The 57,671-nt window shown below is 49.8% G+C and carries 49 protein-coding genes, 1 tRNA gene, 1 pseudogene and 1 CRISPR repeat array (1 of these 52 running past the window's edge); of the genes and pseudogenes, 28 read left to right on the forward strand and 23 right to left on the reverse strand.

The window, feature by feature from the left end; translation table 11 throughout:
• Positions 1–316: 316 nt before the first annotated feature.
• Positions 317–844 carry a translation initiation factor IF-3 gene (gene infC, locus NDA02_RS16410; RefSeq protein ID WP_190794191.1) on the reverse strand — a complete coding sequence of 176 codons (528 nt, stop codon included), beginning with the start codon at positions 842–844 and terminating at the stop codon, positions 317–319.
• A 396-nt stretch (positions 845–1,240) separates the two neighbouring features.
• Between infC and NDA02_RS16415 the strand changes: the two genes are divergently transcribed.
• The gene (locus NDA02_RS16415; protein ID WP_190794192.1) at positions 1,241–1,978 is read left to right on the forward strand and encodes a ComF family protein; all 738 of its coding nucleotides are present in this window, start codon (positions 1,241–1,243) and stop codon (positions 1,976–1,978) included.
• Here the strand turns inward: NDA02_RS16415 and NDA02_RS16420 are convergent.
• Positions 1,937–2,299, reverse strand: coding sequence for a hypothetical protein (locus tag NDA02_RS16420; protein ID WP_190794193.1), 363 nt, complete (start codon positions 2,297–2,299; stop codon positions 1,937–1,939). The two genes, NDA02_RS16415 and NDA02_RS16420, sit on opposite strands and share 42 nt — an antisense overlap.
• Before the next feature lie 420 nt (positions 2,300–2,719).
• Between NDA02_RS16420 and NDA02_RS16425 the strand changes: the two genes are divergently transcribed.
• Entirely contained in the window at positions 2,720–3,034 is a 315-nt protein-coding gene (locus NDA02_RS16425) for a DUF3067 family protein (protein WP_190794194.1), read from the forward strand.
• An 11-nt stretch (positions 3,035–3,045) separates the two neighbouring features.
• On the opposite strand, the gene tatC is transcribed toward NDA02_RS16425, so the two are convergent.
• Positions 3,046–3,879, reverse strand: a complete 834-nt coding sequence (tatC, locus tag NDA02_RS16430; protein WP_190794195.1) for a twin-arginine translocase subunit TatC — start codon at positions 3,877–3,879, stop codon at positions 3,046–3,048.
• 127 nt (positions 3,880–4,006) lie between these two features.
• Positions 4,007–4,912: an Hsp33 family molecular chaperone HslO gene (gene hslO, locus NDA02_RS16435; RefSeq protein WP_348248317.1), complete on the reverse strand. Its 906-nt coding sequence runs from the start codon at positions 4,910–4,912 to the stop codon at positions 4,007–4,009.
• A gap of 247 nt (positions 4,913–5,159) precedes the next feature.
• Between hslO and NDA02_RS16440 the strand changes: the two genes are divergently transcribed.
• Together NDA02_RS16440 and NDA02_RS16445 are read left to right on the forward strand one after the other, a co-directional pair.
• The gene (locus tag NDA02_RS16440; protein ID WP_190794197.1) at positions 5,160–5,567 is read left to right on the forward strand and encodes a ChuX/HutX family heme-like substrate-binding protein; all 408 of its coding nucleotides are present in this window, start codon (positions 5,160–5,162) and stop codon (positions 5,565–5,567) included.
• Positions 5,568–6,440, forward strand: a complete 873-nt coding sequence (locus NDA02_RS16445; RefSeq protein ID WP_348255309.1) for a DUF6816 family protein — start codon at positions 5,568–5,570, stop codon at positions 6,438–6,440.
• On the opposite strand, the gene NDA02_RS16450 is transcribed toward NDA02_RS16445, so the two are convergent.
• From NDA02_RS16450 to NDA02_RS16460, 3 genes are all read right to left on the reverse strand, one after another.
• Positions 6,404–7,291: a class I SAM-dependent methyltransferase gene (locus tag NDA02_RS16450; RefSeq protein WP_190794199.1), complete on the reverse strand. Its 888-nt coding sequence runs from the start codon at positions 7,289–7,291 to the stop codon at positions 6,404–6,406. The genes NDA02_RS16445 and NDA02_RS16450 overlap by 37 nt on opposite strands.
• Before the next feature lie 166 nt (positions 7,292–7,457).
• Positions 7,458–8,441, reverse strand: coding sequence for a protein-methionine-sulfoxide reductase catalytic subunit MsrP (msrP, locus tag NDA02_RS16455; RefSeq protein ID WP_190794200.1), 984 nt, complete (start codon positions 8,439–8,441; stop codon positions 7,458–7,460).
• Positions 8,442–9,018: 577 nt separating this feature from the next.
• Positions 9,019–9,336, reverse strand: coding sequence for a DUF3155 domain-containing protein (locus tag NDA02_RS16460; RefSeq protein WP_190794201.1), 318 nt, complete (start codon positions 9,334–9,336; stop codon positions 9,019–9,021).
• A gap of 495 nt (positions 9,337–9,831) precedes the next feature.
• On the opposite strand from NDA02_RS16460, the gene NDA02_RS16465 reads away from it, so the two are divergent.
• Positions 9,832–11,217 (forward strand): ATP-binding protein, encoded by a 1,386-nt coding sequence (locus NDA02_RS16465; RefSeq protein ID WP_190794202.1) that lies wholly within the window; start codon positions 9,832–9,834, stop codon positions 11,215–11,217.
• Positions 11,218–11,274: 57 nt separating this feature from the next.
• On the opposite strand, the gene NDA02_RS16470 is transcribed toward NDA02_RS16465, so the two are convergent.
• Positions 11,275–11,436 (reverse strand): GMC oxidoreductase, encoded by a 162-nt coding sequence (locus NDA02_RS16470; protein WP_347277923.1) that lies wholly within the window; start codon positions 11,434–11,436, stop codon positions 11,275–11,277.
• A 76-nt stretch (positions 11,437–11,512) separates the two neighbouring features.
• Complete coding sequence (locus NDA02_RS16475; protein WP_190794203.1) at positions 11,513–12,277, reverse strand: hypothetical protein; 765 nt, start codon at positions 12,275–12,277, stop codon at positions 11,513–11,515.
• Positions 12,278–13,290: 1,013 nt separating this feature from the next.
• Between NDA02_RS16475 and NDA02_RS16480 the strand changes: the two genes are divergently transcribed.
• Positions 13,291–14,391 (forward strand): sn-glycerol-3-phosphate ABC transporter ATP-binding protein UgpC, encoded by a 1,101-nt coding sequence (locus NDA02_RS16480; protein WP_190794204.1) that lies wholly within the window; start codon positions 13,291–13,293, stop codon positions 14,389–14,391.
• 24 nt (positions 14,392–14,415) lie between these two features.
• Here NDA02_RS16480 and NDA02_RS16485 read toward each other — a convergent pair whose 3' ends face one another.
• A complete protein-coding gene (locus NDA02_RS16485) occupies positions 14,416–15,192 on the reverse strand; it encodes a winged helix-turn-helix domain-containing protein (RefSeq protein ID WP_190794205.1) in 777 nt (258 codons plus the stop codon).
• Positions 15,193–15,832: 640 nt separating this feature from the next.
• Here NDA02_RS16485 and NDA02_RS16490 point away from each other — a divergent pair.
• Positions 15,833–16,075 (forward strand): DUF6761 family protein, encoded by a 243-nt coding sequence (locus NDA02_RS16490; RefSeq protein ID WP_190794630.1) that lies wholly within the window; start codon positions 15,833–15,835, stop codon positions 16,073–16,075.
• Between the two features lie 81 nt (positions 16,076–16,156).
• Here the strand turns inward: NDA02_RS16490 and grxD are convergent, their stop codons facing one another.
• The 3 genes from grxD to NDA02_RS16505 all read right to left on the reverse strand — a co-directional run bounded on the left by grxD (position 16,157) and on the right by NDA02_RS16505 (position 17,525).
• Positions 16,157–16,480 carry a Grx4 family monothiol glutaredoxin gene (gene grxD, locus NDA02_RS16495; protein WP_190794631.1) on the reverse strand — a complete coding sequence of 108 codons (324 nt, stop codon included), beginning with the start codon at positions 16,478–16,480 and terminating at the stop codon, positions 16,157–16,159.
• Positions 16,481–16,583: 103 nt separating this feature from the next.
• Positions 16,584–16,841, reverse strand: coding sequence for a BolA/IbaG family iron-sulfur metabolism protein (locus NDA02_RS16500; RefSeq protein WP_190794632.1), 258 nt, complete (start codon positions 16,839–16,841; stop codon positions 16,584–16,586).
• Positions 16,842–16,901: 60 nt separating this feature from the next.
• On the reverse strand, positions 16,902–17,525 hold the full coding sequence (locus tag NDA02_RS16505) for a hypothetical protein (protein WP_190794633.1): 624 nt from the start codon (positions 17,523–17,525) through the stop codon (positions 16,902–16,904).
• 167 nt (positions 17,526–17,692) lie between these two features.
• Between NDA02_RS16505 and NDA02_RS16510 the strand changes: the two genes are divergently transcribed.
• Positions 17,693–19,831: a proprotein convertase P-domain-containing protein gene (locus NDA02_RS16510; protein ID WP_348255312.1), complete on the forward strand. Its 2,139-nt coding sequence runs from the start codon at positions 17,693–17,695 to the stop codon at positions 19,829–19,831.
• Here the strand turns inward: NDA02_RS16510 and NDA02_RS16515 are convergent.
• The 3 genes from NDA02_RS16515 to NDA02_RS16525 all read right to left on the reverse strand — a co-directional run bounded on the left by NDA02_RS16515 (position 19,799) and on the right by NDA02_RS16525 (position 23,217).
• A complete protein-coding gene (locus tag NDA02_RS16515; protein ID WP_348248325.1) occupies positions 19,799–20,302 on the reverse strand; it encodes a MogA/MoaB family molybdenum cofactor biosynthesis protein in 504 nt (167 codons plus the stop codon). The genes NDA02_RS16510 and NDA02_RS16515 overlap by 33 nt on opposite strands.
• Before the next feature lie 187 nt (positions 20,303–20,489).
• Complete coding sequence (gene psb28, locus NDA02_RS16520) at positions 20,490–20,825, reverse strand: photosystem II reaction center protein Psb28 (RefSeq protein ID WP_348248326.1); 336 nt, start codon at positions 20,823–20,825, stop codon at positions 20,490–20,492.
• 127 nt (positions 20,826–20,952) lie between these two features.
• On the reverse strand, positions 20,953–23,217 hold the full coding sequence (locus NDA02_RS16525; RefSeq protein ID WP_190791034.1) for a DUF1565 domain-containing protein: 2,265 nt from the start codon (positions 23,215–23,217) through the stop codon (positions 20,953–20,955).
• A gap of 337 nt (positions 23,218–23,554) precedes the next feature.
• Between NDA02_RS16525 and NDA02_RS16530 the strand changes: the two genes are divergently transcribed.
• From NDA02_RS16530 to NDA02_RS16540, 3 genes and pseudogenes are all read left to right on the forward strand, one after another.
• The gene (locus NDA02_RS16530; RefSeq protein ID WP_190791035.1) at positions 23,555–23,926 is read left to right on the forward strand and encodes a hypothetical protein; all 372 of its coding nucleotides are present in this window, start codon (positions 23,555–23,557) and stop codon (positions 23,924–23,926) included.
• 102 nt (positions 23,927–24,028) lie between these two features.
• On the forward strand, positions 24,029–24,388 hold the full coding sequence (locus NDA02_RS16535) for a YtxH domain-containing protein (RefSeq protein WP_190791036.1): 360 nt from the start codon (positions 24,029–24,031) through the stop codon (positions 24,386–24,388).
• Between the two features lie 72 nt (positions 24,389–24,460).
• Positions 24,461–24,802 (forward strand): annotated as a pseudogene (locus NDA02_RS16540) (DUF948 domain-containing protein); the annotation flags it as partial.
• A 488-nt stretch (positions 24,803–25,290) separates the two neighbouring features.
• Here the strand turns inward: NDA02_RS16540 and NDA02_RS16545 are convergent.
• Positions 25,291–26,703: an amidohydrolase family protein gene (locus NDA02_RS16545; protein WP_190791038.1), complete on the reverse strand. Its 1,413-nt coding sequence runs from the start codon at positions 26,701–26,703 to the stop codon at positions 25,291–25,293.
• A 568-nt stretch (positions 26,704–27,271) separates the two neighbouring features.
• Between NDA02_RS16545 and NDA02_RS16550 the strand changes: the two genes are divergently transcribed.
• On the forward strand, positions 27,272–27,661 hold the full coding sequence (locus NDA02_RS16550) for a Rid family detoxifying hydrolase (RefSeq protein ID WP_190791039.1): 390 nt from the start codon (positions 27,272–27,274) through the stop codon (positions 27,659–27,661).
• Positions 27,662–27,707: 46 nt separating this feature from the next.
• On the opposite strand, the gene NDA02_RS16555 is transcribed toward NDA02_RS16550, so the two are convergent.
• Positions 27,708–28,784 (reverse strand): diguanylate cyclase, encoded by a 1,077-nt coding sequence (locus NDA02_RS16555; RefSeq protein WP_348255314.1) that lies wholly within the window; start codon positions 28,782–28,784, stop codon positions 27,708–27,710.
• A gap of 334 nt (positions 28,785–29,118) precedes the next feature.
• Positions 29,119–29,754 carry a peroxiredoxin gene (locus NDA02_RS16560; protein ID WP_348248329.1) on the reverse strand — a complete coding sequence of 212 codons (636 nt, stop codon included), beginning with the start codon at positions 29,752–29,754 and terminating at the stop codon, positions 29,119–29,121.
• Between the two features lie 685 nt (positions 29,755–30,439).
• Between NDA02_RS16560 and NDA02_RS16565 the strand changes: the two genes are divergently transcribed.
• From NDA02_RS16565 to NDA02_RS16575, 3 genes are all read left to right on the forward strand, one after another.
• Complete coding sequence (locus tag NDA02_RS16565; RefSeq protein WP_242067473.1) at positions 30,440–30,760, forward strand: hypothetical protein; 321 nt, start codon at positions 30,440–30,442, stop codon at positions 30,758–30,760.
• Positions 30,761–30,804: 44 nt separating this feature from the next.
• The gene (locus NDA02_RS16570; protein ID WP_190793300.1) at positions 30,805–31,182 is read left to right on the forward strand and encodes a cupin domain-containing protein; all 378 of its coding nucleotides are present in this window, start codon (positions 30,805–30,807) and stop codon (positions 31,180–31,182) included.
• Positions 31,183–31,686: 504 nt separating this feature from the next.
• Positions 31,687–33,282, forward strand: coding sequence for an ammonium transporter (locus NDA02_RS16575; RefSeq protein WP_199296703.1), 1,596 nt, complete (start codon positions 31,687–31,689; stop codon positions 33,280–33,282).
• Between the two features lie 25 nt (positions 33,283–33,307).
• On the opposite strand, the gene NDA02_RS16580 is transcribed toward NDA02_RS16575, so the two are convergent.
• Both NDA02_RS16580 and NDA02_RS16585 read right to left on the reverse strand, forming a co-directional pair.
• Positions 33,308–33,535 (reverse strand): hypothetical protein, encoded by a 228-nt coding sequence (locus NDA02_RS16580; protein WP_190793298.1) that lies wholly within the window; start codon positions 33,533–33,535, stop codon positions 33,308–33,310.
• Between the two features lie 581 nt (positions 33,536–34,116).
• Positions 34,117–34,257, reverse strand: coding sequence for a hypothetical protein (locus NDA02_RS16585; RefSeq protein WP_190793296.1), 141 nt, complete (start codon positions 34,255–34,257; stop codon positions 34,117–34,119).
• 62 nt (positions 34,258–34,319) lie between these two features.
• On the opposite strand from NDA02_RS16585, the gene NDA02_RS16590 reads away from it, so the two are divergent.
• Both NDA02_RS16590 and NDA02_RS16595 read left to right on the forward strand, forming a co-directional pair.
• Complete coding sequence (locus tag NDA02_RS16590; RefSeq protein ID WP_190793302.1) at positions 34,320–36,737, forward strand: Tex family protein; 2,418 nt, start codon at positions 34,320–34,322, stop codon at positions 36,735–36,737.
• Between the two features lie 355 nt (positions 36,738–37,092).
• The gene (locus NDA02_RS16595) at positions 37,093–37,245 is read left to right on the forward strand and encodes an isochorismate synthase (protein ID WP_348248332.1); all 153 of its coding nucleotides are present in this window, start codon (positions 37,093–37,095) and stop codon (positions 37,243–37,245) included.
• A gap of 368 nt (positions 37,246–37,613) precedes the next feature.
• Here NDA02_RS16595 and NDA02_RS16600 read toward each other — a convergent pair whose 3' ends face one another.
• Positions 37,614–38,510, reverse strand: coding sequence for an SMP-30/gluconolactonase/LRE family protein (locus NDA02_RS16600; protein WP_190790987.1), 897 nt, complete (start codon positions 38,508–38,510; stop codon positions 37,614–37,616).
• A gap of 124 nt (positions 38,511–38,634) precedes the next feature.
• Here NDA02_RS16600 and NDA02_RS16605 point away from each other — a divergent pair.
• Positions 38,635–38,706 (forward strand) — tRNA-Val (locus NDA02_RS16605).
• A 486-nt stretch (positions 38,707–39,192) separates the two neighbouring features.
• Positions 39,193–39,737: a CRISPR direct-repeat array (repeat unit 37 nt; unit sequence CTTTCTAACCACGCTTAGCCAAGGAGCCGATAGAAAC).
• Between the two features lie 589 nt (positions 39,738–40,326).
• Here the strand turns inward: NDA02_RS16605 and cas12k are convergent.
• Positions 40,327–42,672, reverse strand: coding sequence for a type V CRISPR-associated protein Cas12k (gene cas12k, locus NDA02_RS16610; protein ID WP_348255317.1), 2,346 nt, complete (start codon positions 42,670–42,672; stop codon positions 40,327–40,329).
• A gap of 1,236 nt (positions 42,673–43,908) precedes the next feature.
• On the opposite strand from cas12k, the gene NDA02_RS16615 reads away from it, so the two are divergent.
• The 10 genes from NDA02_RS16615 to NDA02_RS16660 all read left to right on the forward strand — a co-directional run.
• The gene (locus NDA02_RS16615) at positions 43,909–45,798 is read left to right on the forward strand and encodes a hypothetical protein (protein ID WP_348255319.1); all 1,890 of its coding nucleotides are present in this window, start codon (positions 43,909–43,911) and stop codon (positions 45,796–45,798) included.
• On the forward strand, positions 45,798–46,760 hold the full coding sequence (locus NDA02_RS16620; RefSeq protein WP_348255321.1) for a hypothetical protein: 963 nt from the start codon (positions 45,798–45,800) through the stop codon (positions 46,758–46,760). Before NDA02_RS16615 ends, NDA02_RS16620 begins: the two co-directional genes overlap by 1 nt.
• A 2-nt stretch (positions 46,761–46,762) precedes the next feature.
• Complete coding sequence (locus NDA02_RS16625; protein WP_348255323.1) at positions 46,763–47,464, forward strand: DUF6339 family protein; 702 nt, start codon at positions 46,763–46,765, stop codon at positions 47,462–47,464.
• 53 nt (positions 47,465–47,517) lie between these two features.
• Positions 47,518–49,407, forward strand: coding sequence for a DNA (cytosine-5-)-methyltransferase (dcm, locus tag NDA02_RS16630; protein ID WP_348255325.1), 1,890 nt, complete (start codon positions 47,518–47,520; stop codon positions 49,405–49,407).
• Between the two features lie 56 nt (positions 49,408–49,463).
• Positions 49,464–49,754, forward strand: a complete 291-nt coding sequence (locus NDA02_RS16635) for a hypothetical protein (RefSeq protein WP_348255326.1) — start codon at positions 49,464–49,466, stop codon at positions 49,752–49,754.
• A gap of 8 nt (positions 49,755–49,762) precedes the next feature.
• On the forward strand, positions 49,763–50,542 hold the full coding sequence (locus NDA02_RS16640) for a DNA-binding protein (RefSeq protein ID WP_348255328.1): 780 nt from the start codon (positions 49,763–49,765) through the stop codon (positions 50,540–50,542).
• Positions 50,543–50,581: 39 nt separating this feature from the next.
• Positions 50,582–52,843 carry an ATP-binding protein gene (locus NDA02_RS16645; protein WP_348255330.1) on the forward strand — a complete coding sequence of 754 codons (2,262 nt, stop codon included), beginning with the start codon at positions 50,582–50,584 and terminating at the stop codon, positions 52,841–52,843.
• Between the two features lies 1 nt (position 52,844).
• Positions 52,845–53,990 (forward strand): response regulator, encoded by a 1,146-nt coding sequence (locus NDA02_RS16650; protein WP_348255332.1) that lies wholly within the window; start codon positions 52,845–52,847, stop codon positions 53,988–53,990.
• A 492-nt stretch (positions 53,991–54,482) separates the two neighbouring features.
• The gene (locus tag NDA02_RS16655; protein ID WP_348255334.1) at positions 54,483–56,612 is read left to right on the forward strand and encodes an AAA-like domain-containing protein; all 2,130 of its coding nucleotides are present in this window, start codon (positions 54,483–54,485) and stop codon (positions 56,610–56,612) included.
• Between the two features lie 6 nt (positions 56,613–56,618).
• A protein-coding gene (locus NDA02_RS16660) for a tetratricopeptide repeat protein (protein ID WP_348255336.1) crosses the window boundary here: on the forward strand, positions 56,619–57,671 show its 5' end (the start). 2,061 nt of this gene lie beyond the right edge of the window; only the first 1,053 of its 3,114 coding nucleotides appear in the window; it begins with the start codon at positions 56,619–56,621; its stop codon lies off the right edge, out of view.

The raw sequence follows: 57,671 nt of genomic DNA on the forward strand, positions 1-57,671 counted from the left end.
TTACGAACGTTTACCTGCCTCCTCAGAAACCTTCATCTACCTTGCGATGATTCGATTGATGTTACGCAAGCTAGCCTGAGTCTTTTGCAACCTCTTCCGTATTTCTAAACATCCTCTTACAGGCTATCTTGCAAAATCTCTGATCTTGCCTACGTTGTATGGCAATGCATGACTCTGCCCCCTTTCCCGGCTGACCAGTTCTTCTTCCGGAGCCATATTAAAAAAGCCCTGCCTCAGTGAGACAGAGCCTTCGATCGCTTTATTGAAAGCCTTATCGATCAAGCAAAACAAGGCAATATTAGCCGCGATGGTAGGGTTATCGCTTTGGTGAGAGCATCATCATCATGTTGCGTCCTTCGCGCTTGGGAGCCTGCTGCACTTCAGCTACGCTGTCCAAATCTTTTGCCATGCGCTTGAGCAGTTCTTCAGCCAGGTCGCTGTGCTGAATTTCTCGCCCGCGAAACATAATTGTTGCTTTAACCTTGTCGCCGGCTTTGAGGAACTTCTCCGCCTGGTTTACCCGCACCTGATAATCGTGATCCTCGATCTTGTAGCGCATCTTCACTTCTTTCACATCAGAAGTATGCTGCTTTTTGCGAGCTTCACGCGCTTTCTTTTCCTGCTCAAACTTAAACTTGCCATAGTCCATAATGCGGCAGACTGGCGGATCTGCTTTGTCGCTAACTAGTACAAGGTCAAGCTCTTTTTCTTCGGCAAGGCGCAGGGCATCGCGGGGGACCATAATTCCGAGCTGTCCACCATCGCTGTCAATCACACGGATCTTGGGGAATCGAATTCGTTCGTTGATTGTCGGTAAATCTCGACTGGGTTTGGTCAAAGCCATGTGTAGTTGATGTAAGTCCTCAGATTCAGTAGAGTTCGTTTCAGTTACAAAGGTTTAATCAGTTCCAGATCTATTTATTCCAGATCTATGCTCGAATCGAGCAGGTCTTTAAGATCTTTCTCAGCCATTGCAACTGCAATCTAGCGATCGATGATACCAACTATCCTTCCACGCAAACAGGGGAAGATAACAACCTATAGTAAATCCCCTAACTAAAAGTGGAACTATAGATTTGTGAACTATATTCTAGCCATCTCAATCACCCCTCTGTCTACTGTCGATCGAGTGATTTAACATTTAAGCCCTGGTTATCAAATGCGATCGAGCGCGCCCGGAACAGAGCATTAGTCCAGTTGGTCAAGCCGTTGATCAGGCAAGTCAATCCCACAAGTCAGCATGAAAAAACTGTTTCGCACCGGGCTAAACCAGGGAGCAACCCTGCTCGACTGGCTGCTGCAAAAGCCCTGTCCCTTATGCGATCGGCTTACCGCGTCTGCGCTTTGTCCGGACTGCTGGCATCAGGTCGATCGGTGCCAGGTGGGTTGTTCAGCGCATTTTTCCTTAGACTGTCAGCCAACCGGACAACTTCAAGAAATTTCGGTATTTACCTGGGGAAACTATGGCGGTGCGTTAAAACGGACGATCGCTGCCTTGAAATATCACAACCAGCCACAGTTGGCGCGTCCGCTCGGCGATCGACTCGCCCAAGCCTGGCTCAAGACTTTGCCGAACGTTGAGCCGCTTTCGATCGTTCCGATTCCGCTTCATGCCGAGAAACAGCGGCAGCGTGGGTTTAATCAGGCAGAACGGCTGGCAGAGGCATTTTGTGATCGAACCGGGCTGCCCTTGCAGCGAGAAGGCTTAATCCGAGTGCGATTGACCGAAGCCCAGTTTCGGCTGACTTCCACAGCCCGGGAACAAAACTTGAGCAACGCTTTTCGAGCAGGACGATTTTCGCGATCGGCTCCGTCCAGGGTTTTGCTCATTGATGACATTTACACCACGGGAGCTACGGCGAGAGCGGCGGTTCAAGCCCTGCAACAACAGCAGATCTCTGTATGGGGAATTGCAGTCGTTGCCAGATCGCAAATTTCAGCTCGGTCGCACGATCGGGCAGGTCGGCGGATACTCTGAAGAACCAAAAATCGGAGTGGGATCAAGTCCGGCGATCTGATGAAACTGTTCGGGCGTGATCGTGCTGACGATCGGCTGGCTTTCCCAGTCTTTGAGTTTCTGGTGCGCCTGAGTTAAAAACTCAATGCCTCTGACCAGGGGAACGGTAAGCCAGCGATCGATCAGGGTTTCGATCAGGGCGAGTTCAATCAAAGGTCGCGGATACTGTTCCAGCAGGTCGTTCAAATAGCTTTCAAACCCATTTGTTTCTGCTCCATCCAGGTGATAACTATTGACAATATGTCTAATGCGCTGCTTGCTAATCTGTTCCCAGAGTTCCATTGCTACTTAACGATTCAAATTGAAGATTCACACTGCTATTTCATACTGCTGATCCAAACTGCATTAAACGCACTTGGTTCAGGATTGTGGATACGCTTCGAGTCCGACTGATCTTTACCTTTTATACCTGATGTTCCGCAGGAATAGACGAACTGATGCGGATAAAAGCTACAGATCTTACGACTTTAAGCAACTTTGATGAATGGCTTGCTCGTTCTACAGAAGATGATCTGATTCAATTCGCGTAAAAAAAAGCGTAAGGAAATTGGGAATCAGCGTCGCGAACGCAGCGAAAAGCCACGATTATTTCTTGCAGGTGATTTATCTATACAAGGCTTCAACCTTACAATGCAAAGGAAGAACAATGCAAAGGAAAAACAAGGACAGGCTGCAACTTAACAAGCATCTTGAACAAGCCCTATGACCGGAGACGACCTACACCAACTGCTACTCACAAAATGGGGACGCTCCTTTGACGTGCAGCTCAGGCGCGTCCAGGGTAAAGTATTTTTTCAGGTAATGTGGAAATATCTGGAGCAAGCCTCTTTTCCCATGACAGAAGCCGAATATTTAGCGCATCTGGAGGAGATTGCAGGTTATCTCAATGCCTGGGGTGGGGTGGAGCAGGTTGAAAGCTACGTGGAACAAACTAAAGAACGCCCCCGCCTTGGTAAAGCCGTCAGTATCCCGATCGACTTAGGGGAGCGCGCCTCAGAATGGCTATTGGAGCAGTAGGGTAATCCTTATTAACGTCCCGACAGCTTCACCATTGCAATGCCGCCAAAGTAAAGCCCTAAAACAGCTCCCCCTAAGAGGCTTTGCGTCACGGGATCGGTCGAAGGCGTGAGCACAGCCCCCAGCACCGCCGCCGCCAACACCACATATCGCCAATTTGCGGTCATTTGCTTAGAGTTCACAATGCCAAGCAGCCCCAACAAAAGCTGAATCACCGGAATTTGAAACGCCAGTCCGGTACTAAACAGCAGCAGCAGCACAAATTCAAAATATCGATCGATCGACCAAAGCTGTTCAACTACGCCCTCACCATAGGTAATAAAGAAGTTGAGCGCAGCAGGGATCAGTAGATAGTAAGAAAAGGCTAAACCCGCAGCAAACAAAATGCTAGAGCCAAAGACGATCGGGGCAAGCAGACGGCGTTCTTTGCGAGTCAAGCCCGGCAGCACAAACTGCACAATCTGATACATGATCATGGGACTAGAAACCAGCAAGCCGCTATAGCCTGCCACTTTCAGCGACACAAAGAAATATTCGCCCGGTGCAAGCTGAAGGAATTTGACTCCCTTTGCCGGAACCTCAAGCAGTTCAACGATCGGATTGACGAAGAGAAAGCAACCCACAATCCCGATCACTGCCGCAATTAGCGCATAAAAGATTCGCTGGCGCAGTTCCTCCAGGTGGTCAAACAAAGACATCTCCACGTCATCGAGAAGATCGTCGTCTGGATCAAGATCAGCATCGCGGTCAGGGGCGATCGTGCCGATCGAAGACGGGGCAGTGGATTCATCTAGGGAATCTGAGGGAAATGCTGTCGCCGTTTCGAGTTCTGAGGGAGGAGTCATGGGCAAATCCGTTGAACCATCAAGCGAGATGCGGACAGGGGTTTCAGATAATACTAGCCTATCGCCGCTCTAGATAGATTTGCAGATTCACCCTGACCCCCTCCTAGAATTTTCTTGATCGGCTGCATCAGGAGTGGGCCTGCTCTAGCCGCAGTTCTTCAATGAGCTGCTGAAGCTGCTGCTGATTTGCTTTGTACACTTCGCCACAAAAATGGCAGGTGGCTTCTGCCCCTTCGTCTTTGACAATCATGTCTTGCAGTTCGGTTTCGCCCAAAATCTTGAGTGCGCCCAAAACACGATCGAATGAGCAGCCGCAGTGGAAATGAAGCATCTGGGTTTCCGGGAAGATTTGCAGCCCTTCATCGCCCAGCAGGTCTTCAAAGATTTGGGGCAGCGATTTGCCCGCCTGAAGTAGGGGAGTAAAGCCAGCCAGCGCACCCAGCCGTGATTCTAGCTTTTCCACCAGAGCCTCATCGTTTGCTGCCTTGGGAAGCACCTGAATCAGAATGCCGCCTGATGCTGTCACGCCTTCCGCCCCGACAAACACGCCTACAATTAGCGCAGAGGGAGTTTGCTCCGATCGCACTAGATAATGCGTAACGTCATCGCCAATCTCGCCAGAAACAAGCTGCACCGTACTGGAATAGGGATAGCCATAGCCAATATCGCGCACCACATACAGGTAGCCATCGCTGCCCACTGCACCGCCCACATCTAACTTGCCTCTCGCATTCGGTGGCAATTCAATATCAGGGTTATCTACATAGCCGCGCACTGTCCCATTTCTGCCTGCATCAACCATGACCCCGCTCAACGGACCATTGCCCTTGACGCGGATATTCACCCTTGCTTCTTCCTGCTTCATGCTCGATGCCAGCATCAGCGCCGATGACATCGTTCTCCCCAGGGCTGCGGTCGCCACATAGGACAACCCGTGCCGCTGACGGGCTTCTTCTGTCAGACGAGTCGTAATCACCCCGACCACCCGAATTCCACCGTCGGCAGCTGTTGCTCGAATTAGTTGATCTGCCATGAAAACCCTATACACTTCTTAACGGTTTCTTTCTATATTTTAAGGGGCTGGATCGATCATCGCTGCCGCAAACGCTGCGGATCTCCCCCTTCCGCACTACGGAAAGCACCTCCTCCCGGCCTCAAAGCCTAGCCGACCTCCCCTCATCCCCTTTCCCCCTCCACCCCTCTCCTTATCTCCCCACCGATTGCAGTTTGGTTTAAAGTGCAAAAAAGGAACCTCGATCGCCAACAAACAGGAAATCAAAATGGCTGGGACGCTGAAAGAATTTTTAGAAGCCTGTGAATCGCTGGGACTACTGCGAATGATCGTGACCAGTCGAGCAGCAGTGCTAGAAGTGCGGGGGACGATCGAAAAATTGTTTTACGCCGAGTTGCCCAAAGGCAAATACGCCAATATGCACCAGGATTTATTTGAGTTTCACCTGAACATGGATTTGATTACCCAGGTGAAGTTTGAAACTGGGGAAGCCAAGCGCGGTAACTTTACGACCTATGCCATTCGCTTTGTCGATGAGCAGGGCGACAACATGCTGAGTCTCTTTTTGCAGTGGGGCAAGCCCGGAGAATACGCACCCGGACAAGTCGAAGCCTGGGAAGCGTTGCGAAATCAGTACGGGGATGTATGGCAACCGGAGCCAGTAGGAAGTTTGTAAATGCTAAAGCAGTGGAGAGGACGACTGATTTGGCTGGGTCTGCTGGTGCTATTGTGGCTGCTTTGTAGCGGTACGGTTTTGGCAGACCCGTTGGGCGATCGCTTAACTCAGTTTCCCAATTGGCAGGGTAAACCGATCGCAGAACCTGCGCAGGGCGATTTAGCTTATCCCGATTGGTTTGCAGGCGAATGGACTGTAACGACAACGCTGGTTGATCTGGTAGCTCCGTTGGCTCCTGATTTGGTTACGCCTGGTTTTGAGAGTAATCGTCAGTTTCTCAATCAGCCTGTCACGTTTCCGGTGCGCTTTGTTTCGGCTCAGCCCCGAGGTTGGTCTGCCTTTTTACCCATCGTTTCTCGAAGTCCTGAAATTGTCTCCGATCGTGCCTTTAACGGGCTCAGCCTTGCCAGAGCCTATCTGGGCGATCGATCGGTGCTGTCCGTGAAGGTTGATCCACAAAACCCCAATCGCCAGATCACCTTACTGCGAGGCGATGCAAAGCACTTCCCTCTTCAGGGTAATCGTCAGCTCGTTTCCACCGTGACCAGACGATCGATCGAGCAGCCTGCTCCCGATCGCTTTGTCACCACAGAACTGTTTCAGCAGGAGTTTCGCGGCATGCCCCAGCCTTACTTTAATGAAGTAGAAAATACGACTGCCTACACTCGCCAATCCACAGCCTTGTCTGATGAGCCGCTGATCACCGCCGATCAGGTTACTGCGGTCTATCTGTCGCCGCAAGACCCCAACTATTTCAAGACACTGCCCTCTGCTAATCCGCTTGGAACCTCGCGCCCGGTTGCACTGTATCGCTACCGCATGGAGTTTCGCCAACCTCAGGACCCTGCTGCCCAAACTCCGTTTTCCTCGTGAGCCTGCGCTGCTTCGCGAGTTGCTGCCTCAGCCCCAAATGTGACTTTCTGATAGGGCAAGGGTTTCCCGCCTCGCGTCACCTGATGAATCCACCAGTGAGTATCTGTCCGTACCTCCTGAAAGCCTGCCCTGTGCATCCAGTCATCAACACTGCCCCGAGCAAAAGCTTGAATATAAGGCTCTTCAAAGATTTGCATTAGCCATTCAGTTTGGCGCAGCGTTTCCTGATTACCGTCCAAGATCAGCACCTCACCGCCTGGTTTCAGCAGACGGAAGCATTCTTGCAAAATGGCACAAGAGACGATTGGTGGCGTTTCGTGAAACAGCAGCGATGCAGTCACTAGATCAAAGCTGGCGTCAGGAAATCCGGTGTGTTCGGCGTTGCCCTGCTGATAGGTAATCTTCAGTCCGGCTTGCTGGGTGCGATCGTCTGCCACGACGAGCATATAGGGTGACAAATCCAGTCCAATCACGTCGGCTTGCGGAAATGCTTGTTTGAGCAGCAGTGTAGTGGAGCCAGTGCCACAGCCCAAATCCAGAATCCGGTGGGGACGACAGCACACGCGATCGATTAAACCCTGACGCACCCATTCCTCATTCGGCGGCAAAACGTAATGCGTAATCGGGTCGTAGGTCACGGCTGCCCCAACCGTTAGATAACCACCTTTAATCCCGTGGAAATTCTGCGACTGGTAATAGTCGGGATACGCTACAGCGGGCTGGCGAAACCGATCGCACTCCTGCTCCCAGTTTTTACTTTGCTGATAGCGCAGCAGTGCCTCGCGATCGATCAGAAAGTTACGAAAAATCGGCGCGAGAAATCGCTCAAAAATTGTGTCTTGTTGCGTCATTCAAGCCTCCTGAGGTAGTGAAATTTGCAACCTGAATGGCGTAAGGCGTCCTGATGTAGTGCGTACTACGTGCTAGGATGCGCCCTAAAATGCGTACTCAATCAATGCATACTTAATTAATGGAGGAGCAATGGAGGAATCTCTGAGCCCAGTGGCGCACTGCTGATCAGGCATACAGTGAGGCGACATATTCTCCATAGCCGTTATATTTTAGCGTTGGCTTCTCAGTCCAGCTAAATTCTGCCTCTGCACCGACAAACCGTTCCTGCGACTGCGACCAGCGCGGATGAGGCACAGCCGGGTCAACGTTGGATTCAAACTTGTACTCACTCGGACTCAGTGTGTTCCAGAAGGTAGCAGGCTGACGGTCTACAAACTCAATTTTGACGATCGACTTCGCGCCCTTAAAGCCATACTTCCAGGGAAGCACTGCCCGCAGGGGTGCGCCGTGCTGTTTCGGCAGCGTATGCCCGTAAACCCCGACTGCAAAAAACGCTAGCTCGTTTGCCATCTCGTCGAGCCGCATTCCTTCAGTATAAGGAAAGGGAAGAAACTGATTTGGCGGAAAGAGGGGACCGTAAGTGACCTTCGGGTTGTAGTAGGAAGTAAAGCGCACAAACTTTGCCGCAGCGGTGGGTTCTACGGCTTGAATCAGCAGATTCATCGGAAAGCCTACCCAGGGAATTACCATGGACCAGGCTTCCACACAGCGAAAGCGATAAATGCGCTCCTCTAAAGGAAACCTGCGGGTCAGGTCGTCCAAATCAAATGTCTGGGGCTTGCTGACCAATCCAGTGACTTCAACCTTCCAGTCATCGATCGGCAACGCTCGTGCATTTTGCCAGACTGCAGTTTTCGTGCTACCAAACTCATAAAAATTGTTGTACGTTGCGGCAACTAGTTCATTGGTCAGTGGACGATCGACCTGAGCAAAAGCTGGATTCAGCGTTACAGCAAGCGACTGGGTTCCGGCAATGGCAGCCTGGTCGAGCACTTTTTGTTTCTGACAGCCAATCAAGGGCAGCGCAGCCCCCGCAATTCCCGCACCTGCCAGCCCTTTCAAAAAACGCCGTCGATTAAAGAAAGCAGATTCGGGAGTGACGGTGCGCTCCGGCAACTGCCAGCTAGGAGGAATCCGAATCAAAGCCATAGCAACGTGCCGATTAGAAAGACTTTACATTCCTCAATATAGACTGATTTTTCAACAGATTTCCTGCCTTCCTCTATAAAAACGTTTGGAAAGGATCCCTCAAGCTGGGTCAAAGCCTATCTATCGTAAAGCAGGTTTAGACGGTATATCTTGAGATAGTTTTCCGCAAAAAAATATTCAGTAATATTGATAGCAAAGCAGTGGAAGAAAATATAAAAAAGAACAAAGAGCAACACAAAAGGAAGGAGCACCAAAGGAAGTGCAGCAAAAAAGCGAGATCGATATAGACCCCGCTTGCTTGCCTGGATAGCTTTCTCCAGAAATAGAGTAATGCTAGATTACCTTGCTTGCACCATCTTGTGGTTCAATAGTGTTCAATCCCAACCTGATTTAAGGAATTACAGTTCACCTGATTCAGATTTACGATCACCCAGCCTATACAGGCAATTACCAAACAACCGCCTCGATTGAGCTGAACAGGAGCGATTATCTTGCTTCAAGCTGTAGAGATTGAATTCTTAAGCCAGGTGATTGAGATTGCCAGCAAACCCAAAGATAGGCTCTCACTTGGACTATGCTAGTGAGTCCCAGCACCAACCGGAATGTTTTCACCGTCCTCTTCCAGAACCCGAAGGCTTGGAAACAGGAAGTGGTTTTCCTCCACATATTGGGCACCGAAAAGACCTTTCTCTGCCCAGAAGTAGCGATCGGTGGTATGCTCATTACGCTTAACCAGAAGCAGGGCAGGAGGCAGAATACCCTCAGCCTGAATAAACTTCCGAGCCGCAGTAACGGGCTTTTCTTCGCCGCTTTCAATGCTGTACTGAGGCACTAACTCAAGGATTCTCCGTCCTTCCAGGCGACGGCGACTTTTACGCTTACGTCTTCTTGCCAACCTCTCTACCTCCTCTCTTCTCGACGCAGTAGGATTTTGTGTAGTCAGGGTTTAATGTAACTAGGTTAATGTAACCAGGATTACAAAATACTAAGACCCTGCAAAGTATATCCGCTTAAGTTTGAAATTTCAACTTTTTTAAGCGATTGATACAGAATCTAAAGAGAATCTATACCTCACATATGCTCTCATAATCACCCAGGGATTTCAAGGGAGCCGTTACCGTCCGCAAGATTTCTGAATAAAATAGTTGAAAAGCTGATGTTTCCAGGCTTTAGGCTTTATTGTGGATAGCTACAGGATAAATTTCCCGGAAACCCGGCTTGGTTGAGGAACTGCGTCATTTTGATCAGTTTTTAATCTTTATTAGACAATTTCTTTGTTTCGGTCAGATTCATCTTGATGTAGTGACTCTCGCTTCTCTAAAGTTTTGTAAACAATCGTTTTGTAGAAGTTTTGTGAACAGCCGTTTTGTGAATAATTGTCGAGACATTCATGCTGTCGCCTGCTAGCCCCGAATTTATTGCCCTCTGTCGATCGCAAATTCAACTGCTGACCGAGGGGTTGGGGGCAGTGCTGAGTATTGTTTACTTAACTGAAGAACTTACTGAACTTGCAGATGCGCCGCTTGTTCCGATTGCTGCTTACCCGGAAGGCGTCATGCAGTGGAGTAATGAGCAAACCCTCAGCCTGATGCGAGGAAACCGAGTTAATTTGGAACAGCCGAAACTTGCGTCTGAAATTTCCTCAACTCGTGCCCCGGTCACAATCGATGAAACTGCTCTGCCGCCGCTTCAAATTGCGGAACGCGCCCTGCTCCGCCAGCAGCAGTCTGTTTTGCCGCTGATGCACGAAAATGTGGTGATGGGGCTACTGATTACGGCTCGGCTCGATCGCCCCTGGACCGAAAATGAACAGGAGCAAATTGAACAAATTGCCCATACCCTGGCGATCGGCTGTCTGCTCGACCAGCGGGCACAGTGGGCAGCGCAGGATATGCGGCAGCTCCGTCAATTGCATCATCAGCGGCAGGATGTATTTGATACTCTGCTGCATCAGTTTCGCAATCCGCTCACGGCCCTTCGCACGTTTGGTAAGCTGCTGCTAAAGCGACTCCGCCCCGAAGACAGCAATTACTCCGTTGCAGAAGGCATTATCCGTGAAAGCGAACGTCTGCAAGACTTGCTGCAACAGTTTGAAGTCGCTCTGGACTGGGAGCAGCCCAGTTCACCACCAGCAAAAATTGCGCCTGGGGTAACTCCATCCCCAAATGCCTCAGACTCCTCTCCCCCTGCTCTGACCAGCAGCAAGTCGCCGCTTTTGCTTCCAGGAACCAACTGGGTCACGGGAGCTTTGCTTCAGGTCACACCCCACGCGCTGACCGAAGTGCTGTCACCGCTACTGAGTTCTGCCGATGCGATCGCTCAAGATCGACAGTTAATGCTGCATTCCTCGATCGCTACGCCGCTGCCGCCCGCTTTGGTAGACCCGAAGGCACTGCGCGAAGTGCTGACTAATCTGATCGACAACGCCCTAAAATACACGCCAGTAGGCGGAGCTGTTTATGTGGGAGTGCTTGCCTACGCGAATCATCAGCAGGCAATCGTGATTGCTGATACGGGACCGGGTATTCCGCCGGAAGATCAGGCGCATCTGTTTGAACGGCACTATCGCGGCGTCCAGGCAAAAACCGACATTCCCGGAACCGGGCTGGGACTCGCGATCGCCCGTGACCTGGTGCGGCAAATGCAGGGCGATATCGAAGTGTTTAGTCCAATGAAGCAGTGCGATTTTATTCCAGCCGCCATGCTTGCCCAGACCGATGCTGCTCATTTGGGAACGGCGATCGTGGTGCGTCTACGGCAGGCGGAGCAAAACTGAGTTACTTCATAATGGCTTTCACTCGATCGGCAATCCGAATCGCCAGCGCAATAATTGTCAGCGTTGGATTTGCATAACCGCTGGTTGGAAAGACTGAACTGCTGGAATGTGCAGATTAAAAACCCCGTGAACGCGACAGGTAGCATCGACTATGCCCTGCTTTGGACCGTCGTGCATCCACGTTGTGCCCATATGGTGGTGGACGCTGGGTAAAAACATTTGGGGTGTGCCGTGATCGAGTTCAAGCCGCAGTTTGCCGTGCCCCGCTAAGCTGAACCCTGATCTAGAGCAGGAGCTAAATCAGGTTGAATCGCTGAAGTTGGGACTCGATCGCTCCCGGTAAAAATTTATGCAGCTCTGTTTTATTGCGATACACCAGACGGTTGCCGCTGGGTAAATCGAAAGGAAACTGTCCAGTGATGTCGGGGCGTTCCATCTGGGTCAGGAGGATTTGCTCGGTGCGTTTGCATTGCAGTGCGTAGCCCATCTCCACGCAGACTTTGGGACTGGGGACAGGTTGGGGCGGCGTGCTGTCGAGCTGAAAAATGGGGGTGCCGTCTGCGATAAAAATCAGGCTCTTCCGAATTTTTCGCATCAGGGTACTGTTTAAGCGAGCAGGCCCATCCGTCAAACGATGAGACTCCTCTAACATGAGAGGAAAGCGCGATCGACGGTTGGTTTTTTCAAGAATGCTGTTAAGCTCATCGCGGAGCAACTCGCCCGACTCGGCAAATTCGGTTTGATAGCAAAGAAAGACGATCGGCTCTAGAGAAGCCATGACATCTTGCTTTGTAAAGTAGATTTCATGGCTAATCAAGTCAATATTAGAAATAGCGTATCCACCACTGCCTTCAATATAAAACTCAACGGTTTCGCCATCTAAATACCGCTGAAACCACTCGGCTTGTTTGACTTCTTCGCTGTCTTCTAAAAAATCAGCTCGCAGTGCAGACTTTAACAAACTATTTTTGCTTAGGCGCAGATCGTGAGGACGTTTTTCCAGCTCTCGCGCTGGCTCATACTTTTGCAGATACCAAGCCTTGACAGCAATAATTGCCATGTGTTTTCCCTGTGTCTCTCGTTAAACCCCTGAAGGCAGAGCTTGTCTTTAAGCGTGCCTTTAAAGTGGTAACAGCACCCGCGCTATAGAATTGCTGAGTGATTTCCCCCCTTCATATAATTCTATCCAGAGTTGTCCTGATCGAACCATGAATGCCAACACTTAAACGGTGCAGACTCAATGGAAGCCAGAGACATTACTCTCTGATATTTACTAGAGGAAATATCAACAAACTGCCGGATGCTGTTACGGTTAAACGAGACAGATTCAATAGATACAGAGTTTTTACCTCTTTGTATTTGACTTGTCTAGCTGATTGGATCTGCCAGGGAAGCTTGGCTGCTTCGATTTCTAATATAGTCTCTTTTTCAGGCGGCTTCCTGCTCTGATATTAAAGTTTACTTTTAATAGAAAACAGCCGCATTGTTTGTAAACGCGATCGGGCAGGTTAGGGAAACCTCTCGCTTGCCGATGTCAGCTTATTGAGTGAATTATGGGCTCTAGCAAAACAGTTTCCGCCTGTCGTTCAACACAAACACACAGCAGTCACCGATCGATCTAACGCTAGGGTTTACCGTTTCAAAAGACTTCCTTAAGACGCTGGTTACAGGAGAAGAAATGCCAAACTGTGGGGTAGCAAACGAATTGACGAGAAGAATTGTAAGCTGCAATATTTATCACTGTTTCTTTACGATCGGCGTTAGCATTTACTTCCTGAATTAATACAGATTTGAAAAAGAACTGATAAAAATGACTTGGATTCACGCTAGGTTAACGTTAGAGGCAGTTTGAAGAGCCGCAAAGCTCCTGCATTTCCCCCCTAAATTCCGCATTCTTGGGGGCTTTGAGCCGGAAGAAAGCCAAAAGTCTCCTAGGGCTGAGGAACTTTGAATCAAACCCGAATCGGCAAGTCCCCCACTGGTGGAGGTTGGGAGGCGAATGCAGGACGGCTGCTCCGGCTGAAACAACCTCTTGTACCAACTGCAACGCAAACGATCGACTGAATTCTAACCGTGGCACGAGTTTTCCTGCATCAAATTAGCCGCCGCTTTCGTACGGCAACCGCGATCGAGCAAATTACCTTTGAAGTTCCCGACGGGCAGTTTTGGGTGCTGGTGGGTCCATCGGGCTGCGGCAAGTCAACCATTCTTCGGACAATCGCCGGATTAGAGGCTGTCACCGAGGGCAGTTTGTATATTGGCGATCGACTGATGAATCAGGTTCCGGCTCGCGATCGTGATGTGGCAATGGTGTTTCAAAACTATGCACTGTATCCACACATGACCGTGGCGGACAATTTAGCGTTTGGCTTAAAAATGCGGGGCAGTCCGTCGCATCAGATTCGTCTTCAAATTGAAACCGTAGCGCGATCGCTTCAGATAGAGCACTTGCTCGATCGCAAGCCAGGTCAGCTTTCGGGCGGACAGCAGCAGCGAGTGGCACTAGGACGGGCGATCGTGCGGCAGCCGCAGGTATTTTTGCTAGATGAGCCGCTTTCCAATCTAGATGCCCAACTCCGGGATGAAACCCGCGCCGAGCTAAAACAGCTTCATCAGCAGTTTGGCATTACCAGTCTCTACGTGACTCACGATCAGGTTGAAGCCATGACTCTTGCCGATCAGATTGTGGTGCTGAAGCAGGGCAAAATTCAGCAGATTGGTACGCCGCAGCAGGTTTATAGCCAGCCAGCGAATCAAATGGTCGCGACCTTCCTGGGGAATCCGCCAATGAATCTTTTGCTTGCCACTTATGCGGAGGGACGGCTTCATTTGGAGAATCAAATCCTTTCCTGTCCCGATCGCTGGCGATCTCTCTGGAAATCTGGACAGCAGATTAACCTGGGAATTCGTCCAGAGCATTTGTCTTTATGCTCAGCTGATGAGGCAAATTCTCTCTGGGTCGAGGTGCAGCTTGTGGAACCGTTGGGACGCGAAATTCTGGTGCGATCGATTTTGCCAGATGCTCAAACCACTGCCCCAACAGATGCCCCAGCCCCAATTCAGTTTCAGGTAATGCCCTCGGTGCAGATTCGACCGGGCGATCGGGTGTCACTCCAGCTGGATTTTGATCATCTCCTGGTCTTTGAGCCAGAGACGGGCAAGCGATATTGTTAGAGCAACATTGTTAGAGCAATATTGTTAGGACGATAGAGGCGTCATCATCGGACTTCTGGAGTTTGCTCTCTGACCGTTTTGCCTGCCGTTTTGCTTGGCGTTGGCACGGTTGGCATCCAGTAACTCGACGTTAAAGCGATAGCCAACATTACGAACCGTTTGGATCAGATTCGGTTGGCGGGGATCAATTTCAATTTTTTTCCGCAGTGCCAGGATATGGGTATCGACCGTGCGGTGATTGTCGATCTCGTCGGGCCAGGCTCTTCGCAGCAGCTCCGATCGCGACAGGGGCATTCCGTCTGCTTGAGCCAGAACGTAGAGCAGGCTAAACTCCTGGGGAGTCAGGTCGATTAATTCTCCCTTAAACTGAACTCGTCGCTGCACTAAATCGATCTTGAGGTCGCCATAATCTAGAGAGGCAGGAGCGGCAATCGTCCGACTGCGACGGGTTAAGGCTTCGACCCTGGCAAGAAACTCCTGCATTCCGAAGGGCTTTGTCAAATAATCATCTGCGCCCGCCCGTAGCCCTCTGACAATATCGGCTTCGCTAGTTCGCGCCGAAAGCATCATCACCAAGACCTGGTGCTCCTGATGCAGCCATCGACAAAACTCAACACCATCTCCTTCAGCCAGATCGGCATCAAGAATTACAAGCTGGGGCTGGCGGCTCAAAAACACCTCTCTTGCCTGCTGAAGGTCTGCCGACTGGTGCACACCAAAGCCGACCTGCTGCAAATGCCAACCTAGCAGTGATCGAAGATGAGGATTGCCTTCAACGATTTGGATATAAACCAATCCCACGGCAGCGTTTTCTCAAGAGGGGACTGAGAAGCTTCATAAATCCTTTAAAATCAGATCAGGGTTGAAGCAACTTTCCTCAAAGCTAACAAAGCCTTTGTCAGGGTTTTGTAACGGTGGTTACTTAGCCTCAACGGATCCGAGCGGTTGGACAATGAATCTTCTCAGGGGCTGATCTTTTGAAGTCCTTTTATAGCAGAACCGCGTATCAAACCAAATCGCAAAACATTCTGAGCGAATGGTTAACCGACAAAAATGAATATCGCAGACCGTAAAGCAGGATAACTTTATTTTTAGCCCAGTTTCAATCAGTTAGCGCAATTCAACACAGGAATAAAATCACCCAATTGAGGGAAGCAACTGGAAAAAACTTTAATAAAATAAAGGAAGTCGGTATAAATCTAAGGCTGTGGTTTTTTATCTGGTATATCAGTAGATAGGGCTTGAACTTAGTGTGCATTCGGCGTTGATTCTGAAGATCGCTTCTGTGCCTACCTCATGGCAAATTTGCGGTCGACCTCTAACCCAGTAGAGTACATCTTGCTCAATGTCGCAATTCGCACTAAACTAAGCGTCTAACCGAAATTTTACTGATCGTGTTTTTTGTCTTTATTATCGTAGGATTCTGGATCATCTTTAACTTATGCTTCAGGATACTCAAACGATCCGCTATTACCAGCGACTCACCGACGCCCTCGTCGAGCAGTGGAATCGCGGCTATCGGTTCGATGAACTTCGGCTCTTTGTTGATGGCTATTTAGCGGCACTTCGGCACGCAAACGCGATCGAACCCTTTATGATTCATCGCCTTGAAGAAGAAGTCACCCGTTACTTGTATGACCCTTCCAATTTTGAAATGCCCCAATCTGAACCCGATTACCGATAAGCAAAGCAAAACCCTCTGACCTTGAGACCGCTCAAACATCAGAGGGTTTTGTGTTAGGGCTTGTTCTGTTCAGGGACTCAATCAGGAGGCGAGAGCTACTTCAACCATTTGCTGAAGTTCGCCTTTCTGATATAGCTCGATGAGAATGTCTGACCCGCCGACAAACTCACCGTTAATGTAAACTTGCGGAATCGTGGGCCAGCTTGAATATTCCTTAATGCCCTGACGGATTTCGGAGTCTGCTAGCACATCACAGGTTTCAAAGGGAACGCCAAGCACGTTCAAAATTTGCACGACGTTATTGGAGAAACCGCACTGAGGCATCAGTTTGTTTCCCTTCATAAACACCATGATCTTGTTCGATCGAATCAAATCTTCAATGCGTTGCTGTGCTTCGGGTGTCATAGAGCAATTGGGGTTTGGTTCTTACGCTTTTATGCTACGAAAAATTGGCGTGAACAGGTCAGACCGTTAATCAATCTCACCAATTCACGTCAGCAGGCTCAGATCAGGCAGTTGCCTGGGATGCCCAATCTTGGGGCGTGAACGTCTTCATGCTCAGAGCGTGAATTGCCTCCGAGGACATGGCTTGGTTGAGCGCACGGTAAACGAGCTGATGCCGCTGCACTAAACTTTTGCCTTCAAATAGCGAAGAGACGACGACGACCTGATAGTGATCGCCACCGCCCGTCAGATCCTGAACCTGAACTTGGGCATCGGGTAATCCCCCTTTGATCATTACTTCAACCTGATCTGGGCTAACCATGAACGCTCCTGCAATCAAACGCGCAAACGAATCTAAACCACCCTATTTTACTGTTGATTTCTATTGCTGATTGCCCTGGTTCGGTTGGGGAGCCGCTGAGGTAGACTGACCGCCCGATCGCGGAAACGGCGAACTGACAAAGCCCAATTCATAAAGTTGCTGATAGGCTTGTTGCCCTAGCTCACGGGTAGGGTTCTGGCTGCGGACAATCTGAATCAGCAGGGGAACGGCTAGCTCTGGCTGGTTTTGTGCCCGGTGGACGAGCGCAAGCTGATAGGTTGCCTGGTCGCGCATTTGGGCAGATGCGATCGCCTGCTGCCGCTGGTCATCAGCAATTCGGGTATCAATTCCGGCAAAGCTTCCGGCGAGTTCCTGATGAAAGTTCGAGAGCTGATTAAAGAGCTGACGCGCATCTTGCAGCTTTTGGGTCGCGAGGGCATAGTTCTGAGCAGAGACCGCGCTGCTGGCCTCTTCCATCAAACGTCTGCCGCCGTTAAGACTAAGCAGCGTTCCGTCCTGTGCCAGGGGACGAAGATCCGATTCGCTGCTGGGTTCAGCATTGAGGTCTGAAGGACTGGCAGGCGTTTGTGCCTTTGCGGGAACTGCCTGAATCAGCGCGATCGCACTTGCCAGGGAAACCAGCGTAGCCAGAGAAACGGAGCGAAAGCTGTGAAACAATAGCATGAAATTGTTATAGGAGATGGTTCGGTAGCAAGCGAATACAGTCTTAGGGGATTTTACCATTGCCGTTCTCGCTCGATTCAATCTTCATGAAGGTCGCTAGAGTAAATGAATTGCCTTGAAGCAGTTTAAGCTATGGCTGACGAGTGTTTTATGGTGTGGGTTCCCCGATGACAGGCTCAACTCGATTACCCCATAGGGGAAACAGCGAAGCCTCGCCCCTGTGGATATTTCCTTTGCCCGATGGCTATTCGAGCGGCCTGGAAGGACAAATCCTGCTGCGGGGTGGGGCAAAAATTAGGCTAGAACAATGTCCCAATCGCTTTACGATTGGCTTAATTCGACCGATCGGCAACTTGGCGCAGTGGGTGAGAAACCAGGGCTGTGAACTCGATCGTGAACTGCCTGCGATCAAACAAATTGCTCTGCAAGTGGAGTCGGCTCAGCTCGAATTGGTCATGGCACAACTGCGGCGATCGTCCTTTCAGGGAACTGCAGAGCAATCGACTGAGGTTGCCTTTGTGAGTCACGTCTATTGCTTGCCCCAGCCCGAATCCGCACTATCTGAATCAAGAGATCCCGAATTAAAAGAGCCAAACCACTTCCAGGCACAACCCATCTTCTATTTGACCAATGAGTATTTAACCAATGAAATCTATTTAACCAATGAGATCGCTCTACAATTTCAGCCCCAGGTCACGATCGAGCAAATCGCAGCCATCACCCGTGCCGTAGGGCTGGAGATCGTAAAGCTGATTCCTGGAATTCCGAAGGCGTTTGTTTATCGGCTGACTCGTGGGGCGATCGTCAATCCGCTCAAGCTGGCAAACCGCCTGATCCACCACCCTGACGTGCTGTTGGCAGAACCGAACGTCGCCGTTGCCTCATTTCTGGGTGATGTGTCCCTTGGTGATGCGTCTCCTGATGATATGTCTGATGATTCATTCCTGCCCGCGTATCCGTTAGAAACCTCTGCCAATGCTCCTGTCAATGCCCCTGTCATCGCGCTGAACAATCGTTCAAACCTGACGTCACCAGGGACAAATGCGATAGCAGGAACTCGATCGATCGGGGTTGCGATAGTCGATCGGGTAGGGCAAAGCCATTCTTTCACAGGGGGAATCAATCTCAGTCATCCTGCATTTGCCGGAATGGGCAAAATCGTTGCGCCACTGAATTTATCCGCATCTCCCTCTTCGGAATTTTCTGTGGCATTCGAGCAAGCAGAAATGAGCAAAACCACAGAATTGTCCTGGGGAACGATTTGTGCTCAGGCTGCGATCGGAGAAGAAGTACCCTCTCTGGAACCGATGCTTTCCACGGGAAAGACTGGCATTGCGCCGGGCTGTAGCCTGATGCCGATCGCGATCGATCCCTTTATAGACGACAGCACGATCGAGCAAATTTTTGATTGGGGAATACGGCAGGGCGTAGCAGTGATTTGTGGGGCAATCCTGAATCGCGATCTACTCCTTCCTTCCCTCCGGCAGCGAGTGGCAGTATATCGGGCTGCAACCCAGGGGCGGAACGGTAAGGGCTGCGTAGTGCTCGTGCAGGCAGGTTCGACATGGGACGCTTTCCCCGATGTTTTACCCGTGGTGATGCAAGGCAGTTTCCCTAAAGGAGTTGACCCCGCTGAGGACGATCGACTTCAAGCGGTTGCAATGGGAATCGAGGCAGGGATCGCGGCACGAGTGCTGTCTGTAAACCCGGATCTTGCCGCCGAGGAAGTGCTGCAAATTGTGCAGACAATTCGTGTCCACCGTGAGAACTCTTTTGATACCAAAAGCAGCGATCTCCTTGGTAGAAATGTCCTTGCTAGAAATGTTGCTGCTGAAGTGAATTTAGCGGTTGATTTGGCGCGGCGTTATGTCTCTCGATCGGTATCCACACGCCAGATCGATACATCAGATCTACAGTCGCTTGTCTTTGAAAATCGATCGCCCCAAACAATTCCAGACGGAGACGATCGAGGAATGATTTGCTCGATTACCGTTCAGCAGGTCGGGATGATTCGCGATGTCGAAGTCAGTCTGACGATCGACCATCTGGCTATGGGGGACGTGAAAATCTGGTTGATTCCGCCTGTGGGTGATGCAATTCTCCTGCAAGACCGCACGCTTGGATTATTACCTCAACTCAACCTTCGCAAGGGACTGGAGACCACCCCTCATCTCAGAAGTTTGCTGGGGCGATCGGCTCAGGGAATCTGGCAGCTCCAGATCTGTGACTCTGTCCCGGGTCACCAGGGCACTTTAAGAGAATGGCAGCTTCGACTAGGAATTCAGCAGCCGCACCAGATGTCCTAGCTCCGGCAGGATCAGCTTTTCCATCGCCAGTTTCACCGCATTTGTCGAGCCAGGGAGCGAAAAAATGAGCTGAGAGCCACAAACGCCTGCTACCGCCCGCGATGCCATTGCTCGTGAGCCAATCTCTTGATAGCTGAGAAAGCGAAACAGTTCACCAAAGCCGGGCAAAATTTTGTCAAGCTGCTGTTCGATCGCGTCGTAGGTCGTGTCTCTGGGTGCGATCCCTGTGCCGCCGCTAAAAATAATTGCCTGAATTTCCGATCGCTGGCTCAATCGCTGCAAATGGGTCTGAATCTGATCAGGCTCGTCGGGGATCAGAATGTAATCGGCGATCGAGTGTCCTGCCTGCTGCAAGAGTTCCTGAATGAGCTGCCCGCTGCGATCGGTTTCAGGCGTGCGCGTATCGCTAACCGTGATAACTGCACAGGTGACGGCAATGGGCTGTTTATCAGGATGGGGCAAATGAGTCATTGCAGCAGAAAAGGTTCAAGGGTTCTTGTATCAAACGGTTCTCGTATTAAACGGTTTTCAGATCAATTTTTCAGACCGATAAAGACGAGGGGCAGATTCTCGAATTGCTCATGCCCACTCGCCCAAGAGTTTTTGAATTTAGAATGTCTGAATCTAGCGTTTTTGAATCTAAAGTTTTTATGTCTGGCTATGACTTGTCTAGCCCCAAGCCGTGCTCCTCGGCATAGCGATCCATAAAGCGAATAAATCGCTCCCACTCTTCAGCACTTCTGATAATGTAGGTGGCTTCAATCGCGTCCGGCTGACCGTTGACAAACTTTGCATTCACTTCGCGAGTCGCCAGCTCACCTTCTTCGTCAATCAGATACATTCCGGTGATATCAGCGGTGCTGTCCTGCGCTAATGCTCTGGGGTTTTGAAAATAGAAGGTTGCCTTGCCGTTACTGCCATCGCGGGATCGGGTCACTCGCACATCAGGAATTACGTCTTCGGTGATTCCTCTTGAGAATTGAATTTCAGCCATGCCAGTTGTTTTTACTTCAATCGATCGTCAATAATTTATCTTCCCATTATTTGGCTCACGGGTAGAGGTTAACTGCGATTCCCAATTCTGCCGCGACGCTCAAATTAAGACGCTCAAATTAAGACGTTCAAACTAAAAGGAATTCGAGTAGCCCTTGGTGGATCGCGATCGCTACATAGGTGCAAAAGCTGCGATTGATTCCGTCTGGGTGATTCAACATTGCTTCCAGCAAGCCTAACTCGACTTTTAGCATCGGTACGGCAAGCGGATAAGGTAGCTCTGGCAGGGGAACGACTTCGCGATCGGGCAAATCTAGCGAGCCCAAAAGCTTGTGGTGCAGCAGCGAAGCATATGGCTGGCTTTCTGACGGCGCGTACTGCGTCTGAACCCCCATTGCGCCCCTCTCAGGAGACACTGCAACCAGACAAATCTGAAGCAGCAGATCGGGCTTTGTTTGCTGTAGCCTTGTCAACCGTTCTGCAAAATCGATCGAGTGATCCCGGCTCTGAATGAGGTCGGCTGCAACTCCCACCTGTTCGAGGTGTTCTGCCACCTGTACGCCCACCCACAACCCTGCCTGCACAAGGGGCGATTCTTCCTGCGCGGAGTACAGGTCGGAACTCATCTCAAGGGGGATCTGAATGGGGATCTCAATGTGGATTGCCACTCGTAGCCCTTCACCTGAAGCCGTTAGACGGGGAACCTGAAGCAAAGAACTTGTTGGAACAGCCAGGTTCTGCATCCAATCTTGGGCTCTGGTAGGCTCTACGATCGCAGGACTCTCTCTGGCTTCTGCCTCATCTTGTAAAATCAGGGCTTGATAAATCCAGGTAGCTAGCTCTGCTCTAGTAATTGGCAACAGCGGAGCTAACCGATCGCGCTGCGGCAAAATCAGCAGCTGATGTGCCACTGCCGTCGCTACTGCCGACACTGCAATGCTGGGAATCTCAGCTCGATCGCGAAAGATCCGCAGCAGTTCAGCCCGACCGCCACTTAGCCCCCGCCCCCGAACCAATCCCACGATCGCCTGCCATCGGGGAAGTGGCTGTTCTGGAGAAAAGTGCAAATCTGCCTCACGTTCGACAAATCCCAGTCGCTCTGCCTGGGCGATCACCCCGTCGGGAAACGGCGAAGCAATCGGCGCGGCTGCCTCCTGCTCGGTAGGCACATCTCGAACGCCGCGATTTGGAGAGCGATCGGACTGCTGAAATGCCCGTACCACTACAGCCGCAAACTGGGCACGCGAAACCGGTCGATCGGGCTGAAACGTGCGATCGGCAAAACAGCCCATAATTCGCCTGTCGAGAATGGTCAGCACAAAGGGTAGCGACCAGTGATTCACCAGATCGGGCGGAGTCTCTGGCAAATTGATCGCAGTCGGATCGGAAGTGAGTCTGGATTGCGGCTGAACGATCGCTGTAAAACTTTCTGCGTCCCAGCCTCCCGTTTGCACGGGTTGAAGGGCACGAAATTCAATCGCCCCTCGCACAGACAAAGGATGCAATAGGTTTCCCGCTGCAATGACAAGCTGCGCTCCCACGTTGCGAATTGCGAAATCTCCGTTGTCCTGAAAGTAATTTCCTCCGGGCGACTGTCGATCGCCTAAATCAGGCATCGCCTGACTAAAAATGACCAATCCTTCTCCGGTGTTGGCAGCAATCCGGTTTTCCCGCAGTACGGGACGACTCGCTCCCGATAGCACCATGCCAACCTGGTTATCGGTGATTTCGGTTTGATAAACGATCGGAGATGCAAAGTCGCTCAGCGTTACACCAAAACGATTTTGGCAAAACAAACTGCGCTGAATTTCTCCTTTGGCATAGCGCGTGAAGGCAATCCCACTTGCCCGATTTTGCAGAAGCCAGCAGTTGAGAATCGTGGGCGTGGCTTCTCCAGTGACAAAAATTCCCTCTCTGCCGCAGCCGCTCAACCGACAGTGGGCGATCGTTGCCGTAGCCGCTTCGATCCAAATTCCAGTTCCTTTCTCATGGGGATTGGTGATGGTCACTCCCCGCACCTGTGCCTGCTCCGCGATTACCAGAGCCACATTTTGCCTGCCAAAGATTGAGCTTTCCCAGTCGCCACCCCCAACGATCGTCGTCCTCTCGCCCCGCGTTGGCACATCCCCCACCACCACCACCCCAACCGGAATCTGCAGCGGAAACTGTTCACCCTGTACGGTGTCATAGCGACCGGGCTGAAGGTAGATGATTGTGCCCGAAGTCGCCTGGCTGAGCGCGTGAGATAAGGTCTTGAACGGCTGAGACTGTGTGCCGATCGCCGCTGAGGGCGAATTGCTGTCTCTCGACGCATCTGATCCGGCAATGGGGTCAACAAATAACTCTGAGACAAATAGCTCTAATAAGTGTTCAGAAGGCTGCGGATCTTCCATGAATCAAATCAGGCAGGTGAATAAAGCAAAACCCAAAAAGCAAAACTTAAAAAGTAAAACTTAAAAAGTAAAACTCAGAGAAGCTTAACGCCTTATTGAAATTAAAGGTCTCTCTCGCGGTTGATTTCCGATCGATACTGTTTGAGACCGCAAATCTATCGGTATGATTGGTCATAGCTGTCTGGCCATCAAGTTGTCCGAGCATTAATTATCTGGGCATCAGGTTGTCTGGACATTCATAGTCTGGATATCAGGTTGTCTGGGTATTAATTACCTGGGCATTAATTATCTAGACATCAAGTTTAGGCATGACATTTGTGCGATCGAGCCAGTAGACATGGTAATAACAGTTCTGGTCTTCAATGTTTTGATTGCTTCGCTAGGGTTTTATGTTGCCTGGCGGCTCTGGCAACTCCGCCGAACCCTTGCCAAGGCAGCCGATGCTCTCATTGCTGCCGAACACAGTACACATAAGGTTCTGCACGGTGCGCCCAGGAATATCTCCAAGGGACAGAGCGGTGTAGCGCAGGCGCGTCAGCAGTATCGCAAAGCCGCAATTCAGCTTGAGAAAGCGCAGAAACTGCTTGCCCTGCTTGGCTTAGGACAAATCGTTTGGAACCAGTATCGATCGATCATTCCTGCCCAACGCAATCAGCGACTGACTCTTTTTGCCCGTATGATTCGGTCTAGCGTTCGAGGGGCATCATGACAACAGCGCGAACCGTCTGGAAATTGTCTAATCTTGAGATAGAGCGATTCTGAACCGGAGATTCGATTCAGTCGATCGATGCAGTAGAAAGGTGAAATGACCATGACAGAAAACCGTGGCGGAGGATCTGGGGTATTTGTAGGGGGATTGCTGGTTGGAGCAGTCGTTGGGGTCGTGAGTGGGCTACTGGTGGCTCCACGATCGGGTCGAGAAACCCGGCAGTTTTTGAAAAAATCGGCAGATGCCCTGCCGGAACTGGCAGAAGATCTCTCAACTAGCGTCCAAATTCAAGCCGATCGCCTATCAGAAACGGCATTACGCAAATGGGATAAAACGCTGACTCGTTTACAGGAGGCGATTTCCGCCGGACTTGAAGCCAGCCAGCGCGAACGGCAACTTTTGGAGCAGCAGGAAACGCGAGCGGTCGTCGAAGCCCGTCCTTCTGTTCGTGATTCGGCATAAAGGTACAGGCTGAGTGAAGTGAATTCTTGATAGTAAAGCCTTATAGAAGTATTGGTGAGATAGGGAAACAGTGTGGTAGACCCTTTGTTTTGGCTAGGACTCTCGATTTTGCTAGTTGCGGTTAGCATTACCGCCGTGCTGATGGCTGCGCTGCCTGCTTTTCAGGAGCTATCGCGGGCAGCTCGTAGTGCTGAGAAGCTATTCGACACCCTCAACCGAGAACTGCCGCCCACCCTGGAAGCAATCCGCCTTACAAGCCTGGAAATTACCGAACTCACTGACGATATGACTGAGGGAGTGCAAAACGTGGGTCGGATGACTCAGCAAGTGGATCAGGGTGTGGGCGGGGTAAAGCAGCAGGCAAAGCAGGCGCAGATCACGACACGCAGCGTCGTCGCTGGCTTCAAAGCAGCCCTAGGAGCCTTCACCCGTCCTTCGGGTCGGCGGGCAGCTCCAGTACCAACCCGTCCCCGTTTGCCTGCCTCACAAGCTGAGGAATTTGAAGAAATAGAAGAGATTGAGAGAGTGGAGGGAATTGAGGGAGTCGAGGAAGTCGAGGTTTTTGAGCAGTTTGAAGTTGAAGTTGCCCCGATCGCGGATCATCAACAGTCCGCTCGTGCAGCCAGCCGTCGGGTTGAGGAACCATCACCAATCAATGCCGGTGAAATCGGTGCAAATCAAGCCGCGATCGCTTCAATGGAAGCAGATACCCCCAATCTACCGCCGCAAAATGGCAATTTCTACGCCCCCCAGCTGCGCTCGCCTGGTTCTTCCTCGCTTAACCTGCCGCCTTCTACCTCGCCCCAAATGCCTCCTCATCAAATCGAGGCGTATCGGGAACGTCAGGGCTAGTGCTTGAGCAGGTGGGTTGATTGTTAAGTTTGAGCGTTAATCATTCATTATCAGGATTCATCATCCAAGAGGCCCATCACCGATCGATAGTGTGCCTCAACCTGCTGCACCATTGCAGACTGGCGATTTGTCTGCCACTGACTGCGATCGAAAATCTCCTGCCGCAGCAGATCAACGTCGATTGTCTGAACTTTTCCTTTTGCCACCACAGTCTGACCGTTGACCCACACCTGAGCCACTGCACTTGCAGGTCTGCCCATCACCAGTAAACCGATCGGATCAGTGCGCGGCAGCAGTGATAAGTTGGTCAGGTCATACAGCACCAGATCTGCTTTTTTGCCCACGGTTAGCGAACCCGTCTGCTCAGCCAGATTTAACCCCGTCGCTCCGCCCAACGATGCCATCTCGATCGCCTCACGCGGACTGATCCAGTGGCGATAATCGGTATCTGTCACATTGTGCAGCAGCGTGCCTATCTTAATCGCCTCCAGCAAATCCTGCCCGTCGTTGCTAGCCGAGCCATCACAGCCAAAAGTGACATTCACGCCCGCCTGTCGATATTTTAAAATGGGGGCAACGCCGCTGCCCAGGCGCAAATTGCTCAGGGGATTGTGTACAACGGTCGATCGCGTTTCTGACAGGATTTCAATGTCGGCATCATCGAGCCAGACACAGTGTGCCAGCGAAGTGTGAGGCGTGAGAAATCCCAGATGCTTTAAGTGCTGAACTGCGCTATATCCATATTTCTCCTGGGCAAGCAATTGCTGTGCTCTGGTTTCGAGCAGGTGAGTATGGCAGCAAAGCTGATACCGATCGCTCAACGTCACACAGCCCTCAAACAGCGCGTCTGAGCAGAGCTGCATTCCCGTTGGAGCCAGCATGAGATGAATTCCGGCTTCTGGTCGGTGAAAGCGATCGATCGCCCGCTCCATTAGCGATAGCGTCTCTTGGGTTGTTCGAGCATAGGGCTGATGCTCAAGCAATTTCCCCCCCGAAGGAATGCTCTCGGTCAGCGAAGCATCCTGAATCAGCGGACCAATGAACGCCCGAATGCCAATTTCTTCATAGGCACGGGCGGCAGCAGCGATCGTCTCTTCCTCCTGTCCGGGGATCAGCACCAGATGATCAACTACGCAGGTTCCGCCCGACAGCAGTGTCTCGGCTGCCGTTGCCAGCGCACTGAGATAAATTTGCTCTGGACTGAACAGCGTAAAGTCGTAGAGTTCTGCCAGCCACAGTTCGAGCGGATAAGGCGGAATCATGCCGCGCTGCCAAAATTCTGAAGAGTGAGTATGAGCATTGAAAAATCCCGGCAGGAGCAGCTTGTTTTGTCCATCAATTACTGTTCCGACAGGCTCTAGATGGGGCGCAATAGCAGCAATGCGATCGGCTTCAATGCGGACATCAACGGTTGCATAGCCTGATGCGAGCGGGATCAATGCGTTTTGAATCGTGAAACTCACAGCGAGTCCTCAAAAACTGCGAAAAGAAGTTACGAGAAGAAATTGCGAAAAGAAACTTAGCAATGGGATTGCGAAAAAGTGAGAAGCGTTGGTTTAATTTAACTTCCGCTAGTGGGTCACTGCCTAACTGGGCACAGCAGCCTTAGAACTGGTTTGAGAAGGATTAAAAGTGCTGCCGCTCCCTGAACAGGTCAACTTTTGGGAATTTTGAAGCTGAGTGATGGTGCTGTGCCATGGTTCGGTTTCCCCCGACTTGGGGGGCGAGGAGAGCTAGGGTTCTCCTATATCAGGACGAGTATCAGGACGAGGAGGTGGGTTAGAAGTTTGGCTCTTTCAACATCTTGAATCGTCAAACTCATCATAAGCGATCGATTTTTATTTCTAAGTTGGGCGCTGCAATCAATTCAAGCAAAATCGCGGCTTTATTTCCTGCTTTATTTCCTGGCTAAAGTACGATAATTGCAAGGCAAAGGGTTTGGAGGCGAAGGGAGCATCCTGGATCTTCCCAGAACATCCTCTCTGGTAAACCCTCTCCTGTAACTTGAGCAGATTACTAAAGCAGACGACTATGTTTGAACGAATTAATCTACCCGACAATGTACTGCCGCCTGTTTCGCCCTACTGTCATGCGGTACGTGCAGGGGATTTTTTGTTTGTCACCGGGCAGCTTGCCCAAAACCCAGAAACAGGTCAGGTTGATCGCGGCTCCATCGAAGACCAGACCCACCGTGTGATGCAAAACTTAAAACTGGTGCTGGATCAGGCAGGCAGCAGCTTCGATCGGGTGGTAATGGCGCGGGTGTTTCTCACGGATTTTCGTCACCTGTCTACCGTGAATGAAATCTATGCATCTTACTTTCCCAGCGGCAATTTTCCCGGCAGGACGGCGATCGGTGTAACTGCCCTTGCCGGATTTGGCGATGTAGAAATTGACCTGATTGCCTATTGTGGAGCCTAGCAAATTGGGCAAGTTGACAGCTTGTGAAATTCAGCAGAAGTTCCTGCTAGTCGTTCTGATAGAAATGAACCCCGCCCCGATTTTGCGTCTTCGCGATCGCACAGGCTTTATCTGCTGCTCTGATTGCGCTTGCGGCATCTGACTTTGCAGCAAGGCTGACTAAACCGATGCTGACTCCCACCGAAAACTTCTGCCCTTCCCATTCAAACCAGAACTTTTCGATGGCTTCGCAGAGCGAGTGCGCGACATACATTGCCTGTTCGGTAGGGCACCGATACAGTAGAACTGCAAACTCATCTCCTCCCAAACGGGCGATCGTATCGGCTCTTCGCACTTTGTTTTGCAGCAGGCGGCTCACCTGACGCAACAGCTCATCTCCCGCTGTATAGCCGCAGGCTTGATTGATTTCGCGAAAGCGATCGAGATCGAGAAAACACAGGCTATGTTCCTGGTCATTTGCCTGAGTCAGGGCGATCGCCTGCTGAAGACAATGCTCAAATTCTTGTCGGTTCACCAGCCCGGTCAGCGCGTCATAGCGGTCTTGCCAGGTCGATACGACATCATCAGCAGAAACTGCGGCAGCTTCGCGCAAAACCACCACGCTGCTAGTGACTTGTCCCGTCGGAGCGTGAATTTCAACCCGCGTACTGTTCACTCGTCTTTCAGAGTGATCCCGGGTTTGCAGCAGGGCAGCGCAGTCAACATTGCTGAGAGAACGCTGTTCGTAGGAATCCGCTATCAGGTTGGGCAAAGGCTGCCCGGTGTTGCAGTCCCGAAGCGGAAGAATTTCTGAAAGCGATCGTCCCTGGGCTTCCTGGGTGTGCCATCCAGTGATTTGCTCCGCAACGGGATTGAGCAGTTCCACCCGTCCTTGAGCATTGGCAGTAATCACGCCGTCGCGGATGGTGTGCAGCATCACCTGGGTTTGCTCGATCGCCTGAGATAGACTGTCCCTCAATCGATCGCGTTCTTTGCGGTAAGCTTTCAGACGCATCCAGAGTAGCACGATCATGCCAGCAAGAATGGCGATGAGGAAGGCAATCACGAGCGTCATGGCGGTTGAGGCTTCACCGATCACAGCAAAATACAACGGAAACACGAGAATAGAAGTCAGGGAAAACACAAGCTGCACCGGGTAGAGAAACTGTGAGGAGCTCTGTTGCCTGCTCGGTTGGGGAGACAGTTTGAACGAAAACATTGTGCGGCGAGGTTTGAGCAGGAACATTGGGAGCGAGGTTTTGAGCGGACATTTAAGGAAAATCATGCCGCAAGCTAAGTCAGGAAACTGCTGATTTAGGGCAATGTTACCCAAGACGTACCAAAAAACTGCCTGGAGCAGACATATCAAAAAACGATACAAAAAAGGAGCATGGATTTCCACACTCCTGATTACGCTAAAGTTTTATCGAGCCAGTTTCTCAGGAAAACCGATCGCTCAAGTCATTTACTCAAGCCATTTATTTATTAGGCTGAGGGGTCATCCGCAGATAAGGCTTGACTTCAGTCACGCCTTTCGGGAATTTTTGTTTTGCTTCTTCGGTGGGAATCGAAGGCACGACTACGCAATCGCCGCCGTCTTTCCAGTCTGCCGGAGTCGCAACGCTGTAATTATCGGTTAATTGCAGCGAGTCGATCACGCGCAGGATTTCATCGAAGTTCCGTCCGGTGCTGGCAGGATAGGTCAGGGTGAGCCGCAGCTTTTTCTGGGGGTCGATGATGAACACCGATCGCACCGTCAGCGTGTTGTTGGCGTTGGGGTGGATCATGCCATACAGGTCAGACACCTTACGATCGGAGTCAGCCAAGATGGGGTAGTTCATGCGGGCGTTTTGGGTTTCTTCGATGTCGCCTACCCAGCTACGATGCGAGTCAGCATCATCTACGCTGAGGGCAATTACTTTAACGTTGCGCTTGTCAAACTCAGGCTTCAGCCGTGCGACCGTACCCAGCTCTGTTGTGCAAACGGGCGTGAAATCTTTGGGGTGAGAAAAGAGGACAACCCAGCCATCCCCTGCCCATTCATGGAAATTGATAACTCCTTCAGTGGAGTCTTGCGTAAAGTCGGGAACGATATCACCAAGTTGGAGTGCCATATTGCGCTACCTGTCTGTCAATTCAACAACAATCCATAGATACTTATCCATCATCCCACAGAACTCCGGTATTCCGATGGGAGTTTGGATCTTTATTCTATTCTGTCGCATTCTATTCTGTCGCAAAATGCAGCTTTCTATTATGGATTAATCTTTGCCGATCACGTGGGAGGGATTTAGGAAATCTCCTGAAAATACTCTCGCTTGAGATGACGCTTGAGCAGCCGTAACTGCAACCCGATCGCCCTCTTTCAAACTGCCAATTCTGAGAAGAACCTCGCGCTCCTTCAGATTTCAACCCGATTACAACTCGTTTTAACTCGATACTAATGTTGTCAAGGCTTGAAAAGCAAAGCAGGAAAAAGAGCGAAGCGGATAGAACTGTAGATGCCTTGAGAACAGATTAATGGCTCACCCTGGATTTTACCTGATTCATTGCCTCAACTGCTCTTCTTGCGTTCTCACTTAGGTTAGAGCGGCGAGTTCCGCCTTTAGCGGCAGGAAGAATATTAATAAAAGTTACAAAATGAGAATGAGATCGATGAAAAGTTGGTGCGTTAATTTTTAGATTGATTTTGATTCATCGATTTGAATCGAATAATCTAGATTAAACAATAGATTCACTCCAATCTCTTTGTTCGATTTGTTGGTCATCCACTCGTTACTCACCGTCTTTTTTTACGTTATGCTTCACTACTATTTTCTGACCCTGTCTCAGATGCATCAGTTAATTCAACCTATCCTTGTGCCGATCTGTTTTGTGCTTGCCTGGGGGCTGGTTGCGCTTCTGGGCTGGAGCCTCTGGGCAGCCGCAAGAGACAGCGTTAAAACGGCTCAGAGAATGCACCAAATTCCTTGCGCCAACTGTCAATTTTTTACTAACACTCACGTTCTAAAGTGTCCTGTTCATCCCAGCTCGGCAGGCACTGAAGAAGCGGTAAACTGCCTAGATTTTGAACCCTGTTCCTACGCTTCTGTGGGTAATGCCGATCGCGCTTACCGCTAATCAGAATTAAGATTGGCTCAGTGCTAATCGCAAATGGCGGTGAGATGCTAATCCAAAAACTTCAAAATTGCTCAGAATTCATTGCCGGAGATGGAACCAATCTCCGAGAGTTGCTTCATCCCGATAAGCAGTCGATCGACCTGCGCTACAGTTTGGCTCATGCGATCGTCTCCCCCGGACAGGTTTCAATTCCTCACTCGCTCAAAACGTCCGAGGTTTATTACATCTTGAGCGGGAATGGTGAAATGCACATTGATGACGAGGTGCAAGCTGTCGAGCCGGGGGATGCGATCTACATTCCTCCCGACGCAAAGCAGTACATCGCAAATCTTGGAACAGAAGACTTGATTTTTATCTGTATTGTTGACCCTGCTTGGCGGCAGCAGGATGAAACAATTTATCGGGAGCAGCTCGATCACTAGCAGGTTTGCGAGCAGACTTGCGAAAGTCTCCGAAAGTTTCCAAATTGCAGGCGATCGCCAGCAGATCTGAGGTAAACGGATTGAGCGTCTGCTTATTTTCTAGGGGAAGTCTAAGATTTCCTTTAGCTTCAAAAGCCTTGCGCTACATAGGCTGTGGGGCAACACGCTTAGCAATTGTATTCTCCTATACAGAATTACTTCAACAAGATTGGTGCAATTTGAAACATAGATTTTGCAGTTTCCGTGAAATCGCTGTGAATTGATTGCTGTGGGGTAACTCTAAAGTTCCCTGCCGTCTTCGTCTTGCGAATAACTGGTTTAGCTGCATCGGTAGAAATCAATGCCTCAGTCTGTGCCTCTACCCTTTCGAGGTTCAATTCGGGGCTAGGTTGCTCCCTTATCTGAATGAGTTGTGCCCTGTGAATCGCTCACAGAGTGCCGGATTTGATGCATTCACTTGCTGAAGGAACGTCCAGTAAAATGTCTAAATTAGCGCACAGGCGAATGAGAACTCGCAACAAGCGATCGATCGCTGATACTTTGGCTAGATCTTGGGCTAGATCTGAAGTCGCTTACTACGCCCAAAAATACTTCAAAAAGATTCGTCGGCTCCCGGTTTCCCTGCAAGCCTGCCTTCCCCTGGCTGGAATTCTGGTGTTGATGTCTTCTTTCTCTGCTTCGGCACAAACTCCCTCTGCTGCTCAGCTCACCGAACTCGAATCCTCGCTGCGAGTCGGCTTGGATACGATGTGGGTGATGATTGCGGGGATGCTGGTGTTCTTTATGAACGCTGGTTTCTGTATGCTGGAAACGGGCTTCTGCCGCCAAAAGAATGCTGTTAACGTGCTGGCAAAGAACCTGATTGTGTTCGCTCTCTCGACGATCGCCTTCTGGTTCATTGGCTTCGGTCTCATGTTCGGCGATGGCAACCCCTTCTTTGGCACAAGTGGGCTGTTCTTCCTCTCTGGTGCAGATAACAGCCCTGCAACCGCAGATGCTTACCAGGGCGTTTACACTTCGCTCAACTGGACGGGCGTGCCTTTAGCAGCTAAGTTCTTCTTCCAGCTTGTGTTTGCAGGGACGGCGGCAACGATCGTTTCCGGTGCAGTCGCAGAGCGCATCAAGTTTGTTGACTTCTTGATCTTCAGCTTGCTGCTAGTGGGAATTGCTTACCCGATCACAGGTCACTGGATCTGGGGCGGCGGCTGGCTTGCTGGTCTTGGCTTCTTCGACTTTGCGGGTTCAACGGTCGTTCACGCAGTTGGCGGCTGGGCAGCTCTCATGGGTGCAGCGTTCCTCGGTGCGCGGCTGGGCAAGTACAACGCTGACGGTTCGCCCAATGCGATTCCCGGTCACAACATGAGCATCGCCACCTTGGGAACTTTAATTCTCTGGTTGGGCTGGTTTGGCTTCAACCCGGGTTCAACCATGGCAGTGGGTGATGGTTCTCTGATTGCTCACATTGCTCTAACTACAAATACGGGCGGTGCGTTTGGTGGCGTGGCTGCAACGATCGTGGCTTGGCTGGTGCTGGGCAAACCCGACCTCTCCATGATCATCAACGGCATTTTGGCAGGTCTGGTAGCGGTTACAGCTTCCTGTGCTTTCATTACAATTCCTGCGGCTGCACTTATTGGCGCGATCGGCGGCATTCTGGTCGTGTTTGCAGTAATGTTCTTCGATCGCATCAAAATCGATGACCCCGTTGGTGCCATTGCAGTTCACCTGACCAATGGTATCTGGGGAACCCTGGCAGTCGGTTTGTTTGCAGTGGGTCCGAGCGATGCTCCCGGTGCGCTGTATGCTGCAGGTCCGGCTGCAGGCCTGTTTGCAGGGGGCGGTCTGGGACAGCTCTGGATTCAGTTCCTTGGCACGATCTCGGTTGGCGGTATGACGGTGCTGCTGTCTTCTATCTTCTGGATCGCGCTGAAGGCAATTCTGGGCATTCGAGTTTCTGAAGAAGAAGAACTCATGGGTCTGGACATTGGCGAGCACGGAATGGAGGCATATAGCGGCTTCGTCAAGGATGCAAGCGGCATGGCAGGCAGTCTGGGCACTGCGGGCACTTCCACCGGAGTCTCTAGAATGGATACGGTTTAGTGCGGTTTTGAGAATGCTGAATTCATTATTCTGAATCAGTTCCTAGGTTCATTTCTAAACCATTCCTGAACTTATAAACCAAGTTGGGGGCACAGTGTTGCCCTCTTTTTTTGCTTTTTTTGCCTCTTTTGGTTCTAATCTGCCCAAAATTAACGCGATCGACTTCCCGCCCTTGCACCCCGATAATCTGGTTGTCTTTCACGCTAATATCGAGCCTACAGCCGTAGGAACACAGTGCACAGGCAGGTTGCACCCAGCGATCCGGCTACCGCCAGCCTTCGTTCATCGGTTCGCCCATTCCACTGGCGAGAATGCGGCGTGCGATCGCCCCAGATGGCCGCAATACTGTCACGGGTTTGTTTGACCTTGGTCGAGGATCGGGCTGCTTTTACTGACTGGGACTGGCAAAGCTAGAGTTTATGCCCTACAACGGTTTATTGCTTCTATCAGAGAAAAGATGAGCTTGAATTGAACAGTCCTTTCCTTGTCTCAAGCTCACTGTCTCAAGAGCGATCGTCAACGCTTCTCAGACATCTCAAAAATTCACAACATTGAAACACGCTCGCCCGATCGCTGTCACATGAGGCGACTACCTTAGTTCTTAGACAAGGTTCATGATACACACACTCCTCACACCACAGAACTTCCCGGCCACAGTGCCGGGATTTTTAGTATCTTGATGCGAGTGTCTAACGCGAGGCTGTAGCAAACCCGAAGATGTGCCCTTGAAAATTGCTTAGCATTCCTGAAGGGATCTGAACCTTCTTTAAGAAGGATAAAATTTGCTGTTGTTCTTAACCAAATATTTTTTACAGCGTTTTTCACCCCCGTGCCTTACGGGAGTGTGGGGGCGATTTCTCCGTCTGTGGTCATTTCGATGCGTAAATCAGGGTTGGCGATGGCAAGCTGTTCGTATTGCTGGTGAGCCAGGCGCAGCGTCGGCGGCAGATAAAGGATCAGCGCGTCCATAGGCATCGGCAGGGGGATTCTCTACACTATCCTAGAAGAACTGTTTGATGGTTGGATCGATCGCAACGATGCTGAATATTCCTCAACTGCTGGCGCAAGAACTGTCTCTCAAACCCTTTCAAGTCGAGAGTGCCCTGGAACTGTTTGCAGAGGGGGCAACGATTCCGTTTATTGCTCGCTATCGCAAAGAGCGCACGGGTGAACTGAACGAAACGCAGTTGCGGGATCTGCTCGATCGCCACACTTACCTGACCGAACTTGAAGATCGCAAAGTTGTCATTCTCAAATCGATCGCCGAACAAGGCAAGCTCAGCGACGAATTGCAGCAGGCGATTCAAAACTGTCTGCTCAAAACGGAACTGGAAGATTTGTATTTGCCTTATCGTCCAAAGCGGCGTACCAGAGCCACGATCGCCCGTGAGAAGGGGTTGGAGCCTTTAGCTCAATGGATTAAATCCCTCAATCAGCCTGCTGCAAAGTCGGCAAGTCTGGAGCAGGAAGCCGCAAAGTATGTTTCGGAAGAAAAAGGCGTGAAGTCAGCGGCGGAAGCTCTGAAGGGCGCGTCGGATATTCTGGCGGAGGAAGTGGCGGATCAGGCGCATCTGCGATCGTATCTGCGCGATTTTTTGATGGAGACCGGGCTGTTTATTTCGCAGGTGAAAGCGGACTTTCCCGAAGGCACGACCAAGTTTGAGATGTATCGCCGCTATCAGTCAAAGGTAAAGACGATCGCGCCTCACAACCTGCTGGCACTGTATCGAGGTGAGACAGAAGGTGTGCTGGATGTGGAGCTTGCTTTTGATGCGGATGCAGTGCAGGGCTACTTGGAACGAGAAGAGATTCACACTCAGGCTGCCCCGATTCGTCAGTTTTATCGGGAAATGCTGAAAGATGCCTTCGATCGCCTGATGAAAACTTCCCTGATTGGCGAAGTGCGGGCTGAGAAAAAGCTGGAGGCAGATGTCGAATCAATCAAAACCTTTGAGGCAAATTTGCGCGAACTCTTGCTGTCTGCTCCGGCAGGAATGAAGCCCACTCTGGCGATCGATCCTGGATTCCGCACGGGCTGTAAGGTGTCGGTGCTCGATCAGACCGGGAAGTTTCTGGAGTACCAGACGGTTTTTCCGCATCAGGCAGAGGGGCAGCGCGTTCAGGCAGGCAAAACGCTGAAGACATTAATTGAGAAATATCAGATTGAACTGATTGCGATCGGCAACGGCACAGCAGGACGAGAAACCGATGAATTTGTCGCAGAGGTGCTGCAATTGCTGGAGCGCAAACCGATCAAGGTGATGGTCAATGAGTCGGGCGCGTCGATTTATTCTGCCAGCCCAACGGCGATCGAGGAATTTCCCGATCAGGATATTACGGTGCGCGGCGCGATCAGTATCGGGCGACGGCTGCAAGACCCACTGGCAGAACTAGTAAAAATTGACCCGAAATCGATCGGCGTTGGACAGTATCAGCATGACGTGGATCAAAAGCTGCTGAAAAAGAAATTAGATGAAACGGTAGAAAGCTGCGTGAACTATGTCGGGGTTGATTTAAACATGGCATCGAAACAGTTGCTGAGCTATGTATCCGGCATTTCTGCTGCTGTTGCAAACAATATTGTGACGTATCGCAATCAGAATGGGGCATTCCGCGATCGCAAAGAACTCCTCAAAGTCGCGAAACTTGGACCCAAGGCGTTTGAGCAGGCAGCAGGGTTTCTGCGAATTCGAGACGGCAAAAACCCCCTCGACAATACTGCCGTTCACCCGGAAAGCTACTCTGTGGTGGAACGCATTGCCGCCGATCTTCAGGTGACGCTCGATGCGAAGCACGTTCCTGCGGGGGGTAATCAGATTACAGAAGTTGCTGCTCGCTTGAAGAAAACCGACCTGAAGAAATATGTGACGGAGACGATCGGAGAGCCAACCCTGCGCGATATTCTGGCAGAGCTGGAAAAGCCCGGACGTGACCCCCGCGCCGAGTTCAAATATGCCACCTTTAAAGAAGGCATCAAGGAAATCAGCGACCTGAAACCGGACATGGAGCTAGAAGGGATTGTCACCAACGTGGCGAACTTTGGCGCATTTGTCGATATTGGTGTGCATCAAGACGGACTGGTTCACGTTTCTCAGCTTGCCGATCGCTTTGTGAGTGACCCAAAGCAAATTGTCAAAGTCGGGCAGGTGGTGAAGGTGCGTGTGCTGGAGGTGAATGAGTCTCTGAAGCGGATTAGCCTTTCGATGAAATCAGGCGAAGCAGGCGAAACTTTCCGTGCAGAAGCGAACTCTCGAAATCAGCCTAAACCGCAAGCGAAACCCCAGGATAAACCCTCAGTTAAATCTCAAGTTAAATCCCAAGTTAAATCCCAAGTTCAACCCCAAACGAAATCTCAAAATAAGTCGCAGTCCGGGCAGCAATCGGCATCAGAACCAAAAGCGGAAAAGCCGCCCAGCCTGGATGATCTGAAGGCGAGGTTCAATCGCAAAGTATAGGTAAACGATCGCCACCCTTGCAGTAAAAGGGTAAAGCAATGGGGATGTAAAGAATATTAGAGGGGCAGTCAATAACTTAGACTGCTCTTTTATGATTGGGGTATGGGAGAACATTCCCTCAACGCTTCAATTGATTAATGCTCATTAACGTTCGTTAACGTTCCTCCGAGATTCATTTGCAGTTTGTTTAGCTTGCTTCAGTTGGCGATCGACTGTTTGCAAATTTATTGCGCTACTGATTTACCATTGCTTCGCTCCAGGCAGTGAGAACAATCAAAATTCTGCAACAAGCTCCTGCAAAATGACGTGATTTGGTTGGTTTGCCGTCCACCCTATTCCTATTGAGGTCAAAACGATGAATATTTTCCAGTCATTCGGCAATGCAATCCAGTATTTGGCTGAAGGTGTGGCGCGCTTCTTTGACAAGAATGATTATCCTGAAATTGGAGTGCAGCCCTTTAGCGGCGACTACTATTCTGAAGTTAACTTTAAGCAAATCGAGAAATAGCTTTTCTGCAACTAAGCGATACATTATTTGACTCAGGAACGGCCTCCAATCTGCCCTGAGTTAAGTTAGGCAGATAACTGAGAATTGATTTCTGGATCGATCGCCTTAAAAAAGCGCATTAGACTCAGAAACCAAATTCCTGGTTGTCTGCTTTTGTCTGCTTTACTGTGCGATCGCCTGCTTAGAAACAAGCGGAAAAAAGAATCAATTGAGTTAAATTAGGCGAATGCTCTACTGGAACATAGCAATTGAGGTCGCTGTATTGCTCGCCATATCACTCACTGTATCGCTCAGTATGATACGCATTTAGATCTGACTTTCCATATCCAAGGTAAGCAAATCAGACAAAGATTTAACCGTCTTGTCTCTTAAGTGTTCCTCGAAGAATGTTGAAAGGAATAAATTAACCTTCCCGAAGACTGGGTCGAGCAGCGAAATAAATCTCCGGCGTTGAAGCCTTGCTGAATCTCCTTCTGGCTTAGCCCCACTGATGCCGAGGTAATGTATAGGTCGGTCAACTGAACCCCCCCAAACGCAACGCTAGTGGGACATTGAACGGGCAGCCTGATGCGCTGAAGTTCCTGACCTTGGGGATCAAAGCAGACAATACACCTGCCGCCCCAGAGGGCAGACCACAAGTTTCCCTCAACATCGATCGCCAGTCCATCGGGTTCTACAGCTTCATCGGTGAGATCAATGAATACCCGCCGATTCCAAATCTTGCCCGCTTCTAAATCAAAGTCATAAGCATAGATTTTGTGCAGGGCAGAATCGGTCAGATAAAACGTTGATCCGTCAGGACTCCAGCCTAAGCCATTAGAAATTGTTAGCCCGGTTTCCATCACCTGCAGCGAACCATCTGGATCATAACGATAGAGTTCTGCCTGGGCAGGGGCTTCGCTCACCGAGCCGATCCAAAACCGTCCTTGAGCATCGCATTTGCCGTCATTAAAGCGCGTGTTGGGATGGGGAAATTGAATTTGATACAGCGTTGTGGTTTCGCCTGTTTCCGGGTCGAGCAGCGCAATTCGATCGCCCAATGCCATCAAGATCTGATTGTTGCTTGCGAGGACGATCGCGCTCACTGGGGCATCCAGCTCAAAGAAGCGATCGTGACCTGTTGCCGGGTCGAACTGGTGAACTCGATAATTGTACACATCGACCCAGAAAAGCATCTGGCGATCGGCATCCCACAGCGGACACTCACCCAGCCGGGCACGGGCAGCCAACACATTTTGAACGGTGCTTTGGATAGATTGGCTCATGCAGCAATAAAATAACGTGACCTGTCGAGTTTAAAGGGAAATGCTTGTTTGCCGTTACTTCGATCGGCTATACTCATAGCACTTTCGGATTGGCTTTCCCAAAGTAAGCTAAGATGTAAAACGCGGGCGATTAGCACAGTGGTAGCGCACTTCCTTCACACGGAAGGGGTCACTGGTTCGAATCCAGTATCGCCCATTAAGTAAGAATTTCTGTCACATCAAACAGAATTCGTGTCCATTAAAGAACTATTTGTCAGATTTAATTAGCTCTTTGCAGATAATTTTGCAGCAATAAGAATTTGCAGGGCTTTCGAGCATTGCTGTCGAAATCTACCTATTTTTTGCCTCTGAAAAGCAGTTTTAATTAGCTATTTGCAGAAAAATAATTTTTTCTGCATAGTTCTTTTAATGCTACCGTGCAGGATTAGTCAGCAAATTCTATTAACTAGTTTCCCTGACGGTAGAGTTAGCATATTTTGAGTCTGTGTGTGCAGCCTTGATTAGTTAATATGTGGCTTATTGAAGTCGTACTTAGAGAGTTTCCGAACTGGAGATTAAACAGAATGGTTACCTGCCAAACTTCCGTTGTGCGAAGGAAGTGCGCCTTTCTATCCACCATTTATCATCCAGCGTTTCGGAGATATGTAAACGAAAAATAGCTATCTCATTCAATTTTTTGGCTCTTTCTAACCACGTTTAGCCAAGGAGCCGATAGAAACAGTCCAGCCCAATTTGTATTTGTAGGATAACGATACTTTCTAACCACGCTTAGCTAAGGAGCCGATAGAAACACTTCTACTGCCAAGGGATAGCTCGGGTAGTGCATCCTTTCTAACCACGCTTAGCCAAGGAGCCGATAGAAACCTAGCCGATATCTTGCACATGCCGAACAGTCCCCTTTCTAACCACGCTTAGCCAAGGAGCCGATAGAAACTTCTGCCAAGGATGCCAAGAAAACCATAACACGAGTCTTTCTAACCACGCTTAGCCAAGGAGCCGATAGAAACTTCGATCGCCAAGATACTGAAGCCGATCGCCTGCTTCCTTTCTAACCACGCTTAGCCAAGGAGCCGATAGAAACCGTGTGCCGATCTTCGAGATAGCTGCTCGTCCAGTCCTTTCTAACCACGCTTAGCCAAGGAGCCGATAGAAACCTCAAAATCCTGATTGGCGCGAAGATCGAGACCGTCCTTTCTAACCACGCTTAGCCAAGGAGCCGATAGAAACCCTGGCTATTCAAACCCTTACGCTGACTTAGTTCCTTGCCAATTTTTCGCAAAGCTATTTTCTCTGCTTGGAATCTAAAATTTCACTTGACTATCAAGTTGATATTTTGTGAAAAGAAACTAACAAAATGCTGTCAGGGCAAGGATTTGAACAAATCTGTCAAACCTGCCGGGAATTCTAACCCCACTTCGGTTTGGCAAATGAAGGCTTCGGTGGATACTCACTGAGCAGGCTCAGTAAGCGTATTTGGCAGCCGCCTTAGGATACATTTCCTACCCTCATTGCTGAGAGTTGTCCCCCTCCTGGGAACTGCAACCTTGTTTGCTGGGAGCGACCTACGTATAATGATAGAACGTGACGTTCATCTCAAGTACTTAATCCCTAGCATCAAGGCACATCCCGGGTTGAGACGCTTATCAGCTAGGCAGCTTCAGGTGCAGGCGAACTCTAAAAGAGTTGTACCGCCAGGGTCGAAAAGAACCCCCTTACGAGGGAAACCCACCCATTTCCTCTTCTTCAGGTGCCTTCTCCCTGATTGGAGGCGCTATTGGCATCATATTGCATTGTCAAGGTTCAGCGCAAGAACGTGCTACGTCCCTACATCTTTTCGAGCATGATAGGCTGACCAGGCAATTCGCACTGCCTTTTCTTGGAGATCGCTTTCATCTGGGTATTGTCCCTGTTCTATAGGAACCCCAATTTTGCCTGCCCGCTCCTTAATAAAACTGGTCAGTCTTCCATAGGACCATTTATGGACATTCTTTTTGTATTCCATTTCGTACTGCTTCTGTTTCGCCCTGTCTCCCGGATACTTCCATGCTGCTTTTGCCTCAAGCTCCGCTTGCAGGATCTCTCGTAATCCTGTCAAATCCGGTATTGCAAGGCTCCCCGATTTAAACTCCTCTGCAACTGCCACAATTTTCTTCGCAATCAAGCGATCGAGATATACACCTTTGCTGGATTCTGATAGGGTGCTGACCTTACCCCGTTTCTGTTGCTTATGACGCTCGTTCGCATTTCTTCTTTGTTCAAGACGATAGGCAGCAAAATGCTTGTAATCATCACCCAGCAATTGATGCATGTTTCGATGTGCGAGAACTTCTCCGGTTGAACAGTTTACGACAGCGACATTAGCAGCTTCCTCTAGACTAAAGCACACACCAGTGAGAATGTTTGCATTTCCTCGATAAAGAGGCTTAGAGGGTCGTGGATAGGGGTTATTAAGGGCAGACAACTGACTTCTTGTCTTCTTCAGATCCTTTTGTTGCTTATCCGTTAATCCCTCACCGCTTTCCTGTTGCTTCTCATAGTTTTCGATCTTCTTCGTGAGTTTTGGAATCTCCTTACTTCTAGTCAATTCGGCTCTCTCAGCCGTTAATTGATCGACAGCTAAGGTGCATTTGAGATAGGGCTGAAATTTAGAGATGTCCTTTTCGTTCGATTGCTCCCACGCTAAAGCAGCCGATTGAAAAGCAAACGCGGTGACTGGATGGTTTTTCTTGTCCGCTGAGTAGATTTGCCAATCGCTTAGAAAGATCTGAAAATCTGAAAGCTGTCTGCAACCACAACAAACCTCAAAGACATATTCTTTCTGTGTATTGTATATGTTTTCTAAATCTATTTTCGCGAGCTGCTCTTTCAACTGGTTCTTAAGGCTGATATCTGGCTCTCTCAATGCAAAAGAAATATATTTTTCGGATCTCTGAGTATTGTTGTTTTTCCTTTTAAGAACTTGCCACTTCTTCAAATCGTTCAATCTTAACCCCAAATCTTTTATGCACTGCTCAATCTGCTTCTTCAATTCATTCTTTATCTGATCCTTGAGATAGCTATTCAGTCCCTTAAACTTGACAAAGATACGCTCCTCGATCGCCTGAGTAACAGGGTTTCTCCGCTTCAGCAAATGCCACTCCAAGTCATCGCCGCTGTAAAACAAGACAGCGTAAGGTAGTGGATTTGGCTTCCTTTGAAAATTCGCTAACTGTTCTGTGAACTCAGCATCATCTGTGGGAACCCGTTCCACTCCGTCAGCAAATGCTTGTGCGGCTTCTTCGCCTAAATCTCTGGCTCTGGGAAGCCTTTCAGTTAACTGCTTTTCAGTACGCTCAGCCTCTTTACGCTTTTGCTGACATTTGGCTGCAAGCTTCTTGATGTTCTCTGGTTCAACAGCGACTTTGCAGTCATTCTTAATTAAATGGATGATTGCACACTGGTCAAGAAGACTGCCATTCGTTTCAACCAGCTTAGAATGACCGTCAAATAGCTCATTCTTCAAACTGTATTCTTTTTCTGGCTCCTCATCTTTGTTTGATTTGCTGTTCGATGTTTCAGTAGGACTGGATTGCTCGATCGATTTTGAGCGTTTTCTACTCTTTCTAGTTTGCTTCTTTTCCTTGCCTTCAGCCTCTTCAGGCTGTCTCTTTCCTTTTAACCGGACTTTAGCCTCGGACAGAAGTTGGCTAGCTCTACCTTGAATTTGCTCAATTGAGCACCCACATATCTCAGAAAGCGCTCGATCGCTCTTGACAATACCAAGCCAACGATACAGACCACGCAGTTTACCTAGCAATTTGGCTTGAACCTTGAACCAACTTGCATAGATGCTCTCAATCCTAAGCCAGGCAGAACGGGTAAAACGCTCCGGCATAACTTGATATGGCACACCCTCATAGGAAGATGTATCCCTCAGCGAATTCCAGATCTCTACCAACGTTTCACGAGGAATGCTTCTCTCCCCTTTCCAGGTTTCAAACTCAGAATGCTGACTGACCCGCTCATTCAAATGCCTGCACAACTGTGTGCTAGCCAGAGATAGCTGCCATATCATATCCCTTGCAGCTTCGCTAGGCACTGCAATCGACTCAGGTTCATCCTTGTCTGGAGGAATCCATTCAGATGGAATGAGCAGGGCGTGAACTGTTCTAAGGCTCTGCATCCTCAAAACTCCTGATGAAGAAGCTGCAAACGATCGGTAATCGTTACTTGAGATACCTCTTCTTGAATTAATCATTTAGCTTTGCTAACAACTGTTGCCACTGCACAATTTGCTGTTGCAGCAGAGGGGCACGATCGCCCTCCGCCTTGCGTCCCTCAAACAAATTCTGTCCCAAAAGTTCGTCCTCGGAGACGGCAATCAGTTGTTGTAGGGCTTTTTTATAGCTTCTTTGTCCTCCAGCGATACGACAGAGATTAAACGGCGTCCAATCTGCTCAACAAACTCGGACCTGGACAAACCCATTGCGGTTGCCTGCTCGTCGATACCTTGAACTCCCGATCTAGTCAGTGATAGGTTCACTTGCCCTTTTACCTCGTCATAGATCTCAGGTTGACCCCGGAGCTTTTTCTGCCCTCTCTTAGGCATTGACCTCTACCCAATTTAGATTATACAGCAAATAGATGCTAAATAGTCTCTAAATGGTCTAATATGAATGACCTAGAGGCTAAATAGTTTCAAAAAAAGAGAGTTGAGCCAGGAATGGATTGGAAGCCCGCCCTGGCTTAGCTCCCATGCTTTTTGTTCAACGGAACGATCAGCAGTATCGCAGAAAATAGGCAGCCATTCAGCCCTGTGGAGCAGTAGGAATATCTCTCCACGTATCCAGGGAGGAGATTCGACATGGCAGTTAAGTAAACGGGCTGTTCGGCAATGTAGGCGATCGTCCTGTTTTTTAGCCTCAGTAAGTATTTTTCTAACTCGATGTCGCCCTCGCCTTCCTGGTCACAGAACCGTCTTGATCAGCTACTTCAACCGCCATTAGAGTCTCTCGAATGTTGTCGATGCTGGATTATGGCTGAACCCAGAAAAGGTTATCTCAAGGTTTGTATTAATGCCCTTGCAGAAGCGACTGGGGTGAGTCTTGGCACAATCAAAAACTGGGGACCTGACTTTAGCCGTCGTCCTCGGTACGTGCTTCGATGTTTGAGGTAAGCAGACTTACTGAACCAGGCTAAAGTTCTTTTACTCCTGAGAATAGAGTGAGCTAGAATCTCAAGACACTATAGGTGAACAATCAGGACTTCTGTTCTGGTTGCAATGCCCCTTAGCCAGTTCCTGTTGCTTTGATGGCAGAAAGTTGATACAAATGATCTATTTAATTCTTTTGAACTGGCAGACTGCTTCTTAGATGTTCTGAGGTTGAGCAAACTTACAACGGTTGATCTTTAACGAGTAATGCCAGCAAAATCGCCCAGCAGACGCAAACCTCAATGGATTTTCGATCCAGTTCCTCCATCAGGTCAGTTTACAGGAGGTATCCCCTCTGCCTATGTCTTCAAGCCTGAACTGGATACTTTTGTACGTGAGGTTTTGCAGAACAGTCTTGATGCGAGAAGGTCGGCAGAGCAGGCTCCTGTAGAGGTCAAATTTACATTCAGGCAACTACATGGAGAAGACCGGGATCGTTTTCTGAATACGATCGACTGGGATTACCTTAAAAACCACTTGCAGGCAGTCGCTGAGGGTCATACTGCCATGTCCACGTTGCTTGAGAACACACTTGCTGAGGTGAGCAACAGTCCCCTGACCATACTGAGAATTGACGACTCCGGAACCGAGGGGTTGACCGGCGATGAGGACACTCCTGGCACGAACTTCAGTAGTCTGTGTCGTAATGTTCTGGATACGACAAAGGACGAACCTGGCAAGGGCGGTAGCTATGGACTTGGAAAGGCATTGCTCTGGCAGTTCTCAACACTTTCTACCGTTCTGTTTTCATCCCGGATTGAGGCAGAGCCCCCCCAGCAGTTCCGCTTTTTTGCCCGGACAGAGCTACCCTCGCATGAAACAGACCAGGCACGCTGGAATGGCTCTGGCTGGTATGGACTGCCTGAAACGGTGCGGAACGGGAAGCGGGCTGTCTCAATCTGGGACGAAGCCGCAGAAAAAATCACGCGATCGATCTACCTGTACCGCCCCATACAGTTAGGAACGGGAACTTCAATCCTGATCGCGGGCTTTCATGAACCTGCTCAGGAAGAAGCCCGCCCCCTCACAGCGATCGCCCAGGATATTCTGAACTCTGCTGCAAGGTGGTTCTGGTACTGCATGATTTCGGAGGCTCCCTCACTTCGGGTATCAGCGGAGGTGTACGAGGGCAATGAACTCCGCTTCCGGGGTGAAGCGGTTCCCGGAAAGGAGCTTGAACCTTTTGTTCAGACTGTTCTTGCCAGTTCAACAGTCAGCAAAGCCTTTCACAGCGGCGAGGTGGCGGAGAAAGAACTGAATTTCAGAATCCCGGCAAAGAAATCTGGAGAAGCTCCTGAGACTGGGGCGTTGCTGAACTTTCGCCTGATTCGGATTGAGGACGATTCAGAGGAGGCATTCTGGAACAATCGTATTGCGCTGCTCCGGGGATCGGGAATGGTTGTTGAGTATCGCTCTCCTAGCAGAAGGCTTTCTGGTGTTCCATTCTGTGGTGTCCTGCGAGCGGGCAGCGCACGGGGAGATTCTGACGCAGACTATGCCCTTGAGAAGTTTCTGAAGGATGCTGAGCCACCCTCACACGACCAGTGGAAGGCAACCGAGCGCATTCAGGAGGAGTATAGAAAAGGCTCAAAAAGCCGTCTGGACAGGCTCTGGAAGGATTTGGACGAAGCCGTAATTGAACTCTGTGGACAGGAGGTACGCCCGAATGCTGAAGCTCCAGAAGCTCTTGCTCGACTGTTTAGAAAAGAGCACGTTCTGACTGGTAAGACCCTTAAGCCGGAGGAGACCAGGCTGCAACTGAGCGGACTGGATGCCTTTTTTGATGGGAAAGTCTGGCGATTCGCAGGACGGGTCATGCAGTTAGGCAACCTCAGAAAACCCTGGAGTTTTTCACTGCTGGTTCGCCTTGATGGTGAGACCGGAGAGGGTGAAAAGCTGCTGATCGATCAGCTGCAAACCACCGGGGCGTCCTCAGTACAGATCCGGGCGGAGATGGCGGAGTGTGTGGTGCAGCCCTCAACTCAGGAGATTGAGTTTGAGGGTGCGACGAAGTCTGCGGACGGAAACACAGCGATGCCAGATCTTCGACGCACCCGCGTGCGAATTGAGGTTCAGCCATTGAAGGGAGGTTGCTGATGCCTGTTGAGGTTTTTTACCCGTACCGCGTTGGGGCTGAGATGATTGTGCTGAATCTGGATATTCCTGACATGGAGGAGCAGGTCAGTGATGAGAGCCTGCCTATCTATCGCTGTCAGGATTCAGAAATCCAGATTCGGGCGTCAGTGATCGTGCCTGATGAAGTTCGGGAAAGAGTCTTCCACGAGTCCGAGCAGGCAGACCCGCCCGTAAAGCTGTGGCTGATTGTTCAGAGTCTGGAGTCACGATCCAGACGGGCATTTAAACTTGAGGGCGATGGACAGGTCTTCGAGGCTCTGATTGATCTAGATCTGGATGAATGGGCTGGAAAGGCGGAATTTCAGGCGGTGCTGGTTAGAACAACTGAAAGCGACCAGCTACCAGCAGGCTATGCCAGCGATGTGGGAGCAAGGCTGGCATGGTCCAGAACCTGTCTGGCACTGTTCCGGGAACCTCCCGTGCCGCAGCGTGATGTTCTGAGGATTCAATGGAAGAAGTTTGAGGGCAGCCAGAAGTCCCGGCTTTTTGCTCTCGACCATACGGAACCCGTGCCGAAACTGTGGCTCAATGCTGAGGTGGAGGGACTGTATGATGTCCTGAACAGTCGGGCAGTGCGGGGCTGGAACCCAGCGATCGCAGAGAATACAAGCTACCTGATTGCTCATCAGGTCTGGACATCCCTGCTGGCAACTGCGATCAGTCATCTGGCAGAAACGGGAGAACCGGATGAAGCACCCGATCTGGCAGAGTTACTGGAATGGGAGCGCACAGTTCTGGATGACTGGATCGAGGCACTGTTTCCCGACAGGCAGCGGGAGGCAGCATTCACCCTGCTGCTGGAACAGGTTCGCCACCATTACTTCCGGGAAGAGTTACTGTTCAGACGGATTCCGGAAGCCATTCAGGAGAAGCTGAATACGCATCAGGGCTTTGCACATCTGGTGAAGGAGTCAGGCAGGTAAACATGGTTCAGGAACTGAAACGATTTACTGTGCCAGTAACCCGCCCCTGGCTTTACCGATTGCTGGAAAACCCGAACTCCATGCTGACTGAGCCAGTAGAGGGGCAGGCAACCCTTCGGGAGGTTAAGCGCACGGTTAATCGCCTGATTAAAAAGTGTGAAGGCGAACCGCTTCCTGTCAGTCAGCGATCGGCATGGGATCGGGAACTTGTGAAGCCGCTTTACGAGGCACTGAAGGAACTACCCCGCAGAACACTGGTGGATATGCGCTTCTGGCACTGGCTCTGCACTGTGCCGCTGAGGGATTTTGTCTGGTATCGCTGGCACGGGCAGATTCCTGATGATCCCCGTAGTGTCCTGAACGGTCATCAGGCTTTGATTGGACGATTTACAGGTACGCCCTCCCTGAATGGATTCAGCCGCAATGCTCTGACTCGCCTTTACTGGTGTGCAGAAACCCTGTACTCCAGTGAGGAAGAGTATTACTGGGTTGAACTGGCTTTGCAGAATCAGGATCTCTATCAGGCAATTTTCGAGCGTAAGTTCAGTCTCTACCCGCCTGCTGTAAGAGCCTGTCTGAGGGAGCTTAAAGACAGATCGGAAGCAGAACGCCGTGAAGCTACCAAGCGCCTGAACCACCATCTGACCACAATCGTTCTGGAAACCCTGAGCGAGGATGACATCCGTAGGGTACTGTCCCTCTAGCTCTGCACCCTGATTTCCCTGCAACCTTCAGTTACTGTCCATATCTGAACCATATGCCCAGACCCGCCGTTCCCTTTTCTCCCGGAGAAAATATTGTCCTCGAACCTCATCCCCGCTCCTGTGGAATGGAGCAGCTTCGTGACTATGCCCAGAAAGCCCGAAAGCAGAAGAAGCCGCTGGCGATCGATCTCTTCTGTGGGGCAGGGGGATTGAGCCTGGGCCTAAAAGACGCGGGCTTTAATGTCATACTCGGAGTGGACAAATATCAGCAGGCTGCCGACACTCACCGGGCACATTTCAGTGGAGTTTCTCTTCATGAAGACCTTTCCAATCCTGAAGTTGTTGAAGGGATTGCTGAGACATTGAAGGGGATTGATATCGAACTGGTCGCAGGAGGACCGCCCTGCCAGCCGTTCTCGCAGGCGGGCAAGAGCAAGATCCGGCATCTGGTCAGGGAAGGAATGCGACACGAGGATGACCAGCGCCGGGAGATGTGGCAGGCATTTGTAGCAGTGGTCAGGAGGATCAAACCTCAGGCGGTGCTGGTCGAGAATGTTCCGGATATGGCGCTGGGGGATGACGCGATCGTGCTGCGTCGAATGGTTTCTGCACTGGAGGAACTGAATTATGATGTTCACACCCGGATTCTGGCAGCCTGGCAGTATAACGTTCCTCAGTTTCGTCAGCGACTGTTTCTGGTCGGGGTGCAGTCAGGAATTGCCTTCAGATTCCCGAAGCCACTGAGGGACACAAAACCCAGACTGCGGGATGCCATCTCAGATCTGCCTTCAGTGGAAGCAGGGTCGAAAAAGCTGGTTCTGCCGTATCAGGAACCGGAGAAGCTGAGTCTGTTTCAAAAGCGATGTCGTAAGGGTGTACCAGCAGACGATCGGGATAAAATATACGACCACATTGTTCGGGCTGTTCGTGACGACGACCTTGAGGCGTTTCGGCTGATGGACCACCAGACCCGTTATTCTGACCTGCCTGAAGAGTTAAAGCGTTACCGGGATGACATTTTCGAGGACAAGTACAAGCGACTGGGTTGGGATGAACCCTCCCGCAGTATTACTGCTCATCTGGCACGGGACGGCTACTGGTACATTCATCCCGACCAGCATCGCTGTCTGACCATCCGGGAAGCTGCCCGGATTCAAAGTTTTCCCGACTGGTTTCGCTTCACTGGAGCACCCAGCCATGCCTATCGACAGATTGGGGAGGCAGTCCCGCCCCTGCTGGGTGAATATCTGGGTAAAGCGATTCTGGAAGCGATCGACAGTTCCAGACCTGCCACTCGATACGTGTCCACCAGAGACACGTCTAGAACACTTCAGCAGTGGGTTGAACAGGCATCGGATAGTAATCTGGTTGCTCCCTGGCGGCGCAGCGATAACCTCTGGCATATTCTGCTGGGCATTGCCCTGTTTGAAAAGCTTCCCCTACAACAGATCAGGTTGCTCTGGTCTACCTGTAAGAAACGATGGCACAGCCCGACGGATTTTCTTGCGGACGCTGGTCGAGAAACAGCAGTTCGGGCAACCGGACAGGGTAAACTCCTTCCAGTACTGACAGAAATTGCTCAGAGTCTTGTGAAAGCTTCTGACACAGGTGAACTGAACATTCCAGGGATTTCTGGCAGTCAGTTAGAACTGGCACTGGCACTGGCAGATCTGAGTGATGAACGTCCAACTTTTGCCCCCGTTTACCGGGTTGCCGAACGTGTGTTTGAGGATGACGATGAAAGAAGTGCGATCGGACATGAGCAATTAATGGTCGCCAGACTGGTAGGTGAGGATAAAGGGGGGAGAGCTTATGCAGGAGTGCTGGAGGTGGCAGATCAGTTTTGCAAGCCTGCTGATCCGGAGTGCCTCCGGTGTCCTCTGCGTAAGCTGTGTACTACCGCTCAATCAACCCTATCCAGGCAGCAGGCTGTGGTGATCTGACTTCCAGTCCCCCCGGTATGTACAGTAAAAGCATCTGTCAGTTGATCACGAGACCTATGAGCAGTAATGATGTGAATCCTTCCGTATCAAAGGTGCTTGAAATCCTCAGAGAGCAGGGGCTGAGTGCTGAATACTGGCACAGTGGAGGCGGGAATTTCGGGATTATGGTCTGGCTACCAGATGACAGATCTCTTCTTTGGGGATCTGTTGATGGTCAGTGGGCATACGATTATCTTGCAGCGGACAACGATTACATCTCGTCAGGTCTTACAGAGTTACCTGAACAAGGCTTCAACCCGTCCCTTCTGGCTCAGGCTATCGTGGAAGCAGTACATGCGTTTACCTGAAAAGCATTTTGAATCTCTCCACTCACTCTGAGCACAAAATTAATCCTGAAGGGACAGAAGCTTCAGAACACAGCCAGGAAATTATTGAGGAGTACGGACACCGGCTCGACGCGATCGCTTTCCGCAGATCGTTGATAGCTTGGGGAAAGGAAAATTTTAGAGCGTTTCCTTGGCGATTCACCCATGATCCCTACCACATCTTGATAGCGGAGGTTATGCTCCACCGTACACAGGCGCGACAGGTTCTACCTGTGTACAAGCAATTTGTCGCGCGATATCCTAACCTTGAATCCTTAGCTAACGCTTCTGAAAGGGAGCTACGCGAAATTCTTTATTCTTTAGGCTTGCACTGGCGAATCGAATTACTTCACAAAATGGTCAGAGAGTTGGCTACTCGATTTGAGGGCAGAATTCCAGCGGACAGGGAAAACCTTCTGGCACTTCCTGGTGTCAGTGACTACATTGCTAGTGCCTTCCGTTGCTTTGCCCTGAACCAGTCAGATGCCCTGATTGATACAAATACTGTCCGAATCGTCGCCAGATTGTTTGGGTTACCCGTTAAAGATTCGCTTCGTCGTAACAAACGATTTATGTCTTTGATAGGAGCAATGGTTGACCCAGAAGAGCCAAAATTCTATAACTACGCATTGCTGGATCTGGCGAATAAAATCTGTTTAAAGAGCAATCCACCCATCTGCAGGAGTTGCCCAATTCAAACTCACTGTTTGCACGGTGGTCATTCGCTCACTCATGAGAGATCTTATGAAAGCAGCTTTGAGATGGCTTAATTTACTTAAATCTTTAGCGATGAACCAGGAATCCGAAGTATGAACCAAAATGACTCTTCCAAAACAGAGCAATTTAATAGTAAAGACTCTGGTATTGACAGCCAGAGTCCTGACATGCCTAGTTTACTCAATCTGTCGGAGCTTCTGGTGAACAGTCAAGCACTCAGACCGAGAGCGAGAATTTTAAGAACTCTGGGGGATGAGTTAATCAGCAGCGAAATTGTTGCACTGATTGAACTCGTAAAAAATTCCTACGATGCTGATGCAAGTACAGTTCTGATACGATTTCAAGATTCTCTTCAGGCTGGTGAAGGACGAATCGAAGTGATGGATGACGGTAATGGAATGTCGTTAAGCACTATTCAAAAGACCTGGATGGAACCAGCAACCTTTTCTAAAGCAAAAAAAGATCAGGTGAAGAGTGAACGAAAAGGCAGAAGAGTACTCGGAGAAAAAGGAGTGGGGCGCTTTGCTGCTTCCAGACTGGCAAAATCGCTTGAAGTTTTCAGTCGTCGAATTGGGACTAACAGCGAGGTCAGAGTATTCTTTGATTGGAGTCAATTTGATAACCCCGAAAAATATTTAGATCAAATACAGATTCCATACGAGGAACGTGAGCCTGTTGAAATTCACCCTAATGGAAACATTCGTTTTCTTGATTATGGAAATTTAGAAAATAGTAATTTAAGGCTGACGCATGGAACGATTCTGCGAATGGAAGAGCTACGAATAACATGGGGGCGTCAGCAAATAGAGTTATTAAGAGCAGATTTATCAAGATTAATTTCTCCATTTTTTGAAACAGACTTCAAAATTCGTCTTGAAGTAGCAGCCCCACTGGAGGAATATTCAGGTGTACTGGAGCCACCAGAGGCACTGAAGCATCCACACTATCGTATCTGGGGACATATCGATGCCTGCGGGCAGGCTCGGCTCAGGCTTCAACTGAGAGGGCAGCAAACAGAAGAGCTTATCGATGAACCGTTTCAATTTCCAGATGGGCGATCACCTCAATGTGGTCCTTTTGATATAGACCTCAGGATCTGGGATCGCGACCAAGAAGCTCTGGAGGACTTAGCAAAACTCTCTGGTTCACGCACACGTGATATCCGCAGGGATTTAAACAATTCTGCGGGGATAAGCGTTTATCGGGATGGTTTTCGGGTACTTCCTTACGGTGAACCCAACAACGACTGGTTAAGGCTGGACGCTCGTCGAGTTCAGAACCCAACTATGCGGGTTTCGGTAAATCAGGTAGTGGGATACGTCCTGATTTCAGCTGACCAAAATCCGGACCTGCGAGATCAGAGTAATCGAGAAGGATTGATGTCAGGACAGGCTCTCGATGACTTTCGAGAATTAATTCGGATGGCACTAGCAAGGCTTGAGGAGAAGCGCTACGGCGTTCGACATCCAAAAAAAACAAATAGCAAAAGCAAGCTTGGCGGTGTATTTTCTGGCTTCAGCCTTGCAGAAATTCGGAACTTTGTTAGACGGAACCAGCCGAATAATCAGGAATTGCTGCTGCTGCTGGATGAGCAGGAAAAGGACTTGGAACACAGGATTGAAGTTGTTCAGGAGACGCTGGCACGCTACAGAAGACTGGCTGTTTTAGGTCAACTGATAGATGCCCTACTGCATGATGGTCGAACACCGCTATCAAAAATTGCCAGTAATGCTTACTTTGGATTACGCGATATCAATCGCTCTACTGGAGAGCCACAAAACTTTCAGTTAATTACCAAACTGAAGAAGTATTTTGAAAAAATTGAGAATCAGTCCAACCTTCTCTCAACGGTATTTAAACGAATTGAGCCATTTGGAGGACGGAAACCGGGTCGTCCTGCCAATACTACTCTGGAAGAAGTGATCAGCACTGCGTTTGATGTAATGGAAGGAGAAACCAGGCAACTTGGTGTGGAAGTCAGTCTTCCCGAAACAAAGACATCAGTTACAGTAGAACCAACTGAAATCCAGGAAGTCATTGTTAATTTGCTCAACAACAGCCTTTATTGGCTGCAACGTGTACCAAAAGAGGATCGACACATTGCCGTTCAATGCGAACGGCACTTCTCAAATGAGGTAACAATTCTTTTCTCGGACAGCGGACCCGGTGTTGACCCGGAGCACCGTGATCGTATCTTTGACCCATACTTTTCAACAAAGCCTGATGGCGTAGGTCTGGGACTTGCAATCGCCGGGGAAATTATCGACGAGTATTATTCTGGCAGGCTAGAATTACTGACCAGTGGACCTCTACCAGGTGCAACGTTCCGTATAACGCTATGTAAACGAGTGTGATATGGCTGGCAATAAATGGCGACTGCTATTAGTAGATGATGACGAAGAAATTTGTGAGCAAGTTATAGAAGGTCTCAGCGGTGAACGAATTGCCAAGCTAGATGGAGAATTGAAAGTCACTACTTTATCAAGCTTTTCAGCCGCCCTTGACACTCTGGATGAACATAAGTTTGATTTGTTAATTCTGGATGTCAGACTGGGAACACCGGGCGATGTGGAAATGGATGAAACTGCGGGTATCAGAACTCTTGGAGCAATTCAAGAAAAGCGATTTTTGCCAATCATTTTTTATACTGCTGCTCCGCACCTAGTGAGATCATTAGAAGGTCCACTTATTCGGGTTGTTGAGAAAACTGAGCAGATTCCGGGACTTCTGAAGGCAGTTGAAGGGGTTTTCAATACCAGCCTTCCCTTGGTTAATCGAGCACTTATCCAGCACCTTGAAAGAATCCAGTGCAACTATATGTGGAATTTTGTAGCTCAGCACTGGAATCAGTTGGAAAGTAATTCTGACAGAACTAGCCTAACCTATCTTCTGGCTCGTCGGTTGTCACAGTCCCTTTCACGCTCCGGGATTGTCAGTCTTGCAGAAAGCATGGGATACAGAGTTACCGATATTTCGGATGAAGAGGAAACGGTTCATCCAATGGAATACTACATTATGCCTCCCGTCAGTAAAGAATCTCTTGCTGGTGATATATACAAGGGGCGAATCGCTGATCAGGAGGGGTTCTGGGTACTCCTGACACCTTCCTGCGACATGGTCCCCTACAAAGGAAACCGCAAAGCAGAATGGGTACTACTGGCGAGATGTCTTTTTTTCTCTCAACAGAGTGAGTATATAAGCTGGAAGCAGTCTCAGAAAGGAACAGTACCCTCAGAGACAAAGGCTGTCGTCCGCAACAATCGCTCGAAACAGCCAGATCGCTACCGTTTTTTACCAAAGGCTCTTGATCTGCCTGATCTGGTGGTGGACTTTCAGCAACTGGTCACGATGAATTTTGTAGAGCTTGGCAGTTCCTTGGAACGTAAAGCTTCGCTAGACAGCCCTTTTGCGGAAGCTCTAATTAGTCAATTTTCTCGCTACTTTGGACGTTTAGGTACTCCTAACCTCAATGTAGATGCTGTAATAAGTCGACTTGAATAAGAACCATTCAGGACGTCACATGATTGTTGAAAAGTGATGCGAGAAGTTTACAGAGCAAGTGTAATTTCACTGCTTGTAAAAATCTGGTTGGAGAGCTAGCTTTTTCAAGCAGACAGGATGGGTAGTCCTATTTCTTAAAGGATAGAGAATAATTAGGCACTCCTGAGGGCTTTGCAGCAAGAGTTCACCAATTTTGGGCTATTTTTCTCTGCCCTTTACGAAAGGGCACTACCGTTTGCACTTTGAGGCGCGGTGTGGGGCGAAGTAACCTCACCTTTTGGAGAAGACGACCAATTACAACTTCCCTGCCCTGTGCCTAGTTCCTTATCCAGCCATAATGGGAGTCACAACTCACTCAGTATCAATCAGGAGACTTAACCTTTCTCAAGAAATTACTTTCTGGATGATTCAGTTTCTATGGTTTAGAATCTTGAGCAGGAATTTCAAAAATTCCTACAAGCACGGCTTGTTTCCCTCCCATGCTGACTCCTGATGAAACCGAGGAAGATACTGGTTCTAGCGGCAAACCCCAGAGATACCAGTCGGTTGCGCCTGGATGAAGAGGTTCGCGAAGTCGAGGAGGAACTGAAACGGGCGAACCAGCGAGCGGAGTTTCAGGTCTTTTCACGCTGGTCAGTCCGTTCTGAGGATGTTCAACGAGCACTACTGGACATTCAACCTCAAATCGTTCATTTTTCAGGACATGGAGAAGGAGAGGCAGGACTCGTTCTGGAAAACGATGCAGGAAAAGCTCAGCTAGTCAGCGCAGCATCTTTAGGACGATTATTCAAGCTCTTTTCAGATCAGGTTGAATGTGTTGTTCTCAACGCCTGCTATTCGGAAATGCAGGCAGATGAGATTCGCAAGCACATTAATTTTGTGGTCGGGATGAATCAGCAGATTGGTGATAAAGCTGCTGTCATTTTTGCGACTGGCTTCTACCGGGCACTGGGAGCAGGGCGATCTTACGAAGATGCTTTTGAATTTGGGTGCAATGCGATCGACTTGGAAAGTATTCCAGAGTACCTGACTCCTGTTCTCAGACGTAAAGCAGACAGGAAGGCTCAGCGGGTCTTTATCAGTTACCGCAGCAAAGACCCTGATCTGAAGCTCGCTCAGCAATTACATGATGCGCTGGCTGAAGCGGGTCATCAAGTTTTTATGGCAGCGGAAAGCATACGGCTGGGAGATACTTGGTCGCAGCGAATTCAGCAGGAACTGGAACGCTGCGATTATTTTCTGCTGTTGCTCTCACAACATTCAGTCAACAGTGAAATGGTGACTGAGGAAATTCGAGTTGCCCGAACGCTGCGAGATGTTCGTCCAGACCACCGACCTGCTATTCTTCCAGTTCGAGTCCAGTTTTCCCTCTCATCGCCATTGAACTATGATCAGCGAGGCTATCTGAATCAGATTCAGCAGCGAGAATGGTTCACAGAGGCAGATACACCGCGTGTTGTACAGGAAATCCTGAGACTGCTGGCAGAAGGACGAATACCTGAGCCGGTTAAAACAGACATAGATGAAAGTTCGGTTAAGCAGGGAAGCTCAGCCAGGATTGATGCTGCCCCTGATCATCCTCCTTTACCTGTTGCCGAGCCAGAGTTGCCGGGTGGTCAGGTTGATATAGCTTCGCAGTTTTATGTGGAGCGTCCACCTGTTGAGGACAAATGCTACGAGGCAATTATCAAACCGGGGGCACTGATTCGCATCAAAGCTCCGCGACAGATGGGCAAAACCTCACTCATGTCCAGAATGCTGCGACGGGCAGAAGATCAGGAGATTCTGGCGGTTCCACTGAGCTTTCAGTTGGCTGAGAGTTCTGTATTTACAGATCTGGATAGGTTATTGCGATGGCTCTGTTCTACGGTGGGACGACGGCTGAAGCTACCCAATCGCCTGAATGATTGGTGGGATGACCTTTATGGAATCAAAGATAACTGTACAGCTTACTTTGAGGAATATCTGCTGCGAGAGTGCGATCGATCGCTTGCTCTGGGGCTGGATGAAGTAGACATGGTGTTCCAGCATCCAGAAGTTGCCTCAGACTTTTTTGGGCTGCTGCGAGCCTGGCATGAAGCCGCCAAAACTTCTAAGCTCTGGAAGAAATTGCGGCTGATTGTAGTTCACTCTACAGAAGTCTATGTGCCTATGAACATTAACCAGTCCCCCTTTAATGTTGGACTGGCGATCGAACTGCCGGAGTTTACTGCTGTACAGGTAGAAGACTTGGCAACCAGACATGGATTGCCGTGGACATCTGATCAAACTTCACAGTTGATGGAGATGGTTGGCGGACATCCTTTTCTGGTCAGAGTGGCACTATACCACCTTGCTCGTCGGGAGACATCGCTGGATCAACTGCTGAAGTCTGCTCCAACAGAAGCAGGACTCTATGGTGATCATCTGCGCCGTCATCTATGGAATCTGGAGCAACGGGCAGAGCTAATGACTGCCCTGAAGCAGGTGCTTGCCGCACCCCGATCCATTCAACTGCCCTCGGTACAGGCATTTCAACTGCACAGCATTGGACTGGTAGATCTACAGGGAAATGGCTATGTTGCCCCCCGATGTAATCTATACAGGCATTATCTGCGCGATCGCCTCAACATCAGAGAGTGAAAACGAATGGGGTATGAGTATCAGGTTGGGGGAAGTCTACCTGCTGATGCGCCAACCTATGTGGTACGTCAGGCAGACCATGATCTTTATGAAGGACTTAAAGCAGGTGAGTTCTGCTATGTCCTGAATTCCCGACAAATGGGAAAATCCAGCCTTCGTGTACAAACGATGAACCGGCTACAGACAGAAGGAGTTGTCTGTTCGGTAATTGATCTGACTCAGATTGGCAGTCAGAGCGTCACACTGGATCAATGGTATGTCGGTATCTGTCGCAGGCTACTGAGCGAGTTCGGGCTGGAATCAGCCTGTAATCTTCGCCAGTGGTGGCGCGAACGTGACTACATTTCTTCATCTCAGAGATTCAGCGAATTTCTGGATACAGTACTTCTGGTAGAAACAACACAATCAATGGTCATCTTTATTGATGAAATTGACACTGTTCTCAGCCTCAGTTTTTCGCTGGATGACTTTTTTGCTGTTATCCGTGATTGCTATAACCAGCGAGCAGATAAACTCTGTTACTATCGTCTAACTTTCTGTTTACTGGGCGTTGCAACACCTTCTAACCTGATTCAGGACAAAAGCCGAACTCCCTTCAATGTTGGACGCGCCATTCAACTTGGTGGTTTCCAGTTAAAAGAAATACAGCCACTGGTAGCAGGTTTATCAGGCAAAGCCGAAAGACCTGAGCAGGTTTTGCAGGAGATTTTGAACTGGACAGGAGGGCAGCCATTTCTCACACAAAAACTCTGTCAATTAGTAATAGATTCCACTGCTTCAATACCTTTATTTGAAGAAGGCAGTCGAGTAAATAATCTGGTACAACAGAGGATAATTGACAATTGGGAAGCACAGGATGAACCGGAGCATCTGAGAACCATCCAGAATCGATTGCTCAGGGATGAGAAACGAAAGGGTAATCTACTTGGATTGTATCAGCGAATTTTACAGAATGAACTTGTTCTTGCTGATGCCAGTTCTGAACAGCTAGATTTACGATTATCGGGTCTGGTGGTAGAACAACATGGAAGATTGAAAGTTTACAATCGTATCTACGAA

Origin of the sequence: Leptolyngbya sp. ST-U4 (assembly GCF_039962215.1) — a bacterium.
In the GTDB taxonomy this organism is placed as follows: domain Bacteria; phylum Cyanobacteriota; class Cyanobacteriia; order Elainellales; family Elainellaceae; genus Leptolyngbya_A.

What these genes read in the sequence shown, in the direction of transcription:
- msrP (WP_190794200.1), bottom strand. Translation starts at nt 8,441, where the DNA reads ATGGCTTTGATTCGGATTCCTCCTAGCTGGCAGTTGCCGGAGCGCACC.
- NDA02_RS16490 (WP_190794630.1), top strand. Translation starts at nt 15,833, where the DNA reads ATGCTTCAGGATACTCAAACGATCCGCTATTACCAGCGACTCACCGAC.
- hslO (WP_348248317.1), bottom strand. Translation starts at nt 4,912, where the DNA reads ATGGCAGATCAACTAATTCGAGCAACAGCTGCCGACGGTGGAATTCGG.
- NDA02_RS16635 (WP_348255326.1), top strand. Translation starts at nt 49,464, where the DNA reads ATGAGCAGTAATGATGTGAATCCTTCCGTATCAAAGGTGCTTGAAATC.
- NDA02_RS16615 (WP_348255319.1), top strand. Translation starts at nt 43,909, where the DNA reads ATGCCAGCAAAATCGCCCAGCAGACGCAAACCTCAATGGATTTTCGAT.
- NDA02_RS16575 (WP_199296703.1), top strand. Translation starts at nt 31,687, where the DNA reads ATGAGAACTCGCAACAAGCGATCGATCGCTGATACTTTGGCTAGATCT.
- NDA02_RS16425 (WP_190794194.1), top strand. Translation starts at nt 2,720, where the DNA reads ATGACCGGAGACGACCTACACCAACTGCTACTCACAAAATGGGGACGC.
- dcm (WP_348255325.1), top strand. Translation starts at nt 47,518, where the DNA reads ATGCCCAGACCCGCCGTTCCCTTTTCTCCCGGAGAAAATATTGTCCTC.
- grxD (WP_190794631.1), bottom strand. Translation starts at nt 16,480, where the DNA reads ATGACACCCGAAGCACAGCAACGCATTGAAGATTTGATTCGATCGAAC.
- NDA02_RS16625 (WP_348255323.1), top strand. Translation starts at nt 46,763, where the DNA reads ATGGTTCAGGAACTGAAACGATTTACTGTGCCAGTAACCCGCCCCTGG.
- tatC (WP_190794195.1), bottom strand. Translation starts at nt 3,879, where the DNA reads ATGACTCCTCCCTCAGAACTCGAAACGGCGACAGCATTTCCCTCAGAT.
- NDA02_RS16570 (WP_190793300.1), top strand. Translation starts at nt 30,805, where the DNA reads ATGCTAATCCAAAAACTTCAAAATTGCTCAGAATTCATTGCCGGAGAT.
- NDA02_RS16565 (WP_242067473.1), top strand. Translation starts at nt 30,440, where the DNA reads ATGCTTCACTACTATTTTCTGACCCTGTCTCAGATGCATCAGTTAATT.
- NDA02_RS16645 (WP_348255330.1), top strand. Translation starts at nt 50,582, where the DNA reads ATGAACCAAAATGACTCTTCCAAAACAGAGCAATTTAATAGTAAAGAC.
- NDA02_RS16515 (WP_348248325.1), bottom strand. Translation starts at nt 20,302, where the DNA reads ATGACTCATTTGCCCCATCCTGATAAACAGCCCATTGCCGTCACCTGT.
- NDA02_RS16440 (WP_190794197.1), top strand. Translation starts at nt 5,160, where the DNA reads ATGGCTGGGACGCTGAAAGAATTTTTAGAAGCCTGTGAATCGCTGGGA.
- NDA02_RS16585 (WP_190793296.1), bottom strand. Translation starts at nt 34,257, where the DNA reads ATGCCTATGGACGCGCTGATCCTTTATCTGCCGCCGACGCTGCGCCTG.
- NDA02_RS16475 (WP_190794203.1), bottom strand. Translation starts at nt 12,277, where the DNA reads ATGGCAATTATTGCTGTCAAGGCTTGGTATCTGCAAAAGTATGAGCCA.
- NDA02_RS16560 (WP_348248329.1), bottom strand. Translation starts at nt 29,754, where the DNA reads ATGGCACTCCAACTTGGTGATATCGTTCCCGACTTTACGCAAGACTCC.
- NDA02_RS16535 (WP_190791036.1), top strand. Translation starts at nt 24,029, where the DNA reads ATGACAGAAAACCGTGGCGGAGGATCTGGGGTATTTGTAGGGGGATTG.
- NDA02_RS16655 (WP_348255334.1), top strand. Translation starts at nt 54,483, where the DNA reads ATGAAACCGAGGAAGATACTGGTTCTAGCGGCAAACCCCAGAGATACC.
- NDA02_RS16530 (WP_190791035.1), top strand. Translation starts at nt 23,555, where the DNA reads ATGGTAATAACAGTTCTGGTCTTCAATGTTTTGATTGCTTCGCTAGGG.
- NDA02_RS16420 (WP_190794193.1), bottom strand. Translation starts at nt 2,299, where the DNA reads ATGGAACTCTGGGAACAGATTAGCAAGCAGCGCATTAGACATATTGTC.
- NDA02_RS16525 (WP_190791034.1), bottom strand. Translation starts at nt 23,217, where the DNA reads ATGGAAGATCCGCAGCCTTCTGAACACTTATTAGAGCTATTTGTCTCA.
- infC (WP_190794191.1), bottom strand. Translation starts at nt 844, where the DNA reads ATGGCTTTGACCAAACCCAGTCGAGATTTACCGACAATCAACGAACGA.
- NDA02_RS16500 (WP_190794632.1), bottom strand. Translation starts at nt 16,841, where the DNA reads ATGGTTAGCCCAGATCAGGTTGAAGTAATGATCAAAGGGGGATTACCC.
- NDA02_RS16510 (WP_348255312.1), top strand. Translation starts at nt 17,693, where the DNA reads ATGACAGGCTCAACTCGATTACCCCATAGGGGAAACAGCGAAGCCTCG.
- NDA02_RS16595 (WP_348248332.1), top strand. Translation starts at nt 37,093, where the DNA reads ATGAATATTTTCCAGTCATTCGGCAATGCAATCCAGTATTTGGCTGAA.
- NDA02_RS16650 (WP_348255332.1), top strand. Translation starts at nt 52,845, where the DNA reads ATGGCTGGCAATAAATGGCGACTGCTATTAGTAGATGATGACGAAGAA.
- NDA02_RS16445 (WP_348255309.1), top strand. Translation starts at nt 5,568, where the DNA reads ATGCTAAAGCAGTGGAGAGGACGACTGATTTGGCTGGGTCTGCTGGTG.
- NDA02_RS16415 (WP_190794192.1), top strand. Translation starts at nt 1,241, where the DNA reads ATGAAAAAACTGTTTCGCACCGGGCTAAACCAGGGAGCAACCCTGCTC.
- NDA02_RS16600 (WP_190790987.1), bottom strand. Translation starts at nt 38,510, where the DNA reads ATGAGCCAATCTATCCAAAGCACCGTTCAAAATGTGTTGGCTGCCCGT.
- NDA02_RS16505 (WP_190794633.1), bottom strand. Translation starts at nt 17,525, where the DNA reads ATGCTATTGTTTCACAGCTTTCGCTCCGTTTCTCTGGCTACGCTGGTT.
- cas12k (WP_348255317.1), bottom strand. Translation starts at nt 42,672, where the DNA reads ATGCAGAGCCTTAGAACAGTTCACGCCCTGCTCATTCCATCTGAATGG.
- NDA02_RS16620 (WP_348255321.1), top strand. Translation starts at nt 45,798, where the DNA reads ATGCCTGTTGAGGTTTTTTACCCGTACCGCGTTGGGGCTGAGATGATT.
- psb28 (WP_348248326.1), bottom strand. Translation starts at nt 20,825, where the DNA reads ATGGCTGAAATTCAATTCTCAAGAGGAATCACCGAAGACGTAATTCCT.
- NDA02_RS16470 (WP_347277923.1), bottom strand. Translation starts at nt 11,436, where the DNA reads ATGTTTTTACCCAGCGTCCACCACCATATGGGCACAACGTGGATGCAC.
- NDA02_RS16450 (WP_190794199.1), bottom strand. Translation starts at nt 7,291, where the DNA reads ATGACGCAACAAGACACAATTTTTGAGCGATTTCTCGCGCCGATTTTT.
- NDA02_RS16550 (WP_190791039.1), top strand. Translation starts at nt 27,272, where the DNA reads ATGTTTGAACGAATTAATCTACCCGACAATGTACTGCCGCCTGTTTCG.
- NDA02_RS16465 (WP_190794202.1), top strand. Translation starts at nt 9,832, where the DNA reads ATGCTGTCGCCTGCTAGCCCCGAATTTATTGCCCTCTGTCGATCGCAA.
- NDA02_RS16590 (WP_190793302.1), top strand. Translation starts at nt 34,320, where the DNA reads ATGCTGAATATTCCTCAACTGCTGGCGCAAGAACTGTCTCTCAAACCC.